At 41.0% G+C, this 57671-nt stretch carries 44 protein-coding genes and 1 pseudogene (1 of these 45 cut by a window edge); 24 read left to right on the forward strand and 21 right to left on the reverse strand.

The window, feature by feature from the left end; genetic code table 11:
- Nucleotides 1-63: 63 nt before the first annotated feature.
- The 5 genes from R9C00_09170 (at nucleotide 64) to R9C00_09190 (ending at nucleotide 7736) form a co-directional block, all read left to right on the forward strand.
- A complete protein-coding gene (locus R9C00_09170; GenBank protein WPO37619.1) occupies nucleotides 64-1647 on the forward strand; it encodes a sulfatase in 1584 nt (527 codons plus the stop codon).
- A gap of 102 nt (nucleotides 1648-1749) precedes the next feature.
- Nucleotides 1750-3156, forward strand: a complete 1407-nt coding sequence (locus tag R9C00_09175; GenBank protein ID WPO37620.1) for a glycosyl hydrolase family 28 protein — start codon at nucleotides 1750-1752, stop codon at nucleotides 3154-3156.
- Between the two features lie 11 nt (nucleotides 3157-3167).
- Nucleotides 3168-4514 carry a family 43 glycosylhydrolase gene (locus tag R9C00_09180; protein WPO37621.1) on the forward strand — a complete coding sequence of 449 codons (1347 nt, stop codon included), beginning with the start codon at nucleotides 3168-3170 and terminating at the stop codon, nucleotides 4512-4514.
- Between the two features lie 106 nt (nucleotides 4515-4620).
- On the forward strand, nucleotides 4621-6009 hold the full coding sequence (locus tag R9C00_09185) for a sulfatase-like hydrolase/transferase (protein WPO37622.1): 1389 nt from the start codon (nucleotides 4621-4623) through the stop codon (nucleotides 6007-6009).
- 224 nt (nucleotides 6010-6233) lie between these two features.
- Entirely contained in the window at nucleotides 6234-7736 is a 1503-nt protein-coding gene (locus R9C00_09190; protein ID WPO37623.1) for an alpha-L-fucosidase, read from the forward strand.
- 59 nt (nucleotides 7737-7795) lie between these two features.
- On the opposite strand, the gene R9C00_09195 is transcribed toward R9C00_09190, so the two are convergent.
- Nucleotides 7796-9001, reverse strand: a complete 1206-nt coding sequence (locus tag R9C00_09195; protein WPO37624.1) for a GAF domain-containing sensor histidine kinase — start codon at nucleotides 8999-9001, stop codon at nucleotides 7796-7798.
- A gap of 160 nt (nucleotides 9002-9161) precedes the next feature.
- Nucleotides 9162-11567, reverse strand: coding sequence for a TonB-dependent receptor (locus tag R9C00_09200; GenBank protein WPO37625.1), 2406 nt, complete (start codon nucleotides 11565-11567; stop codon nucleotides 9162-9164).
- A gap of 485 nt (nucleotides 11568-12052) precedes the next feature.
- On the opposite strand from R9C00_09200, the gene R9C00_09205 reads away from it, so the two are divergent.
- Nucleotides 12053-14647: a carboxypeptidase-like regulatory domain-containing protein gene (locus tag R9C00_09205; protein ID WPO37626.1), complete on the forward strand. Its 2595-nt coding sequence runs from the start codon at nucleotides 12053-12055 to the stop codon at nucleotides 14645-14647.
- A gap of 26 nt (nucleotides 14648-14673) precedes the next feature.
- Here the strand turns inward: R9C00_09205 and R9C00_09210 are convergent, their stop codons facing one another.
- Nucleotides 14674-16716: an NAD-binding protein gene (locus R9C00_09210; protein ID WPO37627.1), complete on the reverse strand. Its 2043-nt coding sequence runs from the start codon at nucleotides 16714-16716 to the stop codon at nucleotides 14674-14676.
- A gap of 312 nt (nucleotides 16717-17028) precedes the next feature.
- Between R9C00_09210 and R9C00_09215 the strand changes: the two genes are divergently transcribed.
- The gene (locus tag R9C00_09215) at nucleotides 17029-18717 is read left to right on the forward strand and encodes a DUF1800 family protein (protein ID WPO37628.1); all 1689 of its coding nucleotides are present in this window, start codon (nucleotides 17029-17031) and stop codon (nucleotides 18715-18717) included.
- Nucleotides 18718-18775: 58 nt separating this feature from the next.
- Nucleotides 18776-20434: a DUF1501 domain-containing protein gene (locus tag R9C00_09220; GenBank protein WPO37629.1), complete on the forward strand. Its 1659-nt coding sequence runs from the start codon at nucleotides 18776-18778 to the stop codon at nucleotides 20432-20434.
- A 138-nt stretch (nucleotides 20435-20572) separates the two neighbouring features.
- Here the strand turns inward: R9C00_09220 and R9C00_09225 are convergent, their stop codons facing one another.
- On the reverse strand, nucleotides 20573-20941 hold the full coding sequence (locus R9C00_09225; GenBank protein WPO37630.1) for a response regulator: 369 nt from the start codon (nucleotides 20939-20941) through the stop codon (nucleotides 20573-20575).
- A gap of 822 nt (nucleotides 20942-21763) precedes the next feature.
- Complete coding sequence (locus R9C00_09230; GenBank protein ID WPO37631.1) at nucleotides 21764-22678, reverse strand: sugar phosphate nucleotidyltransferase; 915 nt, start codon at nucleotides 22676-22678, stop codon at nucleotides 21764-21766.
- A 138-nt stretch (nucleotides 22679-22816) separates the two neighbouring features.
- On the opposite strand from R9C00_09230, the gene radC reads away from it, so the two are divergent.
- The 3 genes from radC to rplT all read left to right on the forward strand — a co-directional run bounded on the left by radC (nucleotide 22817) and on the right by rplT (nucleotide 24275).
- Nucleotides 22817-23509, forward strand: a complete 693-nt coding sequence (gene radC, locus R9C00_09235) for a DNA repair protein RadC (protein WPO37632.1) — start codon at nucleotides 22817-22819, stop codon at nucleotides 23507-23509.
- A 172-nt stretch (nucleotides 23510-23681) separates the two neighbouring features.
- Nucleotides 23682-23876, forward strand: a complete 195-nt coding sequence (rpmI, locus tag R9C00_09240; GenBank protein WPO37633.1) for a 50S ribosomal protein L35 — start codon at nucleotides 23682-23684, stop codon at nucleotides 23874-23876.
- 54 nt (nucleotides 23877-23930) lie between these two features.
- Nucleotides 23931-24275 carry a 50S ribosomal protein L20 gene (gene rplT / locus R9C00_09245; protein WPO37634.1) on the forward strand — a complete coding sequence of 115 codons (345 nt, stop codon included), beginning with the start codon at nucleotides 23931-23933 and terminating at the stop codon, nucleotides 24273-24275.
- A 157-nt stretch (nucleotides 24276-24432) separates the two neighbouring features.
- On the opposite strand, the gene R9C00_09250 is transcribed toward rplT, so the two are convergent.
- The 5 genes from R9C00_09250 to R9C00_09270 all read right to left on the reverse strand — a co-directional run bounded on the left by R9C00_09250 (nucleotide 24433) and on the right by R9C00_09270 (nucleotide 29467).
- On the reverse strand, nucleotides 24433-25731 hold the full coding sequence (locus R9C00_09250) for an NAD(P)-dependent oxidoreductase (GenBank protein ID WPO37635.1): 1299 nt from the start codon (nucleotides 25729-25731) through the stop codon (nucleotides 24433-24435).
- A gap of 24 nt (nucleotides 25732-25755) precedes the next feature.
- Nucleotides 25756-26298: a dTDP-4-dehydrorhamnose 3,5-epimerase gene (rfbC, locus tag R9C00_09255; GenBank protein ID WPO37636.1), complete on the reverse strand. Its 543-nt coding sequence runs from the start codon at nucleotides 26296-26298 to the stop codon at nucleotides 25756-25758.
- 7 nt (nucleotides 26299-26305) lie between these two features.
- Nucleotides 26306-27400: a CDP-glucose 4,6-dehydratase gene (gene rfbG, locus R9C00_09260; GenBank protein WPO37637.1), complete on the reverse strand. Its 1095-nt coding sequence runs from the start codon at nucleotides 27398-27400 to the stop codon at nucleotides 26306-26308.
- Nucleotides 27401-27455: 55 nt separating this feature from the next.
- Nucleotides 27456-28238, reverse strand: a complete 783-nt coding sequence (gene rfbF / locus R9C00_09265) for a glucose-1-phosphate cytidylyltransferase (protein ID WPO37638.1) — start codon at nucleotides 28236-28238, stop codon at nucleotides 27456-27458.
- An 863-nt stretch (nucleotides 28239-29101) separates the two neighbouring features.
- Entirely contained in the window at nucleotides 29102-29467 is a 366-nt protein-coding gene (locus R9C00_09270; protein WPO37639.1) for a hypothetical protein, read from the reverse strand.
- A gap of 480 nt (nucleotides 29468-29947) precedes the next feature.
- Here R9C00_09270 and R9C00_09275 point away from each other — a divergent pair, with 480 nt between their 5' ends.
- Complete coding sequence (locus tag R9C00_09275) at nucleotides 29948-31159, forward strand: hypothetical protein (GenBank protein WPO37640.1); 1212 nt, start codon at nucleotides 29948-29950, stop codon at nucleotides 31157-31159.
- A gap of 134 nt (nucleotides 31160-31293) precedes the next feature.
- Here the strand turns inward: R9C00_09275 and R9C00_09280 are convergent, their stop codons facing one another.
- Nucleotides 31294-32154, reverse strand: a complete 861-nt coding sequence (locus tag R9C00_09280) for an HAEPLYID family protein (GenBank protein ID WPO37641.1) — start codon at nucleotides 32152-32154, stop codon at nucleotides 31294-31296.
- A gap of 172 nt (nucleotides 32155-32326) precedes the next feature.
- Between R9C00_09280 and R9C00_09285 the strand changes: the two genes are divergently transcribed.
- The 4 genes from R9C00_09285 to R9C00_09300 all read left to right on the forward strand — a co-directional run bounded on the left by R9C00_09285 (nucleotide 32327) and on the right by R9C00_09300 (nucleotide 36371).
- A complete protein-coding gene (locus R9C00_09285; protein WPO37642.1) occupies nucleotides 32327-32875 on the forward strand; it encodes a DUF2911 domain-containing protein in 549 nt (182 codons plus the stop codon).
- 382 nt (nucleotides 32876-33257) lie between these two features.
- Nucleotides 33258-33644 (forward strand): hypothetical protein, encoded by a 387-nt coding sequence (locus R9C00_09290; GenBank protein ID WPO37643.1) that lies wholly within the window; start codon nucleotides 33258-33260, stop codon nucleotides 33642-33644.
- Between the two features lie 369 nt (nucleotides 33645-34013).
- On the forward strand, nucleotides 34014-34841 hold the full coding sequence (locus tag R9C00_09295) for an energy transducer TonB (protein ID WPO37644.1): 828 nt from the start codon (nucleotides 34014-34016) through the stop codon (nucleotides 34839-34841).
- Between the two features lie 657 nt (nucleotides 34842-35498).
- Nucleotides 35499-36371 (forward strand): pirin family protein, encoded by an 873-nt coding sequence (locus R9C00_09300; GenBank protein ID WPO37645.1) that lies wholly within the window; start codon nucleotides 35499-35501, stop codon nucleotides 36369-36371.
- Between the two features lie 94 nt (nucleotides 36372-36465).
- Here the strand turns inward: R9C00_09300 and R9C00_09305 are convergent, their stop codons facing one another.
- Entirely contained in the window at nucleotides 36466-36588 is a 123-nt protein-coding gene (locus tag R9C00_09305) for a hypothetical protein (GenBank protein WPO37646.1), read from the reverse strand.
- Nucleotides 36589-37423: 835 nt separating this feature from the next.
- Here R9C00_09305 and R9C00_09310 point away from each other — a divergent pair.
- A pseudogene (locus tag R9C00_09310) lies at nucleotides 37424-38598 on the forward strand (IS3 family transposase).
- Between the two features lie 33 nt (nucleotides 38599-38631).
- The gene (locus R9C00_09315; GenBank protein ID WPO37647.1) at nucleotides 38632-38976 is read left to right on the forward strand and encodes a hypothetical protein; all 345 of its coding nucleotides are present in this window, start codon (nucleotides 38632-38634) and stop codon (nucleotides 38974-38976) included.
- A gap of 123 nt (nucleotides 38977-39099) precedes the next feature.
- Here R9C00_09315 and R9C00_09320 read toward each other — a convergent pair whose 3' ends face one another.
- Nucleotides 39100-39897, reverse strand: coding sequence for a transposase (locus tag R9C00_09320; GenBank protein WPO37648.1), 798 nt, complete (start codon nucleotides 39895-39897; stop codon nucleotides 39100-39102).
- A 606-nt stretch (nucleotides 39898-40503) separates the two neighbouring features.
- On the opposite strand from R9C00_09320, the gene R9C00_09325 reads away from it, so the two are divergent.
- Nucleotides 40504-40770: a hypothetical protein gene (locus R9C00_09325; protein ID WPO37649.1), complete on the forward strand. Its 267-nt coding sequence runs from the start codon at nucleotides 40504-40506 to the stop codon at nucleotides 40768-40770.
- A gap of 163 nt (nucleotides 40771-40933) precedes the next feature.
- Here R9C00_09325 and R9C00_09330 read toward each other — a convergent pair whose 3' ends face one another.
- The 3 genes from R9C00_09330 to R9C00_09340 form a co-directional block, all read right to left on the reverse strand.
- On the reverse strand, nucleotides 40934-42487 hold the full coding sequence (locus tag R9C00_09330; GenBank protein ID WPO37650.1) for a sulfatase-like hydrolase/transferase: 1554 nt from the start codon (nucleotides 42485-42487) through the stop codon (nucleotides 40934-40936).
- 11 nt (nucleotides 42488-42498) lie between these two features.
- Nucleotides 42499-43905: a glycosyl hydrolase family 28 protein gene (locus tag R9C00_09335; GenBank protein WPO37651.1), complete on the reverse strand. Its 1407-nt coding sequence runs from the start codon at nucleotides 43903-43905 to the stop codon at nucleotides 42499-42501.
- Nucleotides 43906-43967: 62 nt separating this feature from the next.
- Nucleotides 43968-46214: a T9SS type A sorting domain-containing protein gene (locus R9C00_09340; GenBank protein WPO37652.1), complete on the reverse strand. Its 2247-nt coding sequence runs from the start codon at nucleotides 46212-46214 to the stop codon at nucleotides 43968-43970.
- Between the two features lie 671 nt (nucleotides 46215-46885).
- On the opposite strand from R9C00_09340, the gene R9C00_09345 reads away from it, so the two are divergent.
- The 5 genes from R9C00_09345 (at nucleotide 46886) to R9C00_09365 (ending at nucleotide 53475) form a co-directional block, all read left to right on the forward strand.
- Nucleotides 46886-48412, forward strand: coding sequence for a sulfatase-like hydrolase/transferase (locus tag R9C00_09345; GenBank protein WPO37653.1), 1527 nt, complete (start codon nucleotides 46886-46888; stop codon nucleotides 48410-48412).
- A 261-nt stretch (nucleotides 48413-48673) separates the two neighbouring features.
- The gene (locus tag R9C00_09350) at nucleotides 48674-50968 is read left to right on the forward strand and encodes a nitrate reductase (protein ID WPO37654.1); all 2295 of its coding nucleotides are present in this window, start codon (nucleotides 48674-48676) and stop codon (nucleotides 50966-50968) included.
- A gap of 52 nt (nucleotides 50969-51020) precedes the next feature.
- Complete coding sequence (locus R9C00_09355) at nucleotides 51021-51749, forward strand: hypothetical protein (protein WPO37655.1); 729 nt, start codon at nucleotides 51021-51023, stop codon at nucleotides 51747-51749.
- An 8-nt stretch (nucleotides 51750-51757) separates the two neighbouring features.
- Nucleotides 51758-51946 (forward strand): hypothetical protein, encoded by a 189-nt coding sequence (locus tag R9C00_09360; protein ID WPO37656.1) that lies wholly within the window; start codon nucleotides 51758-51760, stop codon nucleotides 51944-51946.
- 107 nt (nucleotides 51947-52053) lie between these two features.
- Nucleotides 52054-53475: a PQQ-dependent sugar dehydrogenase gene (locus R9C00_09365; GenBank protein ID WPO37657.1), complete on the forward strand. Its 1422-nt coding sequence runs from the start codon at nucleotides 52054-52056 to the stop codon at nucleotides 53473-53475.
- 5 nt (nucleotides 53476-53480) lie between these two features.
- On the opposite strand, the gene R9C00_09370 is transcribed toward R9C00_09365, so the two are convergent.
- The 5 genes from R9C00_09370 to thiM all read right to left on the reverse strand — a co-directional run.
- Nucleotides 53481-55310, reverse strand: coding sequence for a metallophosphoesterase (locus R9C00_09370; protein WPO37658.1), 1830 nt, complete (start codon nucleotides 55308-55310; stop codon nucleotides 53481-53483).
- A 167-nt stretch (nucleotides 55311-55477) separates the two neighbouring features.
- Nucleotides 55478-56122 carry a thiaminase II gene (tenA, locus tag R9C00_09375; protein WPO37659.1) on the reverse strand — a complete coding sequence of 215 codons (645 nt, stop codon included), beginning with the start codon at nucleotides 56120-56122 and terminating at the stop codon, nucleotides 55478-55480.
- The gene (gene thiD / locus R9C00_09380) at nucleotides 56106-56945 is read right to left on the reverse strand and encodes a bifunctional hydroxymethylpyrimidine kinase/phosphomethylpyrimidine kinase (protein WPO37660.1); all 840 of its coding nucleotides are present in this window, start codon (nucleotides 56943-56945) and stop codon (nucleotides 56106-56108) included. The genes tenA and thiD overlap by 17 nt, the downstream gene beginning before the upstream one ends.
- Nucleotides 56945-57583: a thiamine phosphate synthase gene (thiE, locus tag R9C00_09385; protein WPO37661.1), complete on the reverse strand. Its 639-nt coding sequence runs from the start codon at nucleotides 57581-57583 to the stop codon at nucleotides 56945-56947. The genes thiD and thiE overlap by 1 nt, the downstream gene beginning before the upstream one ends.
- Nucleotides 57583-57671 carry the 3' portion of a hydroxyethylthiazole kinase gene (gene thiM / locus R9C00_09390; GenBank protein WPO37662.1) on the reverse strand. It continues 709 nt past the right edge of the window, so the window shows 89 of its 798 coding nt (coding positions 710-798); its start codon lies beyond the right edge, outside the window — the gene reads right to left on this strand; it ends in the stop codon at nucleotides 57583-57585. The genes thiE and thiM overlap by 1 nt, the downstream gene beginning before the upstream one ends.

Consider the following 57671-nt stretch of genomic DNA (forward strand, 5'->3'; position numbering starts at 1 on the left):
CTCTAGGCTTTTGACTGGAGTTACTTTTTTCTATTCACATTTCACCCTATATTTTTATTTCATATGAAACCAATTACTCATTTACTTGGGTTATTTTTGGTATTCTCTATTTTTTCTTGCCAACAAGAAAAAACCAAAAAGCCTAATATCATTTATATTATGTCCGATGACCATACTACGCAAGCATTTGGCGTATATGGCAGCCGCTTGGCAGGGCTCAACCCAACGCCTACGCTCGATAAGCTCGCAGCAGATGGCATGTATTTTACCAATGCATTTTGTTCAAACAGTATTTGTACCCCTTCAAGGGCAACGATCTTGACAGGGCAATTTGGTCACGTAAATGGCGTCTACGATTTGGATGGACACCTTGACGAATCGAAGCAGTATTTGCCCAAGGAAATGAAAAAGCTTGGCTATGAAACTGCCATGATAGGCAAATGGCATTTGAAAGAAGAACCGGCTGCTTTTGATTTTTACAAAGTATTGAAATTGCAAGGAGATTATTTTGACCCAACCTTTAGGGTGAGGGGAGAAAAGGAATGGCCTAATAACACAGAGAAACACGAAGGGCATTCTACAGACGTAATCACAGATCTTACCTTGGAGTGGTTGAAAGGAAGAGATAGTGAAAAACCATTTTTCTTGATGCACCACTACAAAGCGCCCCACGACATGTTCGAGTATGCCCCGAGGTACGAAGACTACTTGGCTGATGTGGAAATACCAGAGCCCGAAAGCTTATTTACCCAACCAGAATTTGGCTCTGAAGCAACAAGAGGAAAAAATGATAGCCTGATTCATAGAATTGGGACATCTATTTCAAGCCGCCATGTAGTACGGAATTATGTGCAAGATTTTAAAATTGACACTACGCTCTCAGAAGTAGAGCAGACGAAGGCTGCTTACCAAGCTTACCTCAAAAAATACTTGCGCTGTGTGAAAGGAGTAGACGATAACCTCGCCCGTTTGTTCAAACACCTAGAAGAAACTGGGGAAATGGAAAATACGATTATTATCTATACTGGAGATCAGGGATTTATGCTTGGGGAGCACGATTACATGGACAAACGTTGGATGTACGAAGAGGCGATGAGAATGCCGTTGATCGTTCGCTATCCTGAAAAAATTAAGCCTGGAACAGTTTCAACTGCGATGGTGAGCAACTGCGATTATGCTCCGTTCATGATCGAGCTGGCTGGAGGAAAAACTCCTGAATATATGCAAGGAAAAAGTTTGGTGCCACTTATGGATGGTACAAAACCTGCGGATTGGAGGAAATCAGTGTATTATAGATACTGGATGCACCTCATGCACCACGACAACCCAGCCCACTTTGGTATCCGCACGGAAGATTACAAGTTGATTTTCTATTATGCTCAGCCAAGGCAGACGGAGAAAATAGGTACTCCATCGATGCCTTGGAAGAAAAACTCCTTTATGATAGAGCCTACCCCAGTTGCCTGGGAGCTTTATGACCTTAAAAATGATCCGAATGAAGTGGTGAATTTGTATGGGAAAGAAGGGTACGAAGAAATTACCCAGAGCTTGAAAGCTCAACTTAAGGAGCTTCGTGCAGAAGTGGGAGAGGACGATTCTCAGTTTCCTCATATTCAAGAGGTGGTGGAAGCTTATTGGGATAAATAAAGTCGGGTTTTGATATTCAATCAATGAGTTTTGCCTTGTTCATGATTATGTGTTCAAGGCAAAATTTTATCGGCTAAGCATGCTTTTAAACTAAAAATGAATATGAAAAGAAACTACTTTATTTTTTGCCTTTTTTCCCTCGGGCTTTTTGCAACATGCAACCCTCCAAAGAAGAGTTGGGATGTTCGGGAGTTTGGTGCAGTGGCCGATTCTGTAACTATGAATACAAAAGCTATTCAGCAGGCAATCGACGCTTGCCACCAAGCCGGTGGAGGGATAGTTGAGTTGAAAGAGGGGGAGTATATTTCTGGTACTATCCTCTTGAAAGATAATGTGACCCTTTCGGTGAGCAAGGATGCCAAATTAATAGGAAGCCCCAACCCGATGGACTACCAAAGTATCGACCCATTTACAGATGCTACGGGTCAGTTGCGTGGGAAATGCCTTGTTGGATCTTTAAATGCTACCAATGTCGGGATAATAGGAGGTGGAGTGATAGATGGGCAAGGGGAGATGTTCAAGAAAGGCAAGCTGCTATCGACCATGAAAAAACTTGGGGTAGATAAATCTGAAATCAACGCGTATGCTTCAAACCGTCCTTTTTTAGTTCGTTTTGTAAAATCTACCGATATTGTAGTGGAAGACATTGAGCTGAGGCAACCCGCCGCTTGGACGTGCCATTTTTTCCAATGCTCAAAAATCAAGGTGAACAAAGTCAAGATTTATAGCCACGCCCACAAAAACAACGATGGCATCGACCTAGATTCAAGTTCCGATGGCATCGTCACCAACTGCGATATAGATGCAGGCGACGATGCCATTTGCTTCAAATCTACCAGCCCTGTTCCTACCCAAAACATCCAAGTGTCCAACTGTAAACTCAAAAGCGATTGGGGGACTATAAAGTTTGGGACGGAATCGATGGGGGACTTTAAAAACATTACAGTGAAGAACTGCAAAATCTACGATACAAAGGGTGGGGGGATTAAAATTTTGAGCGTGGATGGAGCGAATATCAGCGACATCACTATTGATAGTATCCAGATGGAAAATGTGGATATGCCTATTTTTATCAGGCTTGGCGAACGCTTGCGAACGTATAGAGGTGCGCCTCAACAAGCCGTTGGCAGTATCACAAATGTGAGAATAAGCAATGTGGTAGCAACTGCCCGTAGCTTGGACGAGTCGAGGGTAACACCACCTTCGGGCGTATTTATTACAGGAACACCGAACCATAAAATAGGAAAAGTATCTCTCAAAAATATCCAGGTCAATTTGCCGGGTGGAGGCACAGCCGAGCAGTCTGAGCTTGAAGTGCCCGAAGATGAAAAAAGATATCCTGAATTCAGCTTTTTCGGAGTTTCGCCAGCTTCAGGTCTTTATGCCCGACACGTTCAATATTTATCCGTTGATGCGCTTTCTGTTTCCTTGGTTGCCAAAGACGACCGCCAAGGCTTTATTTATTCTGATGTGGACAACAAGAATTTGAATGATGTTCAAATCGATTAACTTTTTTAACTATGAATTTGAAACAAGTTTTTTTCTCGATTTTTACCCTGATTACTTTTAGCTATCAACTTCAGGCGCAAAACCCTTTGGTTACACATATGTTCACAGCAGACCCAACTGCACGGGTGCACGAGGGCAAGTTGTATATTTATCCATCTCACGATGTGGTTCCTCCCGTAGGTATTGAAGCCCCACGCTTTTGTATGCCCGACTACCACATTTTTTCTTTGGAAAATGGGAGCACTTGGAAAGACCATGGAAGGGTGCTTGACCAAAATGAAGTGCCTTGGGGCGAGAAAAACTCTTTTGGGATGTGGGCGCCAGATTGCATTGAAAGGGATGGGAAATATTACTATTACTACCCTGCCAAACCGAAAAATGACAAAGCTTTTCGTCGGATTGGCGTAGGTGTTTCTGATAGTCCGTCAGGCCCTTTCAAATGGGAAAAGGATTTCATCAAAGGAGTATCGGGCATTGACCCTGGGCTGCTTTTAGATGACGACGATAAGGCTTACTTGTTCTTTGGAGGTGGCCACGAACTTTATGTAGCTCCTTTGAAAAAGAACATGAAAGAAATAGATGCTGAGCCAATTTTGGTCAAAGGCTTGCCAGCTGGTTACAAAGAAGGTTCTTTTCCTTTTAAAAAGGACTCGGTTTACTACCTCACATTTGCCCACGTATTTGCTGATGAAGGGTACACGATTGGTTATGCCACTTCTGAAAATCCATTGGGACCTTATACCTACCAAGGCAAAATTATGGACAATATTGAGAATGGGACTAACCACCATTCTGTAGTGGAGTATGAAGGTCAATGGATATTATTTTATCACTGGTGGGATGTTAGTGGCTATAACAAGCTCCGTTCGATGCGAGCTGATTACATGTATTTTAAAAAAGACGGCACTATAAAAAAGGTAATTCCAACTATGCGGGGCATAGGAACTCCCACTCTTGGCGATACTATTCAGGTGGATAGGTACAATGAGATCAGCAAAGCTAAAACTGCTTTTGTGGGTGGAGAAAATGAGCCTCTGGGCTGGATGGTGACGGATGCCAGAATGATGGGTTATGTGAAATTTAACAGGGTTGATTTTGGAAAAGGCGAGGCGAAGAAAATGGAGGCAAGAATAGCTTGCGGCCAGCGAGTTGGAAGCTTTGAGGTTCGCCTAGGAAACCCAAAAGGAAAATTGGTGGCAGAGTTTCCCATAGAGTACACCGGAGGTTGGAATTCTTGGAAAACCATTGAAACCGATGTGCTGGAATCAGTTTCGGGAGTTCATGACTTGGTGGTGGTCTTTAAATCGGATTGGGGTTCTACCAAATCGGTTAATTTGAATTGGTTGATTATCAAATAAATTGCAGTGTGTTATTTTACCTGATTGTTTAATTATGATCAGCTCGACTAATAACTGTTTTACTAAAAAAAGCTATTAGTCGAGCCTATAAACCTTCTTCACAAATATGAAAACAAAAAAACATGTATTCCTAATAGCCTTGTTCATTGGGCTAGTTTCGTGTAATCTTTTTGCACAAGAAAAGCCAAATATCATTGTGATATTGACAGATGACCAAGGTTGGAGCGATGTCGGATTCAATGGCTGCACAGATATTCCCACCCCCGCGCTCGATAAATTGGCAAGCGAAGGGGTGGTTTTTGACCAAGGGTATGTTTCCGCACCGTATTGCAGCCCGTCTCGTGCTGGTTTGCTTACGGGTAGGTACCAGTCCCGCTTTGGCCACGACTGCAACCCTCCTTATATAGAAAATGGGGAAGAGGTGGGAACACCGCTTTCGGAAGTAATGATATCCGATTATTTGAAAGCAGGAGGCTACAAAACGTGTGCGATAGGGAAATGGCACTTGGGCGATGCCCAAAAATTCCAACCCAACGAGCGAGGATTCGACCACTGGTTTGGCTTTAGCGCAGGCGGTACAAATTATTGGGGATTTCCTCAAGGAAATCATAAAACAATTTATCGTAATAAGGAAAAGGTTGACCAAAAAGAACTGAGCTACCTCACCGATGACTTTACTGAGGAAGCAGTTTCTTTTATCAAAGAAAACAAAGACGATCCTTTCTTTATTTACCTGGCCTACAATGCACCCCATGCTCCAGATCATACCACAGAAGAGTATCTTGAAAAAACAAAGCACATCGAATACGGAGGTAGATCAGTGTATGGAGCAATGGTTGCCGGAGTTGATGCCGGAGTAGGGGCGATTGATAAAACGCTGACCGAACTGGGCATCAAAGAAAATACCATGGTCATTTTCTTGAGTGATAACGGCGGTAGGGCTGAGCACGCTGATAACCGACCTTACCGAGGGCACAAAGGGATGATCTTTGAAGGGGGTATCCGAGTGCCTTTTGTAATGACTTGGCCAAAAGGTTTGGAAGGCGGGAAGCGCTATGGTGAACCAATCATTTCTCTCGACATTTTGCCTACAGCACTTGCCGCGGCAGGGATTGATAAGAAGCCGAAAAATAAGTTAGATGGGGTGAATGTTCTTCCTTATTTGAAAGAAGAAAAGAAAGGAATTCCTCACGATTTCTTGGTTTGGCGAACAGTGAATGGCTTTGAGTACGGGGTAAGAAAAGGGAATTACAAGCTTTACAAATCGACGTACAAAGACAAGTTTTTACTGTTCGATTTGAGTAAGGATAGTTATGAAAGAAATGACATAGCGGAGCAAAACCCTAAGGTGGTAGCTGAGCTAAAGGAAGACTTTGAAAAATGGAACAAAGACATGATAGCTCCACTTTGGCTGGATCCACATCCTGAAAATGTGATCAAAGAAGAGAAGAGGCTTCAGGAAACAAGAAGGAAATCATTGCATAAAAAGAAGTAAGGTCTTTCTTGTCTGACGAGAAAATATATTCACGAATGCTTAGAAGCTGTTTTGAAATATATCTTCAAAATTCTTATGTGCTTCTTTTGGCGCATAATTGCGTTAAAATCTCCGCAGATAGCTCCACTATCTTTGTCTATTTTGCCTTATTCTGCATCCAAAATAAGCGATAACAATTTTTAAATATAATTCCCAAACAGCTTCTTACTATTTAACTTAACATTATGAAAATGAAATCGCTGATTACACTAGCATTTTTACTGCTTGGTATGAGCCAAGCTTTTTCCCAAAAGTATGAAGCCAATTGGGAATCGTTGAGCAAACACAACGAAGCACCTGAATGGTTTTTGGATGCTAAATTGGGTATTTATTTCCACTGGGGAGTATATTCTGTTCCCGCTTTTGGCAACGAATGGTATCCGCGCTGGATGCACTTTGAAGGTCATAAGTTCTACAAACACCACGTAGAGAAATACGGCCCTCCGTCCGATTTTGGTTACCACAACTTCGTTCCTTTCTTCACTGCCGAGCATTTCGACGCAGAAGAATGGGCTACACTTTTCCAAAAAGCAGGGGCTAAGTTTGCCGGACCTGTAGCCGAGCACCACGATGGTTTTTCGATGTGGGATAGCGATATCACTCCTTTCAACAGTGCCGACAAAGGCCCTATGAAAGATATCACTGGTGAGCTTGCAAAAGTATTGAAAACCAAAGATATGAAGCTGATCACTACGTTCCACCATGCCCGTAACTTGCAGCGGCATGATACCTCGAATGTAGATGGGAAAGAGAATGCTTACCGTAACTCTCATTACCCGTTTTTTGAAGGAATGCCTCCAACATCTGACCGTGAAGACTTGAAATATTTGTATGGAAATATTGAGGCTGAGCAATGGCACAAAGAAGTGTGGTTTGGTAAATTGAAAGAGGTAATTGATAAGTACCAGCCCGATATTATTTGGTTCGATTCGTGGCTGGATCAGATTCCAGAGAAGTATAGAAAAGAGTTTGCTGCTTATTATCTAAACGAAGCTGAGAAGTGGGGGAAAGAAGTGGTGATTGTGAGAAAACAAGATGATTTGCCGCTCGACTTCAGTGTAGATGATTTGGAAAAGTCAAGGAAAAATAGATTAGAAGAAAAGTACTGGATGACGGACGAGACCATAAGCAAAGGAAGCTGGTGCTACACCGAAAACTTGGAAATTAAACCTGCTGATGATCTTTTGCATGTATTGATTGACATTGTAAGTAAAAATGGGGTGTTGTTGTTAAATATCTCTCCAAAAGCTGATGGAACTATTCCTGACGATCAGCGAGGTGTGCTGTTGAAAATGGGTGCTTGGCTAGGTACCAATGGGGATGCGATCTATAGCAGCCGACCTTGGTATACCTTTGGTGAAGGACCAACAGTAGAGCCAGAAGGGCATTTCAAAAACCACCAAGCTTTTGGCAAGATCAAGTATTCTTACAAGGACATTCGCTATACAACCAAAGGCAACCGCATTTTTGCTATGCCACTGGGAGTGCCTCAGGGGAAAGAGGTAGTGATGGAGGCATTTAACAAAAAAGACTTGCCTAAGAAGACAAAAATTAAATCGGTTAGTCTTTTGGGGGAAACTAAAACTATTCCTTTTGCCTTGGAAAAAGCAGGTTTAACCCTAGACGTTAGCGGTCTTGACTTTGATGAGATGGTAACTGTTTTTGAGATTATATTGGAAGAGAAGTAAAAGGGTAAACAAAACCTGATTTTAAAACCCACCTCTTGCCTAGGCAGTAGGTGGGTTATCTATTTTTTTATGGTGAACTCAAAGTTGCATCCATCCCTTTTGTCAGATTGGACAGTGATTGATCCTCCAAGGCCCTCTACAAGCGATTTTACTGTAGCCAAGCCAATTCCACTCCCTCTTTCCCCATTTCTAGTTTTGTTTGCACTTGTTTCAAAAATTTGAAATATTTTGTCTTGTTCTTCCTTCTTCACCCCAGGGCCGTTGTCTATAATATTGAATTTCACAAAGTTTGGATACTCTCCTATTTTTAGTGTGATTTCAGTTTTTTCTTTGTCATTGTACTTTATACTATTGCCGATCAAATTGATAAGTATTTGTTCCAAAGCAGTTTTGTTGGTGAAAATATAAATATCCTTTTCAGGATAAAGCTTAAAGAGAACCTCTCCTTTCGAATCGAGTAGGGAGATCAACTCATTACTAAGAGTGGTAATATTGACTTCTTCCTTGTTATCAGATATTTTTTTTGTGCTCTTGCTGTACTTCAATATTCCATCTATCAGTTGTGTGAGTTTAGAAGAGGATAGGTTGACATGCTCGAGCAGACTTAACCCTTTCTCATCAATTATCTCCGAATAGTCCTGTTTAAACAGGTTATTAAGGGCTACTATACTGTTCAATGGTGATTTGATATCGTGTGCAGCTACATAGGCAAACTTCTCCAAGCCACTATTTTGTATTTCCAGCTCATATACTTTTGCTTCTAATGCTTTTGATTTTTTTCGTAGTTCCAGTAGTTTCATTAACTGATTAGATAAGGCCTTTAATGCTCTTACTTGATTGTCAGACAAGTTGTTGGGTTTATTATCTATCACACATAAAGTGCCCAAGGAGTAGCCTGCGGGGGTAACCAATGGAACTCCTGCGTAAAAAATAACATGTGGGTCATCAATGACTAACGGGTTGTTCTTGAACCTTTTGTCTTTCCTAGAGTCAGGAATAATCATTACATTATCGGGTTGGTTTATGGCATGGGCACAGAATGCATACTCTTTTGGAGTTTCTGTTGCATCTGTTCCATGGTGCGATTTGAACCATTGTCTTTTGTCATCAATTAAGCTAATAAGAGATATTGGTACACCACAGATATACGATGCCAATTGGGTGATTTCATCATATTCTTGCTCTGGGAGTGTATCCAAAATAGAATACTCCTGCAAATTGGCGAGCCGTTTGGATTCTTCTTTAGGTATATCAGGTTTAATCATGACTCAAGTTATAGTTTTTATCTTCAATAGTCAATCAGATAACTTCGCATTTTACAAGTTATTGGTTCGGAATAATTCAATTTTTTTTCTCTTTTAAAAAGAATTGTTTTTTATCACAATTCAATCCGTTTTTGTGTAAAGTGCAGGTGAGTCACAACGATCACCATTTTGCTCTAATTCCAATGTAAATATTTCTTCCTGCAGCACTGATTCCTGAGCTATAGGGTCGGTAATGTTTGTCTAAGATATTTTCCATTCCTGCTTGTAATGTCAAGAACTCTTTGGGTTTGTAGGAAGTTCGGAAATTAAGTGTGTACCAAGAAGGTGTTCCCGTAGCCGTGTAAATATGTGTCTTGCTCTGTTCGGAAGGGCTCATGTCGCTCAGCCATTTTCTTGCTGCAAATTGGACATCTGCAGATAGCCTGAGCTTTTTTCTCTTATAAGTCACGTCCCATTTCCCAAAAACCGGAGGGATGTGGCGCAAAGGTAAATCTTCTGCCAAGTCGCGGCCAGTAGTGTAGTTGAGCGAGGCAAGGCTAGATAAATTAGTACCAAGTTCTCCTTTTACCAAAACAGAAGCCCCAGCGGTATATGCTTTTCCAGTATTTACCAACGCTTGTACTTGGCTGAGCGTTCCGTCGTACAGAAGGGAATCTTGTCCATTGAAGGAGAATGGGCGCCTTACCATGGCATCTGAAAGGTATGTGTAGAAAGCGTTAAATTCTGCTTTTAGTATTCCCCCAAAAATCTTGGCAATTCCCACTTCTCCGCTGTACGCTCTTTCAGGTTTGAGGCCTGGGTTAGGAACAACGATTGTTCCAGGTTCGGAATCAAAAACTTTCCCCGCATCGTCGACATTTGGAGCTCGGAAACCACTAGCGAGGTTTATGTTGATTTGCCAGGTTTCTTTTGGGCGAAATACCCACCCAAGGCTTCCGTTGAAAGAACCGTTGCTGAGCTTGGCTTCGGAGAATGGGAATTGGTAAAATGTAGTGTCTGAAAAAGTAGCATTTAGCTTGACCAAGTTGTACCTAAGCCCTGCGGTGAAAGTCGATTTTTCATTAAAAAGCCATTTGTAACTAGTATAGATGGCGGCACTTTTATAGCTGCTTCCTCCGTCAGGGTAGCGGGTAGCTGCCGGGGAAACTGTTCCATTATCGATGTTGATGCTTTGGGCAGAAGAAGCTACTTGGTTGTTGGTGAATTCTAAGCCGTAAAAAAGCTGATGGGTTTCTCTCTTCCATACTTTTTCGGCATCGATATTCAAACTCCAAACATCTACTTTTTCCAAGCGTTCCCTTCTGTTCTCATCTTGGAATGTCCTATCGTTTCTTCCTTCTTTTATCTGTTGAAATGCCAGATTAGCACGAATTTGATCTGCAAATTGTCTTGATGGCCTGTAGGTAGCTCGGGCTTGATGCATGCTCCATTCCTGAGGAGAGTATTCCCAAACAGCATAGCGGGGCTTTTCATTTCTGTATTCTATAAGTCTATCATAGCGAGGAACATCGCCCGTTTTGCTGAAGTGGAATGCATATAGAAAATCAAGATTGTTTTTGGGTTTGAATAAGAATTTTTGGGTGAAATTTGCTTGACTATAACGGGAGAATCTTTGTATATTTATATTATCGTTTCTAACAATAATGTCCTCCCCATTAGCAGTAGTGACATACTCCATCCTTTTTCCCCACTCGGAGTTGTCACTACTTCTTTCTTTACCCATCTGGAGGTCGTCAAAGTCACTAAAAGAGATACTGCTGAGCGAGGCAAACTTCTGTGATCCGAGGTTGAGATGAACATGCCCTGTTTTCTCGTTGGCGGCAGTTCCATAGCGAAAGTTTGCCCCACCCGAAATGTTTGTTTTTTCATTTTCTCTTGCCAAAGCTGGGGTAATGGAATGAAAGTCCATGACGCCACCAAGGGCATCGCTGCCGTAAATTACCGAGCCAGGGCCCAGTACCACTTCGGCATTTTCCAATAGATTGGGGTCAAGAGAAATAATATTGTGCAAGTTTCCACTTCGGTAGATGGCATTGTTCATCCTGACCCCGTCTATCACAATCAGTACCGAGTTGGCGGCAAAGCCCCTCAGCATAGGGCTACCTCCGCCTTGCTGGCTTTTTTGCACAAAAACTTGCCCGCTTTGCGAAAGGATATCTGCCGTGGTGGCTGGGTTACCATGGGCTATTTGCTCGGCTTCTAGGTTCACTATTTGGTTAGGAATATATTTCTTGTTTTGCTCCCAACGGTTAGCCGATAGCACAATCTCGTCGAGCGTGATGGCAGAAGGTTTTAGCCGGATGGTCTGTTGGGCTGAAAGCTCTTGGCGACTGATTTGGGTGGTGTAGTACGCCAAGTGCCTAAAGGTGAGTATTTCCCCCTTTAGCTGAGAAATATTGATGCTGCCCTCTTTGTCCGTCAAGATAAAATTACTTCCATTTTCCCCTGAAACTATCACTCCCTCTATAGCTTCCTCACTTTGCTCATCTACAACCTGGATAGATTGTGAGAGCACAAGTTGGGGTATGAAAATGAAAGTTAGTAAAATTCGTAAGTAGAAATTCATTTGAGTAGTGTGGTTGTAACTACAAATGTATTAAAAATGTGTTTTGTTGGGAAGATGTGGTGGATGCAAATGTTTTGGATTTTAGTTTGTCCTGAATAATCCCGTTCCTCACTTTTATTTGCCGAAACCCAAGTTTTTTTTGTTATATGCTGGATTTGGTTACACGGATTGGGAAAAAGGTTTTTACTTTGCCCAAGCACTAAATCAATTAGCCTTTGCCATTGAAACTACCTAAAAGCGCATTTATACAAATATTCTCACAAAATAGCGGTTTTTTTCTACCTGTTATACCATTCTTGTTCGTTAAAAAGTTTTGCCTTAGTACTGCTAAGCCTGTATTTTTTGCCTCCGATAATAGCATAACAGCTCACGAACCTAAACCGACATTTTATAAGCAAATTTGTATCATTTTTTGTGGAGCTTTTCTTCTGCTTTTTACTGTGGAAGAAAGAGCTGAGGCCCAGTCTTTTCCTCTTGATAAAAAGATGGAAATCGCTCAGGCTAACTTGAGTGCAGAAGACTTGATTTTGCAAATAGAAGAGCAATCGAAGTTTAGGTTTATTTATACGAATGAACTTTTAAAGGGATTGCCCTCTCTTCAGCTCGCCAACAAACAACATACGGTTGAAGAACTATTGGCTCTCACCGAAACTCAAGTTGGGGTTACTTATCAGCAAAAAAGGAATTTGCTGATCCTTTCCAAGGCTCAAAAAAAAGTGAAAGTAGTAGAGCCACAGCTTTTTGTGATCAGTGGGTTCATAAAGGAAGCGGAGTCAGAGGAAACGTTGATTGGGGCGACGATGTTGGCTATTTCTTCTTCGGGCGAGAGGAAAGGCGCTGTTTCAAATCCTTATGGCTTCTATTCCATTACCCTGCCCGAAGACACGTACCAAATTATTTATTCTAACATAGGCTTTTATGCCGATACTTTCGAGTTAGATCTTACTGGGAACATACGGCTCAATTGGTTCATGCAGCCTTTCAGCAAACGGCTCGCAGAAGTGACGGTTATTGCTGATCAGGAAATGGAAGCGAACTTGGAGCAGGTTCAAATGAGCACGCATAGGCTGGATATGAAGAAGATTGGGAAAATACCTTATTTATATGGTGAGGTAGATGTGATTCGGGCATTGGGGAATTTGCCAGGGGTGAGTACGGTGGGGCAGGTGTCTACCGGGTTTAATGTAAGGGGAGGGAGTGTCGATCAAAACCTTATTTTTCTCGACGATGCTCCTGTTTATTATACCAGCCATTTTTATGGACTGGTCTCTGTTTTTAACTCAGATGTGGTGAAAGATGCGAAGATTTATAAAGGTAGTATACCTGCTCGGTTTGGTGGGAGCTTGTCTTCGGTAACGGAGATTTGGCAGAGAGAAGGGAGTAATGAAGAGCTTGTGGTGAGTGGAGGAGTTGGTGTGATTTCTACACGGCTTTCTGTAGAAGGGCCAATCAAAAAAGACAAAAGCACTTTCTTGATTTCGGGCAGAACGGCGTTTTCAGACCTGTCAAACATTGGGCTGAGGAATACAGGCTTAAGTAATGTGGGAGGAGATTTTAATGATTTAAATTTAAAACTGAACTATAAGCTTAATTCGAAAAACAGGTTATACCTCTCTGGGTTTTATGGGTTTGATGAATCGAAATTGGAGAATGGGGAAGATTATCAATGGGGGAATATCAATGGAAGTTTTCGGTGGAATAGAGTTTATAACCGAAGCCTTTTCTCCAACTTTACGGCAGTTTATAGCCGCTATGAATATAGCGCATTGGATTTTGATGGAATTAACGATTCGGAGCTTTTTTCCAAGCTGGCGAGCTACCGTCTCAAAGATGATTTTACTTGGTTTAAATCATCGAAACATACCTTCAATTTTGGTGGGCAATTGATTTTTCATGAGTTTTCCCCGGGTACTTTTGTAAAAGAAAATGTGGATTTGAAAAAGGAGTTGGCTTTGCAAAGAGAACATGGGGTAGAGGCAGCTCTGTATTTTACTGATGAATGGAAATTTTCTGAAAAGCTTAGCGTCGATTATGGTTTGAGGTATTCAGGGTTGTTCAATTTAGGACCTTCTGAAGTATATGTCTACGGACCTGAAGGACCTGTGGTTGGAGAACCTATTGATACGTTGAGTTTGGGCAAGGGCGAGTTGGTTAAAGCCTACCACGGTCCAGAACCTCGCTTGGCTGTTAGGTATAGGTTTTCCCCTGAAAAAGGGGTGAAGTTCTCCTATAATCGTCATCGGCAATATATACATTTGGTCTCAAACTCGACAAACGTGTATCTTACGGATGTATGGAAGCTGAGCAATACGCATATAAAACCTCAAATTAGCGATCAGGTTTCTATAGGTTATTTCCAGAATTTTAAAGACAAATCTATTGATGCTTCGGTAGAGGTTTACTTCAAAAATATGCAAAACGTGCTGGAGTATAAGGACGGGGCTGAGTTGGTGCTCAACCAGCGGGTAGAAAAGGATTTGCTTTCCAACAGAGGAGTAGCCTATGGCTTGGAGTTTATGGTCAACTGGAATACTGATAAGTTTGAGGGAATGTTGGCTTATACGCTTTCGCGATCTCAAAGAAAAACTTTGGGTGAGTTTGAGCAAGAGCAGATAAATAAGGGTGAGTTTTACCCATCAAATAGTGATAGGCTTCATGATTTGAAAGTGTTGGGCACTTATCACCTGAATGATAAATGGAGTTTTTCTGCCACATTTACTTATGCTACTGGCAGGCCTATTACTTTGCCCGATTCTCGTTTTGTATTTGAGGGTAAGGCTATCCCAAATTTTTCGGATAGAAACCAAGACAGGCTTCCTTCCCATCATAGGCTCGATTTGACTGCCGTGATGCGTGGACGAGTAATTAAGAAAAAAGGGAAAAATGCTGGGAAATTGAAGCGTACACAAGGCTATTGGGTATTTTCCCTCTACAATGTGTATGCTAGGGAAAATACTTTCTCGGTAAATTATAGCCGTGACCCAAATGATCCTTCGAAGGGACAGCTAGAGCAATTTTATATTTTCAAAACTATCATTCCATCAGTTACTTATAATTTCAAGCATACAGGTAGGAAGTAGAGTTGTTTTATAGGCAAGAAAGCCTGTTAATTTTCTCCATTAAGTTTCTTCTTTAATGCTTCCAAGGTCGGGATCATCAAAAACATGTTGAAATCTTTGTCCTCCATTTCTTGGGTAAGTTGCTCGTAAGGGATAAGTTGGTCATGGATTTTCAAGTCATCTTTTAATAGCTTTTTTGCCTTCGAATTATCGGAGGGAAATTTTCCATACCTAAAGCGGAAAGCTAGCTTTTCGGAGCACCAGCGGGCATGCTCAACAGGAGCGAAGATTTTATAATAGGGTTTCACTGTTCCTTTGCTTATCACCCTATGTCCCATTTTTCTTATAAAAGCGGTTTTGGTGTTGAGGTGGCGGGCTACATACCTGTTCGATTCTTGTTTGATGTCGGTAAGGTCGTTCCAACGATAGTTGATGGCAAAGAGTGGCTTTAAGCTTCTTTTATCTCTGCCAAGTGCGTTGGAAATGACTGACAAAACAGCGTCTTCTAAGTCGTTCAACGGATTGTCCGAAGTGAATTCTACATTGATGAAAGCATTTTCCGCTTCGTCCAAAACCTTATCGGTCAGGAGGGCTGATTCTTTTTCATCCAGTAAATACCTGAACTCATATTTCATGGAGTAGAAATAATTGATCACTTTGGAAAGTGTATCAATGGTGTCGAGTTGGTCTATCAGTTTTGTTTTGGTGCAAGTATCTGTAAAGAGCCTTACAAAATTGATGTTGAGGTCGTGCTTTAGCGAGTCGTAAAGTTCGGTAGTGCCGCCTTCGCTTTGTAGCTTGTCGGGGTTGAGAAGGGCAAGGGCACGTGTTTTTTCAGGTAGGCAAGTAACAATGGGGGTGTCATTAAGGTCGCCAATAGAGGAGTACAAGAGTTGGCGGAACGAATTGGACATACCGATGAGTTTAGCATCATTGTCCCCAAAAATGTAGACTCCGCTCAGGAGTTTGAGTTTTTTTATAAAACTATTGGAAGAATAAGAGCTGCTGTAGAATACTTCGTCTTCATATTCTATGGTTTCTATATCCAAATAATCTTCTATGAATGGGAACTTGAATTTTACTCTCTCATAAACATTTTTAATGTCTTTGTCTATCAAAATCACCTTGAGCCTTTTGAGGCCTGGGCGGTGGCTTAGGATATAATTTTCGAGCAAGAACATTTCCGCTGTTCTGTTCAAACCAAGTATCAGAATAGCATTGTCGGTGCTTTTTACTTGTTTTATCTTTCCTTCCTCGTCTTTTACAGTTTCATAATCTACATTGCTGAGGGGAGGGTAGGTGTCATAAATTAATTTAGCTGCGGCCAGATCGGCATTGAACGCATCAATATCAAACTTATTGGTGCGGTTGTATTTATCCATGTAGTCTTTGAGGAAATTGTTGTTCTCCCTTCCTTCTACATAAATAAGTACTTTCAGTTCATTGTCGAAAACGAGAGTTCGGTTGAGCCAGCTGAGTAGGTTTGCCGTTTGCATATTGTCTTCGTCGTTGATGCCCAACACAAGGCAGTACTTTGCCCGTTTAATTCCTGCACGGATAAGATCAGAGCTCATGGAATCGGACGCCCCCAGTAATTTTCCTCCCATCGAAGAAATTTTCAACAGGTTCTCGTTCACTTTGTCCGCTTTTTCTACAATTACTACTTTTTGCCCATCTGCAAGTAATTCATTGGCTATTCTGAAACTAATATTGCTATTGCCCAGAATAATACTGTGATCACTGTAAAAATAGCGGGTGATCACACCAGTCCACCAGTTCGTAACATAGTTCCATGTGTATTGAATGATACCGAAGCCAAGGATAAGTGCAGCAAGAAAACTTGCTAGGATTATCTGCCAGTTTTGGAAGTTAGGCTCTAAGTTGCCCATCAGGAACATGCCCAAAATAGCGTAAAGAGTATTCCAGAGGTGGAGTTCTTTGTCGTACGTTTCTTCAGATGTTGCATGGAGTGTTTTGTATACTTCCGCATCATAATACCCCCAAAAACCGAGAAGGAAAACTAAGATTATTCCAGTAACAATTACTACTGGGATTAATTGATGATTTTTTTTAATGGGTGTAGACGACATAGTTTGGTGTAAAAATCCTCTAATGGTGTTAGGCTATTCCTTTCTAAAAATAGAAAGGATAGCGCCTGACTTCACTGGTCAAACAAAGTAGACTAAACATACTATAATATTCTGACTTTAAAAATTTGAAAATCATTTTTTGCTACCAAGATTTTTTTTTGAAAAGCTATTTGTTTTGGCATTTGTAGCGTTGATGTTAACAGAAGTAAATAAAGGAATCATTTTTGCAAACTGAGCAACGAGCAGTTTGTGAAGGAAAATGATTCTTACAAAAAGCTTTTTTACTAACCAAAATCTATAACAGCTAAGCGTATGGTTTCACTCGAACCAAGAACAGGTCCATTAGGGCTAAAACTATCAGCACATTTATTGAGGCGGGCGACTTTTGGCGCTACTCGCAAACAAATTGACGATTTTGCCAATATGACGGCAGCCCAGGCCGTTGCCGAATTATTACAAGCTCCTGAAGAAAAAGCTCCACCTCCTATCGACCCCTTGACGGGTTCGCCTTGGATAGATCCTGAAAATAGCGTATTTACGGCAGGAGAAGGAAACAGTGGGGAAGATGAGTTGAAAGATGTTGTATTAGGATGGTGGCTTTCGCAAATGGCAAAGTCAGGAATGTCTCTTTCAGAGAAGATGGCTTATTTTTTACACACGCACATTCCTCTTATCCAGTCGCGAATCCAAAAAAGTGCGGCGCTTTATTATCATATTGAACTATTGAGGTTTTATGGACTTGGCAATTTCAAAGAATTTTCGTTGAAGCTTTGCCTTGATAATGCGATGCTCCGCCATTTAGATGGATATTTGAATGTGGTTGGCAGGCCTCAGGAAAACTATGCCCGAGAGTTTATGGAGCTGTATACCATAGGGAAAGGGCCTCAGGTAAGTTCTGATGATTATACCAACTACACCGAACTGGATGTACAAGAAGGTGCAAAAATCCTTTCGGGGTATGGAGAAGACACGAGCTTCAGAAATATAGATGAAGATACAGGCTTAGCAGCGGGTGTTATCCAAGGTGGAGAGTGGCAAGGAGATGTGTATGTGGTAACCAGCGCAAAAAAGCACGATGAAAGCACCAAGACTCTTTCGGAAAGGTTTCAAAATACGGTGATTGAACCTGCGGAAATAGTGAACGGCAAAGCAACTGCCGAAGCTGCACTGGGTGAACTTCAGCAGTTTGTAGATGTGATTTTTGATCAAGAAGAAACGGCAAAGCATATTTGCCGAAAACTGTACCGCTTTTTTGTGTACTATAAAATAGATGAGGAAGTAGAAACTGGAATCATCGCACCCTTGGCAGAAACATTTAGGGACAACGATTACGATTTTGTTCCTGTGCTTAGCCAACTTCTTCAAAGTCAGCATTTTTATGATGTGGATAATGCAGAGTTGAAGGACAATAAGATTGGGGCAATTATCAAATCGCCAATCGAATTGGTGATGGGGATGATCAAGTTTTTCCAAGTAGAGCTTCCAGATGATCAATTGGATTATGCGACCCTACTAGACGGCGGGTATAGCAATATCATGAAATATATGAGCGAGCAAGGCATGTCCTTTGTAGAGCCATATGAAGTTGCAGGATATCCGGCTTACCATCAATTCCCCGTTTTTAACCGTAACTGGATTTCGGCCAATTACCTCGCCCAGCGCTACAAATTTATAGAACATCTTCTCAAAAAATCGGAGGATGATCCGAACTCTCCTTTGTTGGATATAGTGGCTTATGTGAAGGATACCAACAATATTTCCGACCCGTTTGATCCAGATAAACTAGTGGCAGAATTGGTCGATTACCTCCTTCCCGAAGGTGTGTCAGACGAAAGGTTTACCTATTTCGTAAATGCTGTTTTGTTAGATAACCTTTCGGTGATCAATTGGCAGTCTGAATGGCAGCAATACCTCGATAGTGGGGATGATGTGGCGGTGCGAGGGCAGTTGGAAAACCTCTTAAAAGCGATCCTCCAGTCTCCCGAAAGCCAATTGCAGTAGACTATTCAGTTTAATCTAAAACATTAACCTCGGTTTTTCCGAAAATACTAAAGCTACGATGAAAAGAAGAAATTTTCTCAAACAAGCAGCAAGTGCGGCTACTGGTCCATTTTTATTAGGAGGAATTCCTATGCACCTTTTTGCTCAAAACAGCCAGTTGAGCAGGATGGCAGCTGCTAGCCCTAACGATAAAGTTCTGATTATTTTGCAAATGCACGGCGGGAACGATGGACTCAATATGGTAATTCCCGTAGATCAGTACGATAACTATTATAACCTCAGGCCAAATATTGCCATTCCTCAAAATGGGAATAGAAGTTTTATTGAATTGGATAAAACGATAGCCAAAGAAAAGCAAGTAGGGCTTCATCCTGATATGCTCGGGGTAAAATCTATGTACGATGAAGGATTGGTGAATATCGTACAAGGGGTTTCTTACGAAAACAACAATGGTTCGCATTTTAGGGGAAGAGATATTTGGTTTATGGGCGGCAGTTACGATGATTATTTTGGTTCGGGATGGATTGGTCGTTACCTGGATCATACCTACCCAGGTTACCCAGAAGGACCTCCCGCAGCCTATCCAAATGCAACTATGCCCGACCCTTTAGGCATCGAAATAGGAACAGGAGTATCTATTGCTTTCCACCGAGAAGATGGAATTCCAGCAGGTTTGGCGGTTCAAAATCCTCAACAATTTTATGATCTGATCAATAGTGTCGGTGGAGACCCTCCAGGAGATATTGTAGACTCTTTTTATGGAGATGAGCTGAAGTACATTATGGATATAGAAAAACAATCTAACCTGTATGCTGCACGACTTAGGGAGGTGTATGAAAACGGTTCAAATAGTAGTGTTACTTACCCTGAAACCTATCCATTGGCGGCTCCTCAGGGAAGCTTGAAAAATGGTCTTTCTAACCAATTAAAGTTGATTGCCAGGTTGTTGAATGGAGGAATCAAAACAAAAGTTTTTCTTGTCAGAATTGGTGGGTTCGATACGCACGCTTCGCAAGTTGAAGATTATGATCCTACACTAGGGGCTCATTCAGCACTTCTTTATCATATTTCTTCGGCTATGAAAGTTTTTCAAGATGACTTGAAAAACTTGGGTATAGATGAAAAAGTGTTGACGATGACCTATTCTGAGTTTGGAAGAAGGGCAAAGTCTAACGGAAGTTGGGGTACAGATCACGGTACTGCTGCTCCTATGATGCTGTTTGGAAAAGGTGTAACACCGGGAATTATAGGTGACAACCCTGATTTGGCTAACTTAGATAGGAATAATGTCCCCATGCAATATGATTATCGCCAAGTGCTCGCATCAGTGATGCAGGATTGGTTTGAAGCATCGGATGAGGCTTTGGAAGCAACGCATTTCGACCAGTTTTCTGGTGAAAAATTGCCTGTGGTAGGAGGGAGTGTTACTTCTACCGATGAGTTTTTCAATGAGCGCTTTAGGTTGGATACTTGCTACCCTAACCCTGTAAGGACGGAGACTAAAATATCATGGAAGATTAATACTCCTGCCAATGTGACTTTGTCGCTTTTTGATAACTCAGGGAAGAAAGTAAAGGTGATTTATGAAGGGAAACAGCCCGCAGGTGAGCATGAAGTGATCTTAAATGTAAAAGGACTTACTCCAGGGATGTATTTTTATAGGATAAAAGCAGGTAAGCTTAAAGCTTCTAAAAAAATGGTGATTATTGGAGGATAAAGATTTTAGTGACTAGACCTAACAAATGAATATGGAGGTTGATTTCAACTTCCTTCGTTTAGCAATACAGATTAACTGAAAAAACGAAACCCCTTTGGCATTGCCTAAAGGGGTTTTTCTATGGAAATAAGTTTGGCTTTATGCAGCAATAGCTGTTTCTAATACGTCCATAAAGCCTTTGTTTTTCATAACATAGTTCATGATCCCAGCCCTTATTACATCGAAAAGAAGGGCTTCCTTGTCTTCGGGCATAAGCAAGATAAACTTAGTGTCTTCCAGCAAAGGGCTTAGTTTTTCAAATAATGTCAATCCGTCTACCCCAGGAAGGTTGTAGTCTATTACGATTACATCGGGCATATCTTGGTTGGATTTGTTTAGCTCAAATAAAGCTTTAATGCACTCGCTAGCATTATTGAATCCTTCTACAGCAAAATCATCTTTTAGCATAGTGCTCTGAAGTTGTTGTATGTAGGTGGTTTGGGGTTCTACAAAATATATGCTTTTCATTTTATATTATGTTTTTGGTAATTGGAATTCCCTCTTAGCAGATGAAGCTATTGGGGGAGGTTGAGTTGGTTGTTATAAATTGGATTATATTAATGTTTGATATTGTTTAAAACGTTTTCTGTTCTTCTCTGTTTTACAGCTAAAAGTAACCATATGTAATATATACGCCAAATAAAACAATAATATAATTACTTATTGATAACATTTGTTATGGATTTCTATGATTAATCCCATTAATTATAGGGTTGGTACTAGCTTATTATCGTTAAGGCAATGTTTGTGTTGAAATTGTATTTTTGTGTTATTTTGAATAAATAACAGGAAGCATTGCTATGGTTGCTTGATAAAGTATTTAGTATTGTGACTATGGTAATTAAATATGTGTTTGTTTATGATATTGGTTATTGAAGAACAGAAAGGGTTGATATATTATGAAATCCGTATAATGATATGTAACGAGTTGCTTTTGTTTATTCAGAAGTGTAAGTTCTTTTGAAAGAAGGTGCTGTTGTGCTTGTGAAATGCCTTTTATAGGTAATTTCGGTATGATATTAATCATATTTTGCTGTGTGTGTAATCATAGCAAAAACAAGGGCTGATCACCAAATTTATACCATTAAAAAGAAGGATAAAAAACTTGTTCTTCTGCAAGTAACAGAAGAACAAGTTTTGCCTAATTAATTTTTAGAAAGCAACTATCTGTGATTGTTTTGCTTTCTCCTAAGGTCTAAGACCTGTATCTGATTTTTTTAACTATAACCCGCAAGATGCTGACGGCTTTTGCGGGTATTTTTTATAACATTAGTTCTGTGGAATTGTTCCCTATTCCCAAAGCTTTTCTGGATACACTTTGGCTTCCACTAATGCTTTTATTTTATCGACAGCTTCTTGCTTGTCTTCCTTATACGTTACTCCAAACCATTTAGCATCTGTATTAAGAACTTTTACACTTGCATGCCCAGTTTGGATGACCATATTTACTACCCAAGGCAGGTAGAACTCTGCTTTGAGCTGCGTGCCATTTTCTTTCAAAAATTCAATGAAGTATTTTTTGAATTGAGCCATGGCTTCTTTAGGAAAGCCCATGAGGTTCATAGAAGCAACATCTTTATCATCAAGAAGGTGTTTTTGCTCATTTTCATCTTTAAAAAAAATCACTCCGTCATCACCTCGTTGAATTTGAGTTCTTTCTACTATGGTCTGTAAATTGTCTTGACTATCTGTGGCGCAAATCCCTCTAGATACGTATCCGTGTTCAGATAAGGTGTTTCCCAATTGGTAACCTACCATGCAGTAGCTTTCAGATTCGGGCGTATCTTCTAGGTTGCTCAAAAAGTCAGAAATAATTTTATAAGCTCCAGCTCCGTAAAAATCATCCGCATTGATGACGGCAAATGGCTCGTTGATTACAGGTGCGGCGGCTAAGATGGCATGACCTGTTCCCCAAGGTTTTTCTCTGCCTTCGGGTAGGGCAAATCCTTCAGGCAAGTCTTCTAGTTCTTGGAATACAACTTCGATTTTTATTTTATCTTCTAGTTTATTGACAAAGGCTTCTTTAAAAGCATCTTCAAAACTTCTTCTTATGACAAAAACTATCTTGCCAAATCCTGCTTGTATGGCATCATAAATAGAATAATCGATGATTTTCTCATCATTTGGGCCGAACCCGTCCATCTGCTTTAATCCTCCGTACCTGCTGCCCATTCCTGCAGCTAAAATCAATAGTGTTGGTTTCATTTTTAAATATACTTTGTTGCAATTATTTGTTTCTCTGCTTTTTAGCGTTACTTAATTGGTGTGTTAGCGTTATAGCTTGCGCATAGCCGTTAACAATATTCTTTATTGAAATTACTATTCACCTTAACTGGTTGGCAAATGTACAAAGCAGAACTTAGCATCAAAAAATGGGCCGAAGAAGATCGCCCACGGGAAAAGCTGATGTTGAAAGGGAAAGCCGCCCTTTCGGATGCAGAGTTATTAGGAATTATATTAGGCTCGGGTACTCGGTCGCTTTCGGCTGTGGACTTGTCCAAATATATTTTGAGCCAAGTGGGGAATAATCTTAATGAACTGGCAAAATACAGTGTGTCGGATTTGACAAAGTTCAAAGGGATAGGACCTGCAAAGGCTATTTCTATAGTAAGCGCATTGGAATTGGGCAGGAGAAGAAAGGCTAGCGAGGTATTGGAAAAACCCAAGATCACTTGCTCGACAGATGCTTATGAAGTGATAAAACCTTATTTGATGGACTTGCACCACGAAGAGTTTTGGTTGTTGCTTCTGAATAGGTCAAATCTTGTGATGGCTACACACAAAGTGAGTTCTGGTGGCATTTCGGGAACTGTTGCCGACCCCAAGATAATCTTCAAAAAAGCACTGGAAGTTAGCTGCAGTGCGGTGATTTTGGTGCATAACCATCCTTCGGGAAACTTGAACCCTAGTTCAGCTGATATAAAACTAACCAAGAAGTTAGTTGAAGCGGGAAAGCTGTTGGATTTGCCTATTTTGGATCATTTGATTTTTACCGACCATGCGCATTTTAGCTTTGCAGACGAGGGAATGATCTGATACTAGGCGTTTTTTCAAGAAACAGGTGGCAACAAGATGAAAATGTTGCCTTTTTTTATGCTCAAAATATAAATTACTGCAATAATGTGCTAAATTTGCAACTCGTTTTGCCAGAAGCTCTCTGGGTTTCGGGTGAATTTATATAAATCAGTACTATTAAACATTTCTAACAATGCCGAAAGTAAAAACAAAATCCGGTGCTAAGAAAAGGTTTAAGTTGACTGCAAGTGGAAAATTGAAGAGGAAACACGCTTTTAAAAGCCACATCCTTACCAAGAAGGAAACGAAGCAGAAACGTAACCTTACCAGCATGACAGTAGTGCACAAATCGGATGAAGGTAGGGTGAAAGCAATGCTCAACCTCTAATTCGAAGCACGGTCAGAAAGAAATTATTTTTAAACATTTAAATTTTATTTTAAGATGCCTAGATCAGTTAATCATGTTGCTTCTAGAGCCCGCAGAAAGAAAATCTTAAAATTAGCAAAAGGTTATTGGGGCAGACGCAAGAATGTGTGGACGGTAGCAAAGAACGCCGTCGAAAAAGGTTTACAATACGCATACCGCGATAGAAAGCAGAAGAAACGCAAGTTTAGAGGTCTTTGGATCCAGCGTATCAATGCAGGTGCAAGATTGCACGGTATGTCTTATTCTCATTTTATGGGGCAAGTTCGTAAGTCAGAAATTGAACTTAACAGAAAAGCTCTAGCAGATTTGGCGATGAATCATCCAGATGCTTTTAAAGCTATTGTAGATAAAGTCAAATAGATTGGCGGAAGCCATGAAATAAGAGGGAAGCTCGGCAATTTTGCCGAGCTTTTTTTATGCTCAATTTTTTAAATTTATCGCACCTATACTAACATACAAAAAACAGCCCTAGTAAAACCAGGGCTGCTAGCAGATTTAACAGAGTATCCAATACAAACTATACAGCTTGTGTTTGGAAAGCCTCCAACTGCTGGTGGAATAAGTCGAATACCAGGCTGTCTTCTGGCATTATAATATCGTCAAGCGTAATGGCTTGATCTTTAGGGATATCGTTTTTCAATTTGACTCCATTGGCCAATCCTACAGGCAAGAGGTTTTCTGCTCTCATCACTGGAGAGTTTTCACACATTCCGTAGTATTTATAGCCGCCAAGTCCATCAAGTGTTTCCCCAGCTTTCAAATCAGTTTTTGCAGCAGTCATAACCTCTACCACAGGCGCTCCTATAGGTGCTAAAATAGTATCCTTGAAATCGACCATTCTAGAAATAGAGTTAGGTATTTCAAATAACAAAAGGTGGTAAGGGACGTAGAAGCTATACAATGGTCCGTCACCAAGCTTACCATATTTCAAATAGTGCGCCGAAAGCGGATCGTCAGTAGTTGCATAGATAAACACGCCAGGACCAGGTTTTGGTCCTACTACATAATCAACAATTCCGCCTAGCTCTTTCAGTTGGTCTACATCAAATAGCTTGGTCAAGTCATCGATATGCTCTTTTGAGTGATGGCCGATCATTCCTCTTTGGGCAACTTTCATTCCTGTAGCATTGGCTATACATGCTTGTTCGATAGAGATTTTTGTTCCATCGGCAAAGCTAGTTACCATTTCAGGAGCCATTTGCCATTGCTTGGCAAAGCTAGCCTGAGTAGTTGGGTTACGGTAGCGGTCTTGTAGGCCTTTGATATTTCCTGCTACAAGAGGAGTGAAGCCCATACTTTTCACAAAGCGGTACAAGTTTAAAGTAACACCAGGCTGATCGCCATCTGCTACGCTGTACATCACACCAGCTTGATCAGCTTTCTGCTTCAAGATAGGGCCAAGAGTTGCATCAATTTCAGCATTGAACGACAAGATATGTTTGCCAAAGTCCATAGCTTTTAAGAATAACCTTGCGGTAAATTCTACTGCACCGGTCGCTTCTACCAAAATATCGATATTTCCAGCTTCAATAAGCACATCGATATTGTCGGTGATGACTGATTTGCCTTTTGCAATAGTTGCTTCAGCTTCACTCACGCTGTTGGTGATCTTATAACCCGTTATTCCAGCATAATCATATGATGTTGTCGCCTTTTCGATGGTACGTGCATGAGTGGCCGCTACTACCATTCCGGGAGTATATTTGGCGATTTGGTTGATCATTCCCTTCGCCATTGCGCCAGCGCCTATGATTCCCACTTTGATAGGGTTTCCAGCGGCTTCTCTGGCTTTTAATGCATTATCTACTAAAATCATAATTTCTTGTTTTGAACGAGTTGCTTAAAATACAAATGGGGTTTCGTACTCTTCGAAAGTCGGAGCATTCGTGTCTTTTTCCGATACAAGTGGGTTCATATCTGGCCACTCTATTCCACATGAGTCCCAGCGGATAGCACCATCGCTATCTGGCTGGTAAATCTCAGTTGTTCTATAAAGGAAAACAGCTTGTTCGGTCATAGAATAAAAACCGTGGGCCAAACCAGCAGGTACATAAAGCATGTTCCCTTTTTCGGCACTTAGCTCTATCCCAAATGACTTTCCGTAGGTAGGCGAGCCTTTACGGATATCAACCACTGCATCAAATACTTTTCCGTGCAGTACGGTCACGCATTTTACTAACTCGTGGGGAGGAGTTTGGAAATGCAATCCTCTCAAAACACCTTTGGCAGATACTGAATAATACCCTTCGGTAAAGTTTGTGTCCAAGCCAAGGTCTTTGTAGGTAGGCTCGTGGTAAGTTTTTACCAAGCGTCCTCTGTGATCTTCAAAAATTCTTGGTTGGAGTTCAAAGCAACCAGCAATACCAGTTTCTATTTTTTCCATTTATCTTCTATTTTTTAGAATTGTCATAAAGTTTGATTTGCTTAAGAGTGATCTCTTTAGCACTTTCTGGGTTTGAATACACCTCTTTGTACCAATCCACAGTTTGTTTAATGGTTTCCTCAAAATTCCATCTAGGTATCCAGTTTAGTAAATGGAAAACCTTGTCGATAGTCAAGTTAAGGAGTGACGCTTCGTGAAGCGCATCTACGTTGCTGTGGTCTTCCCATTTGCCTTCGCCCCAGTTTTTGAGTACTTCTTCTACCAAAATTCCCACATTTTTGTTGGAACTGATAAGCGGTCCGAAGTTGAATCCTCCGCAATACACATCTCTTCCGCGAGGTGGCTCTTCTTCAGACAAAAGCTGGGTCCCTAGCGCCAAATAACCATGGATAGGCTCAAGCACATGTTGCCAAGGGCGAGTTGCATGAGGATTTCTAACCTCAATAGTTTTTCCCTCAGAAAGGAAGCGGATACAATCAGGAACGATCCTGTCTTCTGCCCAGTCGCCACCGCCAATTACGTTTCCAGCACGAACACTTGCTACTTTTACCTTGTCATTGTCGCTAAAGAATGAGCTTCTCCACGAAGAAACCATGATTTCACAAGCTCCTTTACTGGCAGAATAGACGTCGTGTCCTCCCATTGGGTCATTTTCCCTATAGCCAAAGAGCCATTCTTTGTTCTCGTAACTTTTGTCAGTTGTGATAACTACTACAGAAGTAGAAATGCCCAATTGCCTTACAGCATCAAGTACATTTACAGTGCCCATTACGTTCACCTCTGTAGTTTCCAAAGGTTCGCGATACGAGTATCTTACTAAAGGCTGTGCTGCTAAATGGAAAATGATGTCGGGATCGACTTCTCCTATATAAGACTTGAGTGTGGCAAAATCTCGGATATCTCCAATTTTGTGGTCGATATCTTTTTCTAATTCTAATTGGTCAAAAAGTGAAGGGCTAGTATTTGGCTCTAAAGAGTAACCATATACATCAGCTCCTAGCATAACTAACCACTGGGTCATCCAGCTTCCTTTGAAGCCGGTATGACCAGTAACTAGAACTTTTTTTCCTTTATATGCTTCTTCAAATGATACTTCTATCATGCTTAAATTTTAAGAATAAATAAAGATTGCTACAGTTGAATGTGGAGGTTTGGGATTACCAAACTTTCCAAGGGGCTTCGTTTTTGTCCCACATTTCTTCGAGGACGTTTTTATCTCTCAAAGTATCCATTGGTTGCCAGAAACCTGTATGTTTGAATGCCATTAGGTTGCCAGTGTCAGCAAGAGTTTCCATTGGTCCTCTTTCCCAAACTGTAGTATCATCTTTCAAATATTCTCTCACAGATGGTTCAAGTACGAAGAAACCACCATTTATATATGCTTGGTCATTTCCATCACCCTGAGGTTTTTCACGGAAGCTACCAATTGAAGGGTCGCCAGCATGAAGGTTGAAAGCGCCGAATCTACCAGGTTGTTGTACCGCTGTGAGGGTAGCTTCTTTGCCATGGCTTTTGTGGAACTTTACTAGTTCGGTTATGTTCACATCACTTACTCCATCGCCGTAGGTAAGGCAAAATGTTTCGTCACCAATGTAATCCATTACCCTTTTCAAACGACCACCAGTCATAGTTCCTTCGCCGGTGTCAATCAACGTAACCTTCCAAGGCTCAGCAGATGAATTGTGAATTTCCATGTTATTGTTTTTCATATCAAAGGTGAAATCTGAATTGTGGGTAAAGTAATTCGAGAAGTATTCTTTGATGAAATAACCTTTGTACCCACAGCATACGATAAACTCGTTGATGCCATGTGCAGAATAGATCTTCATGATATGCCACAAAATTGGCTTGCCACCGATCTCAATCATAGGTTTTGGTCTAATACCACTTTCTTCACTAATTCTTGTGCCGTATCCACCAGCAAAAAAGACTGCTTTCATGTTTAAATAGGTTTTGAAAGGTTTGTGATTAATAAATTTTTCTCAATGATAATGATAAAATCACATCCTGTTTTGAAACATATGTTAATGCTTGGTCTAGGTATATAATTCTGATAACCATGTTAATGGTAGTAAAAGAATTGTTTTTTTAATATTAAACAAAATAATATTCTGAATGTATGACATATAAAGAATAATGTAATTGTTTGTCTTTGATTTGAAGAAACTTACATGGCTTTGTCTTGTATTTTGTTTGTTATTCTCTTTAAGAATAAGCTGTTGTTATAATACTATAAGTGTAATTATATTTTGTTTTAAGTTGTATTATGAGAATATTATTGTGTTTATATTACTTTTATTTGCTTTAAGATCTGTTGAGTTCCTTATTTGTATTTGTTAAATGGTTTGGTTTTTTATTACGTCTGAAATCTTAGGTTTCCTTGTTTGAATATTAAATAGCTTACATGTAGAAAGGTGTTTAGAAAGTGGGCTATGGAAGGGTAGGGTTGCTGCTTTAGCCAAGCATGTTTTGGGGTGTGTTTCCCAAAGTTGTGTTGTTGGGGTACTGTTATATACAGTCTGATAAAGTAATAAAAGTAAGCTTGACGATGTGTGCCATCATTGCTTATTGTTGGGCAGGGGGGATTTGGGTCTTTTATTAAAAGACATCATTAATACTGGCTGGTATTCGGTTTTGCTCAAGAGAGATCTTGTTTATAGTAGGGTGCCAGCCTAGGAAACATAATTGTGCTGGCACTGTCAATTAATGGAGAGGGGGGAACTTAGTTGTTTTTGAGAAGTGTGTATAGCTACGAGCAGGTATTGTTTGGGGTAGTTGATAAGGACTATTTGGTATTCTTACATTATTTGAGTTCATTTCGCACAGTTTCAATTTGAAGTTGCTGCTGTGGAGGGGTTACGGGGATATAAAATTTCTCATTCAACATATAAATGCCCTTGTTGCTTGGGTCAGCCTCGGTGATGCAGCCGAATTCAATCATGTTGATCGATTCATTATAATACATCACATATAAATTCTTTTTGTTGAATTCTAATTCGACATCTGTGACTTGAAAATTGACTTTTACTTTTTCAAGCGAATCATCGAAAGTGATACCTAGTGATTGAATATCTTTAGCAGATACATTGATATTGGCTGGGCGTACAACCTCTTGCGCCAATAATTCAAGGGGGATAATCAATAAAAGTAGAAATACATATTTTTTCATGGCTTTTAAGTTTATAGCAATCCTAAAATGAACAGACTATTTAGATTAGGATTTTACTGGATTCATAATGAGGAAAACTGTTCAAATTCTCCCAATTTCTAACATTGGTCATTTAATGATATGATCTTGTAAGTTTTATACTGTATATACGCAAATAGTCAGCTCCTTAGTTGCAATGTTGTGTTAATGTAGTTTAATAACGCCTTAAAATGTTGGGAAAGAGCTTGTGAAGCCTTGGGTCGATAAGTATAAGTAAATGTAATTAACAAGGAAAAATAGTAGTTTTATATACATAGACACACCAACTTTATTGAATTTTTGTACCTAGTAGCTATTTCAGACGTTTATATAACTAACAAGAAATTAGGCAATAGTCATAATGTTACAAATATACTATGTCCTCAATATGTATAGTCGACCAATTTTTTTGGGGATTTTGCGTAACTTAAGAAGACTCATTGCTTTACAGGCAAAAGGAAAATGAAGATCATGCTTGATTGGACAATACATTTAATATCCACACTAAAAAACTGGTTAGCTATTGGGTTGCTAGTTGTATTTGTTTGGGATGTGCCCCAAGTAAATGCGCAGCGACAAAAAGCAGAAGAATTGTATGAGAAAGCAATTGAGTTGACTACTGGTGTGTACCATTTAAAAGAGAATCAAGTTTCTATTAATATGTCATACGGGATGTTTAATTCTGTAGACCAAGCCTTGTTAGATACCTTTGATATCAATCAAATCAAGCACGTCGATCTAGTATTTTCCGACTTTCCAGTTGATCAATCTTTTCGGGAATTGAATATTAGGAGAATTGCGACTTTGGGCAGGATGTTGCCTGGGATACTTGAGCAAAAAGATATCAGGTGGCAACTGATTCGGCAGTTAGATTGCAGAAGTAAGCCTGAGGCAGAGCGGTTATTTCACGGTTTTGCTTTTTCAGTAAACACTGATGAGCAAGTTATTGAGGCTGATTACCAGAAAAATATAACCGAAGTAAAAGAAGCATTTCTTTCTTTGCCGCCCGAAGATAGGCGGTTTCTCTCCATGGGCAAGGACACGCTAGCATTTGATGTATTAGATAGAAATGTGCGAAACTGGAAAAATGTAACCATCGTAAGTGATTGGACTGCAAGTATGTATCCTTATACTACCCAAGTGCTCAGGTGGCATATTTCTAGGCTAGAAGACAGCAATATTTCAAATTTTGTATTCTTTAATGACGGAGATAACAAGAAAAATAATGAAAAGGTAATAGGAGAAACTGGTGGTATTTATGCCATTCAATCGGATTCTTTTAGGCATGTGGTCGACCTTATGAAATATGTGATGGATCAAGGATCTGGAGAAGACCTTCCTGAAAACGATATTGAAGCCTTGCTCTTTGCCATCGATAGCTTTCCCCAAGCACAGGCATTGGTGTTGATTGCCGATAATAAAAGTGCCGTTAGGGATATCAAGTTGGCTGAACAAGTTTCCAAACCCGTCCATATTGTACTTGCTAGGGTTTTCATGGACGATATTGCGTACATCCGCTCTCATTATCTCAAGCTCGCTTTTGTTACTGGAGGTTCAATACATACTAGAGATCGAGATTATGTGACCCCTGAAGATTTAGAGAATTTGAGGCAAGAAATTATCATTAGAAGAAGGGAAATAAAACAAGCTAAAAATACACGGCAAGGAAATTAAAGCTCCTTTTGCCTTTATAGAAATAGTAGGAAATATTGAGTGTTGGAATAATGATAAGTATCTACAAATATTTCATTTATGTGAAAAAGATACTCCACACAACGAAGTTTATAGAGCTGAAATTAATTCTGATATCAATGAGTTTGAGGCTCCCAAATAAGCCTGAGGAACATGCTGAACCTTTCGTTTTCTCTACTTGCCGGAATGCCTGTCACAATACCTATCATGGTCTGGTCGGTTATCTCTAGCCTCATCTGAGGGCGGATGGTCATGTCAAAATCATGATCGTCAAATGATTTGTTAAATTCTATGCCCATAAAGTTCCGAGTGCCAGGGATCATATAGTGCACGTTGGTATTGATTTCGTAGACCATCTGGAAACCGGAGGTTTGGAGGTCTTTTTCTATAATAGGACCGGTATAAATAAGTGTGTGGAAGTGTTGTCCCCAGCGTTTCGCTGCAATATAAAACGGGTTGAATACATGCCCTTTTACTAAAGGGTTTCCCCATGTGTTAAATGGAGAAAGTTCAAACTCATGAATGTAACCCAAGGCCATTGATGTATTTATTTTTTCTGAGACAAAGAAAGACCATTGTGTTGCAAGTTTTAGGCTCTGGATTTTATCTGGTGGGATAGAGTCTTTGGCAACGCCCTGCTGTGCTGAATAGAAAAGTAAAGGGACTTCTATTTCAAACCCTAGCCTGTTGATGGGAGCAAACTCATATTCCACCAATGCTTCATAACTATCAAAGTCAAAATTATCAGTTAGCCCGAGGCCTATGTTCCATTCCCTTTCCCCCTTTCTGGCGCCGAGGTCTCTTATAAGGTCAATATAAAGAGGCTCTGCATGTAGTATTTTTGGCGGATCAGGATCTTCTACTTCTATTATATATAGGCTATCCTTGTGTGAATTTTCACTTCTTTCCTGTGCTAAAGCCTTATAGGCAAGGAAGAAACAGCAAATGAATAAAAACGGTTTGGTAAAGTGGTCCATGTGAATTTGATTGGGAAATATCTTATGTCTATTTTGAAGAATGTAAGAGCTGGAGGGTATCCCTAAAGAGGCGTGCAACCAAAAATAATGAAAAAATATCTAAACAAAGACAGCTTTTTTGCAGATATAATGAATACCTACACGCAAAACATTTCTCAACTTAAATCTCTAAATGATGAAAATTATCAAATGGTTTCTAATTGTTTCCGTAAGCATATTAGTTATCTTATTTGCTTTATTCAAGTTCATGCAATCGCAAACCAAAAAGGCTAGCCCAGAACAGACCCTGGTTCATAACATTGGTGGAGCCAATGTTTCTGTTTTCTATTGTCGCCCGTTTAAAAAGGAAAGGGAAATTTTTGGTGCACTGGTTCCTTATGGAGAAGTATGGAGAACAGGGGCAAATGAGGCAACTACTTTTTCTACCGATCAAGATATTACGATTGCGGGAAAGCCATTGCCAAAAGGTGAATATACCATGTGGACCATTCCAGGTGAGACTAGTTGGAAAGTGATTTTTAATAGCAAGAGCTACGGATGGGGGGTTGATTTTAACAGCAAAGCTGCTCGCGAGCCCGAATTCGACGTCTTAGAGGTAGAGGTTCCTGTGCAAAAGCTTCCATCTGTTCAAGAACAATTTACCATCGCATTTGAGGAAACTAGCTCAATGGCCATGACCTTGGCTTGGGACCAAACTAAAATTGCTTTGCCTATCAATTAAGCTAATGGCGAGAGGAGATTTTATGAAAACACCCCCTAGTAATTGGTAAAACCTTTTGTTAGGGGGTGTTTGTCTTTATTCATTCTTACATTTTTGTAAAGACCATTGAACCATCAGGGCTTCCCCTTCTTGTGCGAAGTAGTTGTGTGCGGGAAAGCATATTGAAGCTGTCTCAGTTTGATGAGTATCCGAATGAATTGGTAAACAAGAAGGTGAGTGAGTTTTTTGTCAACTTTCAACTATTCTTAGAATTAGTTGTATTTAACTAAGTCGATGGTTGGGATATCGCATATTCGTTATGATATTTCACAATATTATATGGGTTGTCTTGTTTTTTTAAAGCACTTCAAAAAAGTTGGATGAAATTGTAAATCAGCCTAATATGAGAATGAATGAAGTAAAAGTTAGCAGCGAAAGAACTAGTGGCAAGTTGTTCTTAAAATTTGAATTTATAGGAAGTCTCAAGGAAGATATAGCCCTCGAAGCTATTTCAAGGTGGGAAGTATTAATGGATACACAATTGGAAGAAGGAGAGAAGGCGGAAATTATATGGAATTGTGAGCGAATGACGGGGTATGAATCAGAGGCGAGGAAAGGCTGGCAGAGTATGTTGAAAGAATCTAAGGAAAAAACTGGAGATATTTGGATAGTTACAGCTAAAACCATGTTTAGAGTAGCGGCAAAAACCATGGCATTGCTTACCAATTATAAATTGAAAGCAGTAAGCTCTGAAAGGGAAATATTTGAAAAGGTTTCTATCGGCTCATAAATTATTTGATTATAGTGTAAAACTTGCTTTAGCCCTCTCTCTTTATAAAGAGAGAGGGCTTTTTTATACTACCAAGGGAGTATTATTATTTGATTTTTCCTTTCATGGGTTACCTAGCTTAGGTCTGCTATTTCAGATAATCACCTCCTTTTTTATTCAAGTCAAAAAAACATTTTTATTTTTTTTTCGAAGAACGTGTATCTTTTTAGAGGTACAACATTATACCATTGAGTACTCCAAAGAATTCAGGATGACCTGGACCCAGAATTAGGAACATCAAGTTTGCGCAGGCTTGGTGGCTATCGGATGGGAATCCACGCTGTTGGCCGCGGCATGGAACCCTATTTTCTAACTTAATCTCACTTACTTATGGATAGTTTTTTTCAAATGATGGGCCCGGGAGGGCTGGCATTACTATTTGCCGGATTCGTAGTATCAGTAATTTGGTTGATGCGCTACAGCATAAATAAAGGAACAGAGAAAGCCATAAGAGAGGGTATTTCGCCATCCTCTCGTAGCAAAAAGTTGCCTGTTGCCAGCCTCGATAATTACCGGGGAACGCTCAGGAATGTAGGATTGATAGTAAGTATTGCCATGGTACTGGCAGCGTTCGAATACCCCAGCTACGGAGATCGCGTACTCGTTACACTGGGAACGTTGCAAGTAGATCTAGATTCGATGATTGAGATTCCACAAGTCGAACCTCCAAAACCGAAGCCTCCAGTAATGAAGCAACCTGTAGTGGTTGAGGCAGAAATAGAAGAGGAAATTTTGGAGGAGGAGATCGACTTTGGCGACGAACCTGACGAAGACGACATAATAGAGGATGTGGGGGCAGAAACAGATGATGAAGATCTGCCTGTTGAAAAAGCGCCTGAATTTGTCGACTATGCAGAAGTAAGCGCTGCACCAAAAGAAGGGATGCAAGCCTTCTTAAAGTGGGTTGCCAATAACTTAAAATACCCTGCCCAAGCTAAGCGGACCGATGTCCAAGGGAAAGTCTACATTCAATTCATAGTGGAGAAAGACGGTACGTTTACCAATGTAAATGTACTCAGAGGAATAGGAGCTGGATGCGATGAAGAAGCCCTAAAGGTGATAAAGCAGGCCAAGCCCTGGAGCCCAGGGAAACAGCGCGGCCGACCTGTTCGCCAGCGGATGGTGATACCCATCCACTTCAGATTGGCACAACGCTGAAACTCTTAGAAGCATATAAGAACTTTAAAGATACATTTCTAAATAGCTTCTTTCAAAACCCCGGTCAGGTTGATCGGGGTTTTTGCTGTTCAAATATAATGGATATGTATTGGATGTTGAAGGGATGGTGCGTTGAAATTTGGCAAACTAACTACCATTAGCTTTTTAACTTGATCATTTTTTCTCTTTTGAAAAACCAGCAACGGGTAACTAGCAACCTGAAACTTTCAGTACGTAAAAGAGGTTCGACCAGTATTTTTTCTATGGCATAGAAGTTAGTTACTATAGATTTGATCTTAAAAGATGAAGATCTGCCCACGATGATTGGGCTTCCTTACCTTTTTAAGTTCGTCGGCAGATTTCGGAGGCCTAGAACCTACGGGTGCATTCGTTGATTTGACCTTGATAGAGCTTGAAGATTTCATTGATTTTAGGAGTTTAAGTTTGAGCTATATTTTACTTTCCCCAAAGTACTCCCAAATACCCTCTTCTTGCTTTTACCAATGTTGCACATCCTTGTACATATGTTCCAGTTTTATTTTTTGACTTATTGCACAGTGTTTTGTAAAGGTTTGTTGATGTGAAAAAGAAAGGTGTTGCCCAACTTTTTTGTAAGCTTCTTGGTTCTTTGGTAGAATAAATGATAAGGATTGAACAATGAGCTTAAAAAAAGTAACACATCTTCTCCCCGCGGCACTGGTCAATATGGACGGGTTTCCCGTAAGGCAAGCAATTCCAACGCAAAAAGTCCAACAAGTCGACCCTTTTTTGCTGCTTCACCATGCAGCGGTGAAGCCTTTGTACGGCAGGCCGGCCCGCTCGCAAGGCGTAGGTCCGCATCCGCACAGAGGCTTTTATCCCGTCACGTTTGTGGTAGAAGGGGAGGTGCACCATAGGGACAGCAGGGGGAATAGCCAAGTGGCAAAAACAGGCGATGTGCAGTGGATGCATGCAGGCAGAGGAATCGTCCATAGCGAGCGACCTTCTGAAAAGTTGGTGGAAACGAGGGGAAGGCAAGAAATTATCCAGCTGTGGATCAATAGCCCAGCGAGCAGGAAAATGAACCAACCCGATTATCAGCACCTCTCAGAAACCGAAATGCCTATGCTTTCTTCCGCAGACGGAAAGGTAAAAAGCAAGCTGGTCGCTGGAAAGTATGGGGGAGAACAAGGCAAAATACGGATGCAATCGGAGCTATTGGTGATGTGGGGAGTTGCCGAAGAAGCTGGGCAGGTGACTTATTCCATCCCCCAAGGGTTTTCTTCCTGTTTGTACCTGATAAAAGGAAGTGCCAAGCTAAAAGGATATGGCTTAGTCGATAAGCAAAGCTTGGTGGTGTTTGGTGGAGAAGGCTCAGAAATGACTATTTCCACTTCGGTAGGTAGCCAGTTTTTACTGCTGAGCGGAAAACCGATTGGAGAGAAAATCGTGCAGCAAGGACCGTACGTGATGAACTCGGAAACGGAGATACTCGAAGCCATCCGCGACTACCAGATGGGAAAAATGGGCATTCTGATAGAAGAGGATTGATAACTCTAAGTAGCTGGCAAAGACGAGGGAAGTTCGATAAGAATAACACCTCAAACCCCCTCTCTTTCCGGCAAATGGATACCCTTGTTTTATCCTAGCAATCTTTGATAGGGCAGGGGATAGGCTTTCCTTTTTTAATGGTTTTTTTCTGGGGCTTGCAGCCGTCCAAAGCAAAAAGGGAAAGAGCGAGAATAAGTAGGGCGATCGTTTTTTTCATGGTTTGTATGATTGGTGACTTCTTTCTAGAACATGTTTAACATTGAAGTTGTCTAAAGTAAAGCCTTTCAGCTACGAATGGCTGATTTTGCCCTATACTTCTTCAATTTTTCTTTAAATAATCACCATTATTCTCGTCAAAATTGAATCGCTTAGAACAAAATCATCCGCTGCCACGGTGGCTCATTCTCGCGTTGAAATTCTTACTTCAGACAACTTCATTCAAACAAACACTTACAAACAAAAGTATAGCCGCTTTTGCCAAAAGCAAAAAGAAAAGTGGGAATAAAATGTTAGGAGACTTCTCGTTCAGGTCACTTTGAGTGCCTTGGAAGATATGCAACTCTCAAGAATTTTCCGATAATTAGTAAAAATTAAGGTAATCCGCTTGAATACCACAAACGACGAAAGCCCGAAGGGCTGGCATATTTATAGAAAAAGTTAGTTGAGCGGTACAAGCCCCGAAGGGGTGACATTAATTTGTTGGTTTTAAACAGCCAATTCTAAAAAAAATAGTAAGTTCTCAAATAAAACAAACAGATTGTCTTGCCTATTTTTTTATACCACCCCTTCGGGGCTACAACTAAACGGGCATACACAATTCTATAAATATTACATCCCTTCGGGATTAATAAAAAGTTGGTGGTAAGCTTCTGGAGTATTATTAAATCAAAAGAAAGAATATGTTTGATGATAATGAATTAAACAGACTATTTCATGAATTAGATATTAAACAAGGATTTATTGGATGTTCTGATGAAGAGATTTTAGAGATAGAGAGAATGAACTATCTAGTTTTGTTGGTATAAATTTATAAGTCCGTAAACTTAGGGATTATGGCAAGAAAACAATACGACAAAGAGTTCAAAGAAACCTTGATAGAATTGGTCAAAAGCGGCAAAAGCACGGCCGAGTTGAGTAAAGAGTATAAAATAGCGGACGGTACTATAAGAAGGTGGGTGAGGGAGTTTAAATCAGAAACGGGTGTTTTTAAAGACGAGGCCACACTAGCTTTGGAAAAGGAATTGAAGTCACTCAAAAAGCGGCTCAAAGACGCTGAAATGGAACGTGATATCTTAAAAAAACAGGGACGCCTGCCGGGCATAAGCTTCTCCAAGAGCGACAGGTAAGGTATGGTTTTATACTTGAACACAAGGGGGAATATCCTGTTGATAAGATGTGCAAGCTGATGCGGGTGAGCACCAATGGCTATTATAATTGGCTGAGACCAAAAGCCACAAAGAGCCCGAGCCCCTCGACCGATTATCTTAAGATGCGTATCAAGATCATCTTTGACAAGAGCAAAGGGACTTATGGCGCCACAAGGGTCTGCAAAGCCCTGGAACGAGAAAAACTGGTTTATTCCAGGTCTTATATAGCATTGCTGATGAGGCAACTAGGGCTGAAAGCTGTGATGTGCAGAAAGTATAAAGTGGCCACTACAGATTCAAACCATAAGTTCCCTGTTGCCGAGAACAGGCTAAACAGGGACTTTGAAAGCCAAGTGCTCGGCCAAAAGTGGGTCTCTGATATTACCTACATCATGGTCGGCAACAAGTGGCATTATGTGACAACGGTAATGGATTTGGCGGACAGGAAAATCATTGCCTGGGTGCTCAGTGACGACATGACAACCGAGAACACCGTTTATGAAGCTTGGATAAAAGCTAGGGAAAAAAGGGAGATAACAGAAGGCCATATCTTCCATTCCGACAGGGGGATCCAATATGCCTCAAAGCTGTTTTCATCCTCTTTTAAAGGGAATATGAACCAAAGCATGAGCCGAAAAGGTAATTGTTGGGACAATGCCGTCGCAGAGTCTTTCTTTAAGACACTAAAATATGAATGTGTCAACAGGTATCGATTTATAGATTGTGGACACGCCTTTGGCGTCATTGATGAATATATCAACTGGTACAACAATGAAAGGCTTCATTCCAGCTTAGGTTACCTGACTCCTGCTGAAAAAGAATTACAATTGAGAATTAAACAATTTGATAAAGTGGCTTAATAAATTTGTACCATTTTTAGTAGGTAGTCCAGAATGATTGGACATGCCTTGCCTGAGGAGGTAAAAACCTTCTATCAATTGCTGGGGAAAAAATTACAAAAGATTTTTACTGGGGCAGATAATGGATTCAATTCGTTGGCTTGGGTTAATGTAGAAGCGAGAAAAATATTGAAACGGTATGGTTATTTGTTGCCTAATAATTTTTTTCCTTTTTTGTTTAATCAGGGTTATTCTTTTTGTGCTATAACTGATTTTGAGATTGATGATCCTGAAGTACATGTATATATTGAGACGGAGGAGGGTTTAATAGAAAAAGTCCCATATAAATTTACAGAATATTTAAAGCTTGTAATGAGATTAAGCAAGAATTATCATTAAACCCCATTAGTCAGGACTAATTCCGCTCTTAGTACTGCGATAATGCCAACGCAGCTATAGTCGGAGCGGACGTGTCGAATAGTGGGGGGTAAAGAAAATTATATTAAAAATGCGAATCAAGGGTTAAAATCCCATTAAAATAAAAAGGGCTGAAGCAAATTTTCCAAAAGCGTGAACCATCAGCCCTTTTTCTGGCCTTACTTTTGATGCATTTTGAATGTCGACTTTTTCAATCAACCAACTAAAGAAGACTTCTACAGCCTGCCTAGTTCTTGATACAGCTTTGCCCCAAAATGATATAAAGGCCTCATTATATCGCCTTTCCCATTCCGTTTCGCCCTTTTTTCTCTTTGGAGGACATAAAAGCCGGATATTTCTTTCCTCACATAACCCTGCCACTTCCTTGCTGAGGTATGCCTTGTCCCCAAATACATTTACCGCTGTCATTGATGGGAGCAGCTCTTTAAAAACGGTGATATCATGTGCCGTAGCGGCAGTGACACCTACCCATTTCGGTATGGGCAAGGAGTTGGGGCGGTTTTGGACCAAGCAGTGCATCTTGACGCCATAATAGTAAACCCCTTTGGTCTTGGAATACGTTTTTGTAGAGATATTTCTGGCTACTTTTCCATACCGATTTCCTTTACAGAGTATAATGGGAAACGAATCTATAGAATAGTCATTCCCGTCATTTATATGTAAATCAGCATTATAGCAGAGCAATACCTCTATCAACAATGGCAAAACGTCGGACAATCGGTTTAAACGGTTATTAAATGCTTGGTAGCTAGGGAGGTCAGGAAACCAGCTTTTCCAATATTTAGTGATGTATCCATATATTTTAGAAACCTGGGTTTTCTCTTCTTCCAGCAGAGCAAAGAAATAACACGTCAATAGTTCAACATCAGTAAACTTTACCACTGTATTGTTGCTGAATCTTTGGCAATGATGGCACAATATGTTATTATAGCAGTTATCCAGAAAGCTATAAAGGTTGATTATTTTAAGTTTCACACCCTAAAATAAACCCTTTATGGCTTTTCTTTATATCAGGAAATATTTCTACCCTTGATTCGCATTAAAAGGAAAAGAGTATAACAAAAATAAATTCAATGCTAAGTAGTAATCTGAAAGCACTTTTTGTACAATATACAATTTATTTTCTGGTAGCCATATTCATATATGGAGCAGTCAATTTTTTTCTTGTAGAAGAAGAAATAAAAGAAGTAGTATTGGGACGGGATATATGTACCATTTCTATATAAAATCATGTAATCATGCCTATTTAGTTCAAGATTCTACTGAGATAGAAGAGTTAGCATTGTTTTACTCAGAGTATGATAAAACAAAAAATCATATTATCAGCTTTAGACCTAAACTAATATCTAAAACAGACTTAGTAGAAGTTTTGGAATACATTGATAAGGATTCTTCAATAGTGGAAGTTCGGGCTAAATGTTTAAATGAAAAAGGGTTAGTAGAAGGTTATACATTAAAAGAATTAATGTATATAAAACCTTGTTCAAAATGAAAGATTTTGATTTTTACATAGTATTATCAGTTGTGTCATTTGCTGATGTTTTAATACAGAAATATAAATTGGAGAAGGCAAGAGAAGAATATGCCGATGATGTAGTAAAAAAAATAATAAATAGATTTTTTCCATTTGCCCCTGTATTTCTTACTGAAAAAGAGAGGATGAGAGATGATTTTATTAAAAGACAAAGAAGGATTAATTTTGCTCTACTTTTTTTTATTGTAACTTTTATAGTTTGGATCGGTATGGGAGCTTAAAGAAATATACTGATAAAAACTTCTTTTACTGGTCGGTACGCCTATTTCGTCCAAAAAAAGCAGGATGTTCTCAAGAAAGTATCAAGAGCCCCCCCTAAAAAAACGCCGACATCGTTTCAAGTAACGTCGGCGCTGGAGACTCATTCTTCCAAAAAAGCGGGTTCTAATAATAATCCCAAAAATCGAATTTTTCGCCTACGCTTTCTTGCTTATCATTCAAGCTTGCAGCAGTTTCTTTCATTTCCTTTTGCATGGTTTGGAGCAGCCCTTTGTATTCGGGGAAAATAGCTAGGTTCGTCGTTTCCCAAGGGTCATTTTTGATATGGAAAAGCTGGGTGACTCTGGAGCCAGCCACAAACTTTCCTAGCTGTTTGGTTTCATCATCAGCTCTCACATATTCTATCAGTTTGTAGTCCCCTTTGCGGTAAGCCCGCTGAAATTGGCGATAGGCATGGTAGGTGTAGTCCCTTACCTCATCCTTTTCCCCACTAATAACAGGAAGCATGCTTTTGCCAGTAACCGAAGCGGGTTTAGGCACTTTTGCTAGGTCACAAACTGTGGGGAAAATATCGTGGATGTAGCAAAATGCATCAATTTTTCTGCCCTTGTCTTTTATCGCACCACCAGAAATGATGAAGGGGACATGGATGCCATCTTCATCGTACACGCTTTGCTTGCCTAGCAAACCATGGTTGCCTACGGCAAGGCCGCTGTCACCTGCCAGCACGATGATGGTATTTTCATATTGTCCGCTGGCTTTGAGTGCTGCAATCACTTTGCCTATTTGCTCATCTAGGTGGGTGATGATTGCGTAATAGGAAGCCAATTCTTTTTTAGCGATGTCTTTTGTACGTGGCCAAGGGGCGAGTTGCTCGTCGCGAAGAAACATATGCCCATTATCAAAGGCATGTTGGGCTGCATAAGAAGGCGTAAGTTCGATTTCCGAAGGCGGGTACATGTCCAAGTACTTTTGAGGTGCTTGCCTAGGGTCGTGCGGGGCATGAAAGGCTAAGTACATGAAAAATGGATTTTTCTCTTCGTAGTTTGTAATGAAATCAGAGGCGGCTTCGGCAAATATTTCAGATGTGTGCGGTCCATTTTTCTCCGTTCCTATCGGTCCTCTTTTATCACCTTTGTTCATCAACCGTCTCGATACCTTTCCCTCTTTGTTGTAAGTTAGCAAATAGGCGCTGTCAGCGGGGAATAAGTTTTCTGCATCCCAGTCCCAGAGAGGCATCCTAAAGTGATCGACCAAGTAGCGACTCAGTCCCATCATTTTGTCACCAGAGTTGAAAGATCTTGCCAAAGAAGCCCTGTCTTGGTGCCATTTACCAATTGCATGTGAGTGGTAGCCGGCTTCTTGAAACGCTTCGCCTATAGTAGTATGATCTGTAGGAAGGCTTCGTCCTATTTTATCAAGCTGGAATACATCCCTTCCCGTATGGAGCATGGCCCTGCTGGCTACGCATGTTGCCCCAGTGAAAGCGCCCATGAGGTAGGCAGAGGTAAAGCTGGTTCCATTTTCCGCTAGTTTATCTATGTTTGGTGTTTTTACGGGCATTCCACCAAGGGCATGGATACCGGTAAAGCGGTGGTCATCCGTGAAGATAAGCAGCACATTAGGTTTCTTTTTTTTGCTTCTTTTCTGTGAAAAAACCAAAGTCGTTGTGCCAGAAAAAGTCAGCCAAAGGATTAAAAGTTTCAAGGTAAATTTCATGTGAGTATTTGCTATTTTTTGATAATCAATTCTTTGTTAAGTTCCACTCCATTTGAAAATGCACTTTGGATACTTTCATCCTGAACATCGTCAAAAAGGATAGCAGGGCGGCCATCGTCCGAAAGCGTATTCAAGTGGATGTTTTCTATTCGCACTCCTTTTGCATGGCGCAAATAAATGCCATAGGCAGGCAAGGTGCCTACCAGGTGGAATTCAGGCCACCATCCGTCCAGTGTTTCCAAGGTGTACTCTTTGATCTCTTTTTTAGCCTCTTCTTTCGTTCCACCACCTTTCACGCTAAACTGGATATCTTTCAAAATGATGTTTTCAATAGAATGACCGGGCATGCCAGTTATGAAAATTGCAGAGTTTTTATCAAGTTCGTTGTTGTCGGCTATGATGTTGCTAAAGGTAAAATGATGCATGGCTTTCATTGGGTACATTTCCTCGGGAGCATCCACACAGGCTTTTTGTTGGCAAAAGGTCATGAAAATAGGGCGGGGCACATTTTTCATCACCAGGTTTGAGAAAACCATATTTTTCATCTCCCCACCTTCGTTGAGTTGGATTTTAAGGCCAGAATCTTGGATATCGTTAAAGGTGCAATTGGTTACGGTTACAGATTCAAAATCTCCTCTTGAAAGCAAGCCGATTCGCATTCCTGCCCATTTGCTGGTGAAATTGCAATTGGTAATCACTACATTTTTACAAGGCTTGTCTTGGCGAGAAGCTTGGAGGCAAATAGAATCGTCGCTGGTATCGAAAGAGCTGTTGGAAACTCGAACATTGGTGCAGCCGTCGAAGTCCAGCCCATCGCCATTGCCATTTACCCGGCTTTTGATGCGGATGCCATCCACCACTATCTCGTTACAATAGAGCCAAGCCGAAACCCAAGCAGCAGGGTTAATTATGGTGATGTCCCGCATATGAATGTCATCGCAGTTTAGGAAGCGCATAAGCATGGGGCGGCCTCCTTTTTTGTTGGTAAAAAACTTGGGGTGTCCGTTGCCATCAATCGTACCGTACCCTTCTATGGCGAATGACTTCACATTCTTGGCAAAAATGAGGCATTTGTTCATGTGAGGCTCTTTTTTGTACATGTTTTTGTGGGTGTCATCGGGGTAGTCGGCTATATCGGGACTGCCCAAAAGAATGCCTCCGTTTTCCACATGAAGCGTTACATAATCTTTCAAGTAAATAGTGCCGATCACCACTGTTTTTCCCGAGGGGATGATGACCGTTCCTCCACCGTTTTGGGTACAAGCATCTATGGCAGCTTGTACAGCTCTGGTGTCTTTGGTAGTTCCATCGCCTTTCGCTCCAAAATCGAGCACATTAAAATCCTTGGCAGATAAAAGCTGGGGGGAAATGAGCAAAAAAAGTAAAGCAGTTAGTAGGGTATTTCTATGAGTTTTCATGGTGTGAAGAGTTGGAAATAAAAAAAATGGCTTGGGCTTTCTATGCCCAAGCCTCTATCAATCTATTTTGTCACTTTCAGTTTAAAAGCCTGATACCTATTGGCATTGGAAAGGCGTAGAATATACAGACCTTGTCCTAATCCGTCTAGTGGAACTCTGGTTGCCCCAAAGTTTAAAGGCATTTCTTTTAATATCTTTCCTTCTATGCTTATCAGTTCCAAATTTTCCTCAAATTCAGATTGGATATTTACAAAGTCTTTGGCAGGGTTCGGGTAGATTTTCAAGTTTTCTACCAACTCCGCAGGAAGTCCGGCTACTATGTCGTCGTCAATTCCGGCTCTAATCACTACAGCACCTACTCCTCCCGACTTTCCATCGGGGAACTTCACCTCTACGGTGTTCAGCTCTTTGAGTAATTTTCCATCTACCTTTATGATTCGGGTGGTAGCATAATCATCGTTAGTGATGCGTTCGGCGCAATCTTCTACAGGAGATGCCAGTTTTGTGCCGTTAAGGCTGATCTCTATTTCTTTTCCATTTGCCTTATCTCGGCTAACTCCTACTCTCAATATAGCATATTTTGCTTTTTGATATTCAGGAACCTGAACTGTGAAAGATTTTGAGCCGTTGAATTTTACTCCCGTTTCTGAACTGTAATAGGGGATTTCATTTACCTCGGTTTCCTCTTCTATATCGGCATCGTAGGTCACGAAAACAACAATTGATTCTTGTGCGCCTATGTTAATATTTTGAAGGGTACTGATTTCACCTTCCGCCAGATTTGGACGGAAATCTTCTCCTCTGCCCAGTCTCCTTATTTTTATTTTACTGATAGAGTTTCCATCGTTGTCTACATTCACATTGATAGTTCCTTCTGTGTTGCTCTGGTTGTGGAACAGCATCGTCATCACATTTTTGTCCACAAAAGTAAAATGTTGGATGTCCGTATCGCTGGTATAAGATTCTACCCTGCGTCCCTTTACATCATCGAAAAAGTTGAAGAAATGGATAAGTTTTGCTTCGTGCCACACATCGCTGTTTTTGTCAAAGTTCTCCTTCACCAAAAGGCTTGAGTAATAGGTCGGATCCCAACCCGCAGATTCTAATAAGATAAATGGAACAGATTTTTTGACAATATGAGGGTGGTTCATGAACATCAGGGTATTGGCAATAGCACTGTTCACCATAATGAAGTTGTCGATGCTTCTTTTCTCCATTTCGTGTAAAAAACCCGAGCCGGGGAAATACTGGTCGGCTAACTTATCGAGCGCATACGTTCTGTTGGCACCATCAGGAATATATCCGCCATGTTCGCTACCTACAAACGTGAACTCTTTTCCATATTTATTATAGGTGTGGGCTGCGATGGCATCAAATACGCTTTCTTCGGGCAAACCAGATGAAACTCCTCCTACAAAGTCATTTTCGGCATCTTCCCATCTCATATAATCATAGGTATGGAAGGAATAGAAATCGAGAGAGAAATTTGTCCTGTCAATAAAATCAGTAATCTGGTTAAGGTTGCCGAATTCTTTTTTATAAAAGTTGCCAACCGAATAACAAGGACCACCTATTTGCGTGTTTATTCCCATCTCATCAAACTTCGCCTTTGCTTTTAGGTGGTGGTCTATAAAGCGTTGGTCTCCCCAAAATTTCCAATGAGGCTCATTTATTAGTTCGTAGAAAGGGGGGCGTTTAAAGTCGGTGTATTTGTATTTGAAAATATAGGCAAGTAGTTCTGCTGCCGCATCGTTATTGGTGGGAAACTTTTGGTCGTGTGCATCGGTAATGGTGTATTGCTCCATAAACGAAGGGTAGGCATTATGCCCTTCATGCGCTGCTAAGTTCTGGTTGGACGCCCATGTAGTCTTCAAAAAATCTGCTACATTATCGTCGTTAGCATTTGGGACGAGTTTGTTTTTCAGATAAGTTGTATCTGCCCAGCCAGTTCGGGTAGGGTCTTCTTTTACCGAGTTGCCCCAGTTCACTTCTCCTCTCACTATCTGGAACTTTCTGCCCACTGTCATTTCCAATTCTTTGAAATAATAATCGAAACGCTCTTGGGTCTTGATCTTTGAAGATATTTCATCAACGCTGCTCGCTAAGTTGAAATACTTGCTTCGGTTGAGGTTTTTCTCTCCATTAATGGCTGCACTTACTTTGGGCGAAACATCGACCGTGATTTGCTGCTGGGCATAGAGCGAACCCGAAAGGGAAAGGATGAATAGTGTAATAAGTACGTGGACATAAGAAAGCGTATGTTTGGGCGAGATTATTTTTTTGTTAGGCGAGACAAAAAATCCTTGCATAGCAGAGCTACGGAATGATTTTTTAACGAAGCATAACGGAAAAAGAAATAGTCCAAATTCACGATTTTTTGTGTTCACGTACTTAAGGTAGTGTTTGTAAATTCTTTTCATATTTCATTGATTAAAAAGGATGGATCAAAACCACCAAAGAAAGGCAGTGCCTTAATATGGGGTTTGAGTAAAATTATTTAGCTGGTATGTTTTTTTCCTAATGTCACAACTCTGTTTCAATTCGAGTTGATGGGTATTTGCGACTCCTAATTTTAGAGATTCTGAGGGGAGAAAGGGGATGTTATTTGGGTACTCCAATGGGGAGATATGCCTAAAAAGGCATATTCCCAAAAGAGTGTTCGTCGGTACTAAAACAAAGTCTAATATCTTTATTTCATTTTTCATATTTTATTGAGAAAGCGAATCTCAAGAAGTTCTTATCTTCTATGCTCTGCCAGTTCAGGCGATCATTTTTATCATTGTTAGTGTTTAATCGAGATGCAATGAAGCTATTTTTTGTGGTGGGAGCAAGTCAAACGTTTGCATTGGCTACTACTCCTATATTTTTGATTTTTAGATGTGTTAAGTTGCTAACTTGACGATTGGTATATTTATACCATTTCCCATTTTTTAATCATAGAAGTATTGTTTTCACAATAAAAAATCAAAACAACAAGGAAATGAATATGAAATCAAGACAGTTATTTTTAATGCTTGCCATTTGTGTGGGAGTTTTTTCAAGCTGCTCAAACAAGGTAGAAGAAGAGGTCAAGAAGAAGCCCAATATCATTTTTATTTTTGCCGATGACCAAGCTTACAACACCATTCATGCTTTGGGCAATGAGGAAATTATTACGCCTACCTTGGACAAGATGGTGAACGAAGGCACAACTTTTACCAATGCATATAATATGGGCGCTTGGAATGGTGCAGTGTGCCAAGCAAGCCGGGCAATGCTCAATACGGGCGTGAGTGTTTGGAGAGCGCAAAAGGCTGATAAAGTAATGGGGAGTTGGGCTAAAGAAGGTAAGATGTGGGGAAACCTGATGCAACAAGCGGGTTACAAAACGTATATGACAGGAAAATGGCACGTAGGCACCAGCCCAATGAACTGTTTCGACTCGGTAACGCATATCCGCCCAGGAATGCCAGGCGATGCGTGGGATCATGCAGCGATGATGAAAGTTTTCAAAGATTCGGTAAACACAGGTTTGCTCACGGCACAAGAAGTTATGCCTGTTGGCTACTGGAGACCAGTGGACGAAGCCGATACGGTTTGGCAGCCTTGGGACAAGAAGTTTGGTGGTTTTTGGGAAGGTGGAACTCACTGGAGCGAGGTGTTGAAAAATGATGCGCTTGGTTTTATAGACGATGCTACCCAGCAGGAGAAACCTTTTTTTATGTACCTAGCCTTCAACGCTGGGCACGATCCTAGACAATCCCCTAAAGAATTTATAGACAAATATCCTTTGGAAAACATTTCCTTGCCGGCTTCTTACACACCAGAGTACCCCAACAAGGAGCTGATTGGTTGCGGTCCCGACTTGCGAGATGAAGCACTTGCACCATTCCCTCGTACCGAATATTCGGTGAAGGTGAACCGCCAAGAGTATTTTGCCCTCATCACCCATATGGACGAGCAGATAAATAAGATTTTGGAAGCAGTAGAGAAAAGTGGTCAGGCCGATAATACTTATATTTTCTTCACTGCTGATCATGGCTTGGCTATTGGAAACCACGGGTTGCTAGGCAAGCAAAATATGTACGAGCATAGTATGCGCCCGCCACTTATGGTAATTGGTCCAGATGTTCCTAAAAACCAGAAAGTAGAGGCAAATGTGTACCTGCAAGATATTATGGCTTCAACCTTGGAACTAGCTGGTGTGGAAAAACCTGCTTATGTGGAGTTCAATAGCCTGATGGACTTGGCTAAAGGGGAGAAAAAAGAGAGCCATTATGCATCTATTTATGGTGCTTATACAAATTTACAGCGCATGGTCCGCAAAGATGGCTTCAAGCTGATTTTGTACCCAAAGGCAAATAAAGTGATGCTTTTTGACCTCAAAAATGACCCTGAAGAATTGACCGATTTGTCAGGTGATGAAAAATATGCAGAGGTAAAAAAGTCGCTGTTCGAAGAGTTTTTGAAAGTCCAAAAAGAAATGGGTGACCCATTAGATATTACTAGTTTACAGGAGCTTATTTAAGCTGAAATTAAAGACTTTGGAAAGGCGATGGGAAACTGTCGCCTTTTTTGTTTGTAAGTGTTTGGAGGAAAATGAAGGCGATACAATGGCTAACTTGGTGAAAGTATAAATTTATTCTTCTATCTTTTCTAGATCTTTCCTTGGTAGTATCATTTTAATCTTTCAAATTGAAAAGCAAATCAACGAACTACCAATTCGAATTTTTTAACAGCTAGTCTCTTGAATTGTTTTTTACACTTTCATTTCAAAAAATAGCATGTCATGAGTAAGGAGAATCATAACGAAGAGTCACTACGTCTGAATCGACGAGATTTTATCCGCCTTGGAGGTGGAGTGTTAGCAGTTGGGGCAATGGCTAGTGCCGGATGGGGTATCACTGAAATTATAGCTGGACCTGGCGATGTGGATACTTGGCATAAATCTGCTTGCCGCTATTGTGGGACAGGTTGTGGGGTAATGATAGGGATGAGGAAGAATAAGGTGTTGAAGGTACGGGGCGATCAAGAGGCTCATAATAAAGGAGTTATTTGTATTAAAGGATCTTTGCTTGCAGATGTTGTCAATAAAACCGAGACAAGGTTACTAAAGCCAAAGATCAAGAAAAATGGAAAATTTGAAGAGGCAAGCTGGGAAGAGGCGATGAGCTTGGTTGCTTCAAAATTCAAAGAAAATATTGAGACTAACGGAGCCGATTCGGTAGCCTATTATGGTTCAGGTCAGTTGTATACGGAAGAGTCTTATACGGCTAACAAACTATTTAAGGCAGGGATTGGGACGAATAATGTAGATGGAAACCCAAGGCTTTGCATGGCCTCGGCTGCTGTAGGCTATACGCAGACTTTTGGGAAGGATGAACCACCAGGGGCGTATGCCGATATTGATAGCGCCGAAGTATTTTTCCTCATTGGGGCAAATATGTACGAGTGCCACCCGCCACTTTGGGAACGAATCATGATCAGGAAAAAGTCCAACCCAAATGTGAAAATCATTGTGGTGGACCCTCGCCGCACAAAAACAGCCGAAAGAGCAGATTATCACTTGCCTGTAATTCCAGGTACGGATCTTTTGCTTACCAATGCGATGGCTCAAGTGATCATAGCCAGAGGTTTGCACGATGAAAAATTCATTTCCGAGCATGTGAAGTTCAACGATGGAAAGCAAGATGTTTCTTTTGAAGAATATAAAGAGTTTCTTCAAGATTATACCCCTGAAAAGGTAAGTGAAAGGCTAGGCGTAAGCGCTCCTCAAATTGAAGAGATTGCCTATCTTTTTGCCTCCTCAAGGGCTACCATGTCTTTGTGGACCATGGGTATTAACCAACGGATACAAGGGGTTTTCCTTAATAATAACCTTAATAGTTTACACCTGATAACGCAGCAGATTTGCCGCCCGGGAGCAACACCGCTTTCGCTTACAGGGCAGAGCAATGCCTGCGGTGGCGTGAGGGATACGGGCTCGCTGTCCCACCTTTTGCCAGGAGGCAGGCTTATTGCCAATCCGCAGCACCGCAAGGAAATGGAAGAGATTTGGGGAGTAGAGCCAGGGAAAATTGCACCGAAGCCAGGCTACAGTGCCGTGGACTTGTTCCAAGCTATGTACGACGATAAGGTGAAGGCAGCACTTGTGATGTGTACGAACCCAGCCCAGTCTGCGCCCAATGCAGATTTGTACCGTGAAGGGCTCGATAAATGCTTTTTGGTAGTTGCCGATTTGTATGAAACTACGGAAACGGCAAAATATGCCGATGTGCTTTTACCCGCAGCATTTTATGTCGAGAAAACAGGCGTTTATGGCCAAACAGAACGGAGATATCATCTCATAGAAAAACTTATCGACCCGCCAGGAGAAGCAAGAAGTGATTTGAGCATTTTGGTGGACTTGGCCGAACGCTTGGGGTATGGAGATCTCATCAGTGGCAAAACTCCGAACGATGCTTGGGACGAATGGCGAAAAGTCTCTGCAAAATCGAAATATAATTTTGAGGGGATTACCTACGAAAGGCTGAAGAAGGAAAGGGGGTTGCAATGGCCTTGCCCAACCGAAGATCATCCGGGAACAGTGCGCAGGTACATGAAAGGCGATCCGTTTGTAACGGAAGGAAAAGAGATTGATTTCTATGGAAAGCCAGATCATAAGGCAAGGGTGTTTTTGCGTCCTTACGTAGAATCTCCCCAACAACTGAGCGAAGAAATGCCATTTTACCTCACTACAGGTAGGGTAATAGAACAATGGCACACGGGGACTATGACTTCCAATGCCAAGGAGCTGAACAATGCTAGCGGGCCGGGAAGGTTCAAGCTTTCTCCTTACGATGCTCAGAAAATAGGCGTGGTAGATGGAGATATGATAGAAGTGAAAAGTGGGTTTGGCAGTATAAAAGGGCAAGTGGAGGTCTCGAATAATGAAACTCCAGGGGTGATTTTTGCCGCATTCTACGATCCTAAGTTTTTAATAAACAAGGTGGTGAGTAGCGCTTACGATCCGGTTTCGAAAGAACCGGAGTACAAAGTGACTGCGGTAAATGCCAATAAGGTAGAGAAAATCGAACTTAACTAATTTTAAACGCTAAATCCCAAAGCCATAAGTCGCTTTTGGCTTGTTTATAAATATGGAAATAGGATTATTTGAAGTACTCGCCGTCATATTAGGAGTAACCGAGTTGGTGTTGCTTTATCAGCTTCGCAAAAACCGACATTCTCTTACCTCTTATGTGAAATCGCTCGTGTTGTTCGGTATTTTGGTGATCCCCCTGATCACACTAAGCTTAGGGAATTATCATGTATTTGTTTCTTCAAAAGAAGTGGATTCTTGTATGAATTGCCATGTGATGCGCCCTTTTGGAAATGACATGATGCACGACCAAAATAGCATGACACTGGCGGCAAGGCATTATAAAAATAACTGGATAAAAGACCAAGAGTGCTATTCTTGTCACAAAGATTATGGCTTTCAAGGTACGATGAAAACCAAGGCGGACGGGTATCGTCACCTAATGAAATACATCACGGGCACGTACCAAGAGCCGATCAAATTCAGAGGAGAGTTTAACAGCATGAACTGTATGGGTTGCCATAGCGGAACTCCAGTCTTCGAAAATGTGCATGAACACCAGCCTGTAAAGGAAAACCTAGCCTCGGACAATCCGACTTTGAGCTGTTTGAATTGCCATGGAAGGGCACACCCCGAGCGCTCGCGCAGAACGCCTGGTCATGAAGATTATGATGAGCTGAATAGGGAATATAAGAGCATTGAAGGAGATGCGGTTTTCCAACCAATAGAAGAAGGGAAAGGCGAAGAGGTTACTGCTTTTATCAAACGTATCGATTCACAAAACTAAGAAAGACCATGAAAATCATAAAAATAGAAGCGCTCTTTACTACCGTGGCAATGATCATTAGTTTGTGGTACGTAGTTAGCCCCGGGCCTACGCTCATGTTTCTTTTTGTATTTGTCGCCCAGCCTGCTTTTGCCCTAGCAATCATTAGTGCGTTGTGGCATATCCGCAGAGATTTGCGTGAAAAGAAAATTTGGTAGACTAATGTCTGTTTAAGGCATTTAAGCCTCTCGTCCATAGAATTTCTTCTTTGGGTGAGAGGCTTTGGTTTAAGAGCATTTTATAACCTACTCAACTCTTTTGCAAAATGACCTATCTAATTAAAATGGTTTCTATCTCCTTTTTATTTTTCCTTTCATTGGTAAGCCAAGCCCAAGATGGAAAACAATTATACACTACGTATTGTGCTGGATGTCATGGAGCCAGTTTGGAAGGAACTACTTCTGCGGCAACGCTCATTAAAGCTAAATGGAAAAATGGTTCGGGAGCAGATGTCATAAAGCATTCGATTAAAAACGGAGTGCCCAATACTACGATGATTGCCTGGGGGAGCTTACTGGACGACAAACAGATTGATGCCATTACTAGTTTTATCGTTTCTTCTCAAACTCTTTCTTCCAAACCTTCAATTTCAATGAACGAAATTGAGGTAATCAACTCCAAAAAGTATTCTTTAACTATTGAAAAACTCGTTACGGAGAATCTGCAAACTCCTTGGGCAATCGAATTTATCAGTTCTGACACGGCCCTCATTTCCGAGAAAAAAGGAGGCTTGAAATGGCTCATTCATGGAAAACTTTCCCCACAAGAAATTAAGGGGCTGCCAAAACCTCACTTGGTTGCGAAAGGCACTGGTGGCTTTATGGACATAGCTTTAGACCCAAATTATGAGCAAAACGGTTGGGTATATTTGGCATTTAGCCATACCAATGGTGATGTAAAAAACAAGTATGCCTTGGCGCTGACCAAAATAGTGAGGGGAAAGATTGTGGCGAACGAGTGGATAGATCAGCAAACGCTATTTGAAGTACCCGATTCCCTCAAGGTGGTCAACGGTGACCGCTGGGGCTGTCGGCTTTTGTTCGATAAGGAAGGTTTTTTGTATTTTTCCATCGGCGACATGGGAAAAGCGATGGATTCTCAAAACTTGGGCAAGGCTACGGGAAAGGTTTTCCGAATTCATTCCGATGGCTCTATTCCCAAGGACAATCCATTTGTAGATGAAGAAGGGGCGCTGAAAGCCATTTATGCGATTGGATTGCGAAATGTACAAGGCATTTCCCAACACCCAGTTACAGAGCAAATTTGGGTGACGGATCATGGACCAAAAGGAGGGGATGAGCTAAATGTTTTGGAAAAAGGGGGGAATTACGGATGGCCTGTCATTACCTACGGCATCAACTACGATGGCTCAATTATTACGGATAAAACCCACCAAGAAGGGATGGAACAACCTATCGTTCAATGGACGCCTTCTATCGCTGTTTGCCCCTCGGGGTTTTGTGCAAGCCCACTTTTTGAGGATTGGAAAAACAACCTTTTGGTAGGTGCTTTGGCATTTCAAGAGCTTCGTAGGCTGGTGATAATCGATGATAAGGTGGTGGGACAGGAAATTATATTCAAGGGAAAAGGTCGGGTACGAGATGTGAAGTTTGGAAAAGACGGGGCGTTGTATATCCTTACAAACAGCCCCGATGAAGTGTTGAAAATAACTCCGAAGCCCCGGTAGTGGAATCACTTTTCAATTCTCATAATATCTTTCAATCTCCCTTCCAGATCGTACATTCTCAACTCAAATTGGTTGTCAAATAAGTCTACTCGGAGGTAATGGTTGCCTCGTTGTATTTTGTTGGAAAACCAAGTGTGGGTAGGTGCGAAGTCTTCTAAGTTACCACCAGCTCCGCCACTTTTCACATAAACAATTCCATTTTCTTTGTCGATAGCCCCTTCTTTTATCGGGTATGTTCGTTCGTAAGCATGCACGTGACCGTAGAAAACCACATCAATCCCATTAGCTTCGTATAAAGGTTTCAGGTCATCGAATCGAGGGTCGCTTTCTATGCTTTTTTTGCCTTCCCACGTATTGCCAAAATCATCTTCATCGGAAGAGAACGGGCAATGGTGGTGGGTGATGAATTTCCATTCGGCATCAGACTTAGCAAGTTGTTCTTTCAGCCACTCATATTGCTTGCCACCCTTTTTCAATTCGGATGCTGCATTGCTGTTGAGCATGAAAAACTCCGCATTGCCATAGCGAAAGGAGTAATAAGCTTCAGGAGCTGGGAGTTTATGGTAGCGCTCGTACCAATACAAATCATCTTCTCCATTTCCGGGCACGGGGAATACTGGGATACGGCTTGCTACAGGAACAATTCCCGTGAAATATTCATAATTCCACTCGAATTTGTGTGGCTTTTTGCCTCCATCGGTAATGTCGCCAAGGTGGAGTAGGAAGTTTGGGCGTTCCTCCCAAATCATTTCCCCCAATCTGTTGTTGACATGCGGTCGGCTTTCCGTATCGCCTAATATACAGAAGGAAAAAGCATCTTTTTCCTCTACTGCTGTGGAAAAAGTCAGTATGCCCGATTTCATCTCCGTGCCATCTACCGATGTAGCTGTGATCTCATAAAAATATGGAGTTGCTGCTTCTAAACCATCTAGTGTGGTCTCTTGGATATAAGCTACGTCGGTAATTGTTTTAGAATTACCTAAGGGGAGGGTTGTTCCGTAAGCTATGCTCGCTGTTGCCTGTTGGCTAGTTTCCCAAAGTATATTGATACTGTTTTGAGTTGCATAATGCAGATAAGGACCTGCATTAAAGTGGAAGGTATCGGCAAAGAATGCTCCGGCTTCCACTTGCTTTTGCAGAGCTTCAAAGTTATCGGTTATTTCTGCCTTGTCAAGAGCATAATCATACATGCGGCTTGTCTTCACCAAATTGCTGATTTCCATATAAGGCTCCTTGCCAAAATATCCCGCTAGTTCAATTTCAGTTTCGGGAGTAATATTCAACTTTCCACTTGCAGGTTCTTCCTTAAGTAGTTTGCCGTTGAGGTAAAGTTTCATGATTTTTCCATCATAAGTAGCGACTAAATGTCCCCAGTATTTTTTCCATCCTCGTTGTATTTTTGACGTAAGAGTTTTCTGTCCTGCTTCGGTTTCAAGATGGAAAACTACCTCATCGCCATAGTAGCCAACTAGCCATGGGGTGTCTTTTTTGCCCTTTGGGTTTCTGAGCGCCATCATAGTTCCTACAGGCATGTTGACATGGTTTAGCAGCCAGAATTCTATCGTAAATTGCTCTGAGGGAATTTTGTCATACTCTAGGAAATTGGTAAGCCTTTGGGTAGGGGCTTCACCGTAGAATTGAATAGGCCCGCCTATGGTTTTGAAAAGTTCAAATTTGCTCTGTAGAGGTTCTATTTTATTGCCCGGATAATTTTCTGCATTTCTATATAAGGTATAGTTGGGGTGAAAAGTCCAATCAGCTATTAGTTTCTGGGCGTGGGATAGTTGAACCGAAAACAGGAAGAGCAATCCAAGGCAACATAATCTATTTTTCATAGTGTCATTAGTCTTGTGGAAATAAAATTGAGTATTTGTCAATTTTGTTTGCTGCAAATAAAAAGCAAGACCACTAACTGAACGACTATTTAATGTGATGGATTTGTGAATAAATAAGTTCGATTATAAGTGTATTTATGAAGGCGCATAAAGTTGATAATTGACTCTTACCACTTTCTAATATCATAAGCCCCTTCCCAAAAGATCTTTTCCATCCTGCTTGCCGTAATGAATGCCTCTGTCATTTTTGCTTGTTGGGCAGGTGTACATTCAGCGGCTACTTTATCGCAAATATCTATCGCTTGCTTTACCAATACCCCAAACTCTTCCCCAGCATAAGTATCTATCCATTTTTGATACGGGTTGTTTGATGCTTCTTGGTTTTGGTAGATGTAATCGCCTACGGCCTTGTAAATCCAAAAACAGGGCAAAACGGCTGCCATTGCCACCTCCACTTGCTCTGTAGCAGCAGTGCTTTTGAGGTAATGGATGTAATGATGGCAGGCAGGTTCAATAGTCGATTGATCCGCCTGTTCAGGGTCGGTATAGAACTGATGTAGTGCTGATTCTACCACAATTGCCCCTTCGGAAAAGCGGACGAAGGCGAGCATATCTTGTGTGTCATGCGCTCTTCCCCCAATCAAAGCCAAGGCTCTTCCAAAATGCTCCAAATAATGGGAGTCTTGTAACATGTAGAATTGAAACTTTTCTTCAGGGAGCTTCCCGTTCATTAGTTCTTCTATGAAGGCAAGTTCCGTAATCGATTGATAAATTGCTTCGGAAGCTTTCCAAGCCTTAGTTGACCACTTCATTTTTTATAAGTTTGTGAGGGTTGTAAAAGTGATTTAACGGTCCATTGCCTTTCCCAATTAGTACATCTTTCCCGTTTTCAATAGCTCCATGAACATATTGTTGCCCAAGGTCTACGGCATTTTCCAATGACTCGCCCCGAGCGATGTAACTGGCTATAGCAGAAGAAAGCGTGCAGCCAGAACCATGAGTGTTATTGGTTTGGAATTTTTCAAAATCATAGCTATGAACCTTGCCGTTTTTGGCGAAATAAAGGGAGGTCAGCTGAGCAGTGGGTAGGTGTCCACCTTTTAGCAAAACCGATTGGCAGCCTAGTTCCATAATTTTTTTACCCGCTACCTGCATTTCTTCCACGCTTCGGATGGGCATATCAGCCAAAATAGCAGCTTCGTCTAGATTAGGGGTAATTACTTCGGTAATGGGGAACAGTTTTTCGATAATCGCTTGAATCGTAGCATCCTCTATAAGTTTGTGCCCGCTGGTAGCGACCATTACCGGATCGAACACAATTGGTATATGTGGATACTGTTGTAGGGTATTCAAAATGGTATCGACCAATTCGGTGGTATGAACCATTCCTATTTTGATGGCATCGGGGAAAATGTCTTCCAAAATAGCGTGGATCTGATCTTCAATAGCCTGAGCCGGAATGGGATAGATCTTTTTTACCCCGCAGGTATTTTGTACGGGTAGGGCAGTCAACACCGATGTTGAATAACAGCCCAATGCAGAAGTAGCTTTGATATCTGCTTGGATTCCTGCACCACCGCTTCCATCAAAACCCGCGATGGTCAATACAGAAGGATAGGTATGTTTCTTTTCCATTAGTTTGCTTTTTCTATCTGGTTTTTAAGTTCGAAAGCTGCTTTAGCAGGGTCTTTTGCTTGGCATATAGCAGAGACTACTGCAATACAATCCGCCCCTGCTTTTACAACCTCATAAGCATTAGAAATACTCATGCGCCCAATGGCAACTAAGGGTTTTGACGTAAGCGAACGAATTTTTTCAACTCCTTCTAATCCCCATTCCGTCACGGTGTCTTGCTTGGTTGGGGTGCTAAAAACAGGGCTGATCCCTAAGTAATCGGATACCTCTGTTTCTCGGTTGCTTAGCTGGGGGAGGTATTCAATTGAGTACCCTAAAAGACCGCATTTCTTCCATTCGGTCCGAATGTGGGTAGGTGCTAAGTCGTTGTTGCCCACATGGATCCCCGAGGCTTGAACCTGCATAGCTACCGCAAGGTCATCGTTGATGATTAGCGGAACACCGTACCTATCTGTGATTTCTTTTAGGCGAAGGGCTTTGGTAAGAAAGGCAGGTGAGCTAATGTTCTTCTCACGAAGCTGTACAATATCAACACCGCCTTTTATGGCTTCTTCAGTTACTTCTAAGAAGTCCTTGCCGAGGCAATCGCTCTCAGAAACTACCAAATATAGCCGATATGGGAAAACTGAATGTTGCATTACCGAACAGTTAGCTTGATCTTTCCTAAGAATTCTTCTTCGCTGATGTTGTACAACTTATCGAGCAATTGCACCTGCAAACTCCCAG

It is taken from the genome of Flammeovirgaceae bacterium SG7u.111 (genome assembly GCA_034044135.1).
Taxonomy (GTDB): domain Bacteria; phylum Bacteroidota; class Bacteroidia; order Cytophagales; family Flammeovirgaceae.

What these genes read in the sequence shown, in the direction of transcription:
- R9C00_09215 (WPO37628.1), top strand. Translation starts at nt 17,029, where the DNA reads ATGGTTTCACTCGAACCAAGAACAGGTCCATTAGGGCTAAAACTATCA.
- R9C00_09205 (WPO37626.1), top strand. Translation starts at nt 12,053, where the DNA reads ATGGAAATCGCTCAGGCTAACTTGAGTGCAGAAGACTTGATTTTGCAA.
- R9C00_09250 (WPO37635.1), bottom strand. Translation starts at nt 25,731, where the DNA reads ATGATTTTAGTAGATAATGCATTAAAAGCCAGAGAAGCCGCTGGAAAC.
- R9C00_09330 (WPO37650.1), bottom strand. Translation starts at nt 42,487, where the DNA reads ATGAAATTTACCTTGAAACTTTTAATCCTTTGGCTGACTTTTTCTGGC.
- R9C00_09225 (WPO37630.1), bottom strand. Translation starts at nt 20,941, where the DNA reads ATGAAAAGCATATATTTTGTAGAACCCCAAACCACCTACATACAACAA.
- thiD (WPO37660.1), bottom strand. Translation starts at nt 56,945, where the DNA reads ATGGAAAAGAAACATACCTATCCTTCTGTATTGACCATCGCGGGTTTT.
- R9C00_09325 (WPO37649.1), top strand. Translation starts at nt 40,504, where the DNA reads ATGAAAGATTTTGATTTTTACATAGTATTATCAGTTGTGTCATTTGCT.
- R9C00_09300 (WPO37645.1), top strand. Translation starts at nt 35,499, where the DNA reads ATGAGCTTAAAAAAAGTAACACATCTTCTCCCCGCGGCACTGGTCAAT.
- rfbC (WPO37636.1), bottom strand. Translation starts at nt 26,298, where the DNA reads ATGGAAAAAATAGAAACTGGTATTGCTGGTTGCTTTGAACTCCAACCA.
- R9C00_09355 (WPO37655.1), top strand. Translation starts at nt 51,021, where the DNA reads ATGGAAATAGGATTATTTGAAGTACTCGCCGTCATATTAGGAGTAACC.
- R9C00_09195 (WPO37624.1), bottom strand. Translation starts at nt 9,001, where the DNA reads ATGATTAAACCTGATATACCTAAAGAAGAATCCAAACGGCTCGCCAAT.
- R9C00_09200 (WPO37625.1), bottom strand. Translation starts at nt 11,567, where the DNA reads ATGAATTTCTACTTACGAATTTTACTAACTTTCATTTTCATACCCCAA.
- R9C00_09210 (WPO37627.1), bottom strand. Translation starts at nt 16,716, where the DNA reads ATGTCGTCTACACCCATTAAAAAAAATCATCAATTAATCCCAGTAGTA.
- R9C00_09170 (WPO37619.1), top strand. Translation starts at nt 64, where the DNA reads ATGAAACCAATTACTCATTTACTTGGGTTATTTTTGGTATTCTCTATT.
- R9C00_09290 (WPO37643.1), top strand. Translation starts at nt 33,258, where the DNA reads ATGAGAATGAATGAAGTAAAAGTTAGCAGCGAAAGAACTAGTGGCAAG.
- R9C00_09175 (WPO37620.1), top strand. Translation starts at nt 1,750, where the DNA reads ATGAAAAGAAACTACTTTATTTTTTGCCTTTTTTCCCTCGGGCTTTTT.
- radC (WPO37632.1), top strand. Translation starts at nt 22,817, where the DNA reads ATGTACAAAGCAGAACTTAGCATCAAAAAATGGGCCGAAGAAGATCGC.
- rfbG (WPO37637.1), bottom strand. Translation starts at nt 27,400, where the DNA reads ATGATAGAAGTATCATTTGAAGAAGCATATAAAGGAAAAAAAGTTCTA.
- R9C00_09295 (WPO37644.1), top strand. Translation starts at nt 34,014, where the DNA reads ATGGATAGTTTTTTTCAAATGATGGGCCCGGGAGGGCTGGCATTACTA.
- R9C00_09185 (WPO37622.1), top strand. Translation starts at nt 4,621, where the DNA reads ATGAAAACAAAAAAACATGTATTCCTAATAGCCTTGTTCATTGGGCTA.
- rfbF (WPO37638.1), bottom strand. Translation starts at nt 28,238, where the DNA reads ATGAAAGCAGTCTTTTTTGCTGGTGGATACGGCACAAGAATTAGTGAA.
- R9C00_09335 (WPO37651.1), bottom strand. Translation starts at nt 43,905, where the DNA reads ATGAAAACTCATAGAAATACCCTACTAACTGCTTTACTTTTTTTGCTC.
- rpmI (WPO37633.1), top strand. Translation starts at nt 23,682, where the DNA reads ATGCCGAAAGTAAAAACAAAATCCGGTGCTAAGAAAAGGTTTAAGTTG.
- R9C00_09370 (WPO37658.1), bottom strand. Translation starts at nt 55,310, where the DNA reads ATGAAAAATAGATTATGTTGCCTTGGATTGCTCTTCCTGTTTTCGGTT.
- R9C00_09345 (WPO37653.1), top strand. Translation starts at nt 46,886, where the DNA reads ATGAATATGAAATCAAGACAGTTATTTTTAATGCTTGCCATTTGTGTG.
- R9C00_09220 (WPO37629.1), top strand. Translation starts at nt 18,776, where the DNA reads ATGAAAAGAAGAAATTTTCTCAAACAAGCAGCAAGTGCGGCTACTGGT.
- thiE (WPO37661.1), bottom strand. Translation starts at nt 57,583, where the DNA reads ATGCAACATTCAGTTTTCCCATATCGGCTATATTTGGTAGTTTCTGAG.
- R9C00_09340 (WPO37652.1), bottom strand. Translation starts at nt 46,214, where the DNA reads ATGCAAGGATTTTTTGTCTCGCCTAACAAAAAAATAATCTCGCCCAAA.
- R9C00_09360 (WPO37656.1), top strand. Translation starts at nt 51,758, where the DNA reads ATGAAAATCATAAAAATAGAAGCGCTCTTTACTACCGTGGCAATGATC.
- R9C00_09305 (WPO37646.1), bottom strand. Translation starts at nt 36,588, where the DNA reads ATGAAAAAAACGATCGCCCTACTTATTCTCGCTCTTTCCCTTTTTGCT.
- tenA (WPO37659.1), bottom strand. Translation starts at nt 56,122, where the DNA reads ATGAAGTGGTCAACTAAGGCTTGGAAAGCTTCCGAAGCAATTTATCAA.
- R9C00_09190 (WPO37623.1), top strand. Translation starts at nt 6,234, where the DNA reads ATGAAAATGAAATCGCTGATTACACTAGCATTTTTACTGCTTGGTATG.
- R9C00_09285 (WPO37642.1), top strand. Translation starts at nt 32,327, where the DNA reads ATGATGAAAATTATCAAATGGTTTCTAATTGTTTCCGTAAGCATATTA.
- R9C00_09270 (WPO37639.1), bottom strand. Translation starts at nt 29,467, where the DNA reads ATGAAAAAATATGTATTTCTACTTTTATTGATTATCCCCCTTGAATTA.
- rplT (WPO37634.1), top strand. Translation starts at nt 23,931, where the DNA reads ATGCCTAGATCAGTTAATCATGTTGCTTCTAGAGCCCGCAGAAAGAAA.
- R9C00_09350 (WPO37654.1), top strand. Translation starts at nt 48,674, where the DNA reads ATGAGTAAGGAGAATCATAACGAAGAGTCACTACGTCTGAATCGACGA.
- R9C00_09275 (WPO37640.1), top strand. Translation starts at nt 29,948, where the DNA reads ATGAAGATCATGCTTGATTGGACAATACATTTAATATCCACACTAAAA.
- R9C00_09315 (WPO37647.1), top strand. Translation starts at nt 38,632, where the DNA reads ATGATTGGACATGCCTTGCCTGAGGAGGTAAAAACCTTCTATCAATTG.
- R9C00_09280 (WPO37641.1), bottom strand. Translation starts at nt 32,154, where the DNA reads ATGGACCACTTTACCAAACCGTTTTTATTCATTTGCTGTTTCTTCCTT.
- R9C00_09230 (WPO37631.1), bottom strand. Translation starts at nt 22,678, where the DNA reads ATGAAACCAACACTATTGATTTTAGCTGCAGGAATGGGCAGCAGGTAC.
- R9C00_09180 (WPO37621.1), top strand. Translation starts at nt 3,168, where the DNA reads ATGAATTTGAAACAAGTTTTTTTCTCGATTTTTACCCTGATTACTTTT.
- R9C00_09365 (WPO37657.1), top strand. Translation starts at nt 52,054, where the DNA reads ATGACCTATCTAATTAAAATGGTTTCTATCTCCTTTTTATTTTTCCTT.